The following is a 56,882-nucleotide window of genomic DNA, read 5'->3' as shown; positions in this document are numbered from 1 at the left end:
AATGCCCTGTATAAATTCGTGTGGAACGTCGTCTGCGACTGGTACGTCGAACTGTCGAAGCCGATCCTCAATGGCGAAGATGCCGAGGCCAAGGCCGAAATCCGCGCCATGACGGCGTGGGTGCTGGATCAGTGCCTGATCCTGCTGCATCCGGTCATGCCCTTCATCACCGAAGAACTGTGGGCGGCTACGGATGGCCGCGCCAAGGCCCTGATCGTCGAACAATGGCCGGTCTATGCCGCGGCGGCCATTGATGCCGCGGCGGATACCGAGATCAACTGGCTGATCAACCTGATTTCCGAAGTGCGCAGCGTGCGTTCAGAAATGAACGTGCCGGGCTCGGCCAAGGTGCCGCTCACCCTCACCGGGGCGGGGCCGCAGACTCAAGGCTGGCTGACCATGCACCGCGACCTTATCCTATTCCTGGGGCGTCTGGGTGAGGTCGGCGTGGCCGAAACGGCCCCGGTGGGCTCAGTGCCCTTCGTGATCGCCGAGGCGACCGGTAACCTCAGCGTCGCCGAATTTATCGACCTCAAGGCTGAGGCGGCGCGTCTGGCCAAGGACATCGCGGCCTTTGACAAGACGATCGAGGGCACCAAGCGCAAGCTCGACAACCCGGAGTTTGTCAAAAAGGCCCCGGAAGAGGTGATCACCGAGAATCAGGAACGCCTGAAAGACGCCGAGGACGGCAAGGCCCGCCTGTCGGCGGCGCTGGAACGGCTGAAAGCGGCCCTCTAACCAAAAGCCTCGGCGCACACCGGGGCTTTTTTCATTCGGGGGCTTTTTTCATTCCGCGGCGGGCAGGGGCGGCAGGCGTCTGCCCCGCTGCGGCAAGAGGCGCGCCACGGCAGCAACCACCTGCGCCCGCTGTCGAAAGGCCAGCGTGCCGGCCAGCGCGACGGTGGTAAGGGTGATCAGGTGCAGGGTCAGGGGCACGGGCAGGATGGCGCGCTGCTCGACCTCGTTCAGCACCAGAATACTCCCCGACGGGCCGATCAGCCCCCACATGCTGATGCTGGCCCAGCGGCCGCCCTGCCGCGCGACCAGATGCGCCAGCAGCGCGCCAAAAGGCACCACCAGGAGCAGATCGTAATCCATCAGACGCGGATTGAGCAACTGCGCCAGCCCCAGACCCAGCACCAGCCGTTCCCTTGGGCGGAGCTGCCCTAACTCCGCTATAGCCAGTCCCGACAGGGCCAGCGTCCCCATCACCACAGGCAGAAGCGACAGGGCCGCAGGCGCAGTGCTGTCCATGCCCCAACTGTGCAGCCAGCCGAAATAGCTGATGCCCGTTTGGTCGCTGAGCACCACCTGCGATAGGGTGTCTTTCCATAGCGGTGTAAGGGGCGAAGGGCTATGCAACACCCACAGGCTGAGGCTCAGGCCCGCCACGACGCCCGCCGCCGTCCAGCCGAGGCGCCAGCGCAGGGGTCGGTCCATAAAGGCCAGAACGATCAGATAGGTGAGAAGGACGGGTTTGATCAGGCTGACGACGGTGACGGTCAGCACAAACGGCCACACCCGTTGTGGCAGGCTGAGCGCTCCCAACAGCACCAAGCCATGCAGCAGGATGGCGATATTGCCGCAGGCGATGCAGCCGCCGGTAAACAGGGCCAGCAGGGGCAGTTTCAGCCGGATATCGACCTCCGGCAGCGCGAATTTGACGGCATAGGCGCTCAGCCCGCAAAGCGCCAGCAGCCACAAACCACCAAACAGCAGCCGGTAGCCATCGGCCCCCAGATGCCCGATCACAAAGGCCACGCCTTCGACAACGGGCGGCGCATAGACAAAGGTTGCGCTTTTCAACCCCGCACAGGCCGGGGTGAGGTCGTAAGGATTGCCGCCTTTCAGCAGGGTCAGGCCCGCGCAGGTGACGGCATCGAAGTCTTCAAAGCCCGGCGTACCCCGCACAAAACGCCCGGCCAGCCCCCCCATAACCGGAAGCGAACATAGAATACCCCACCACAGCGGGGGCAGATGCGTCAGGCGGGGATTGGGGGCCATAACTTTTCTCTCTGTATCGAAAGAAAAGACAGGTCGCCGCTCATGTGGATGAAACTAAGGAGCCTCTGTGTCCAGCGGTTCGCAGTCGTGGCAAAACCGGGGCAAAGATGTCGTTTCCGGCCTTTTTTGGTGTCAGGGTCTATAGGCGTCCCTGTAAAATATCACCTAGGAAAGGCTTGGGATTTTTCAGGGTCTGCTGGATAACATCCTTGTTTTTCCGGATCACGATCAGGCTGACCCACAAGACAAGGGCGACAAAGGCCGGGGACATGATGTCGGCAGGTTTGAAGTCCTTGATCGGCAAAACCGCCATGAAAAAGCCCGCGACGCCAATCCACAAAAACGTCCACGACACCTGAGAAAAGGTGCGCTCGCCGTAATCGCGCGCCACCATGACGACGGCGGCCAGCATGGTCGGCAGGAACAGCATGTCGTAGGACATCATGCGCGGATTGATCAGTTGCGCCATCCCAAGCCCGATCAGGATGCGCGTATCGAGGCTCAGCTTACCGAGATCGCACAACAGAAGCCCGGCCAGCGCCATGATCGGGAAATAGACGGCAAAGGCGATCAGGGTGGCGGGATGATCAATGGTCAGGCCGACCCATTCGGCCCAGGCGAGCAGGGTATAGCCCGGCTGTTCGATCAGGGTGATGTCGTAAATGGTCTTTTGCCACACCTCATACAGCGGGCCAGCGGTGCGGCTGATCCACACATAGAGGCCGATGCCGATGGCGGCCCCGGCGGCGGACCAAAAAAGCCGCGAGCGCAAAGGCCTTGCGTCGCACATCAGTACGATCAGATAAGTGAGGAAGACCGGCTTGATGATCGACGACAGCAGCACGACCAACAGGAAGGGCAGGCGGGTACGGCGGATCATCAGCGCTGTGCCGATGGCGGCGGCGTGGCAGATGACGGCGATATTGCCGCACGATACCGCTGAGCCGGAGACGATCGTATAGCCCAGCAGGCGGATATGCATCGGCAGGTTGGGGAAGCTGCGCTTCAGCCCATACCACGCAATGACCAGCAGGGCAGCTATCAGAAACGGCGCATAGAGCCAGCGCGCCCCGGTCAGCCCCGTCACTTCGATAATCGGGCGCAGGAATTCACCAATCTGCGGCGCATAGACGTAGGGCGCCGCCTTGAGGCCTTCGCAGGCCGGCTCATAGGCATAGGGCGACAGACCGCGCCGCATATAGTCCGCCCCGCAGATCAGAGCGTCAAAGTCGTTCATCCACCACTTGCCCTTGACCAGACGCCCCAGCAGGTGGCTGACCACGGAAAAGCTGATCAGGAAGAGGAACCAGAAGCGGGTGGATTTTTTCTGCGTATGCGCCTGCAACCACGTCAGGGCGTCGGGGCGGGGCTTGCGGAAAAATTCAGTCAGGGACACGGGCAGACTTTCGAGGCAGGGGGCGAAGCAGGAGAGCGGTGAGGATGGCGTCGCGGCGCTGGGCGAAGGTCAGGACCCCCGCAGCCAGCACGTAAAGACTTAGCAACAACGTACTGATGCGCGTGGTGAAATCGCCCAGTTCGGCCGCGCCACCGATCAGACAAAAGACGCAGATGACGGTCAGAATCGTGCGGCCGCGGTCCTTCAGGACGCTCAGCGGTTTAGAGGTTGCGATGAGGGACGGGCTGTAAAGCGCGATATAGGCCAGACCGACGCCGATCAGGAAAACGTCCTGCGACATCAGGCGCGGAATGGTCAGGACCCCGAGGCTGAGGCCCAGCCAGATGCGGGCGCGCGTGTCGAATTTCAGCCCTTCGGCGATGGCGAGGCCACTCAACGCCATCAGACCCGCAAAGACCAGCCAGCCCAGATTGGCCCCCACACTGTCGCCGCGCAGCCCCATCAGGCCCAGCCAGCCATAAAAGCTTTCGCCCGGCGTGGTGGTATAGACAAAGCCCGACAAGGTGGCGCGCCAGCTTTGCGACAGGGCAGAGCCTTCGGTGGCAAACAGGACGGTTGGCAAAAGCCCGGCTATGGCGGCGACGGCGGACCAGCCGAGGCGCTTCCATAGGGGCAGGTCGATAAACAGCAGCACCAGCAGATAGGTGAGGAAGACCGGCTTGATGACGCCGCACAGGGCGACTACGGCGGCGAACAGCAACGGATAGCGCTTGGCGACCATCGCTGAGGCCAGCACCGCCGCGTGGCACAGAACAGCGATATTGCCCCACACCACGGCGCTGCCGGTCAGGAAGGCGGCAAAGGGAATCTTGTCGAGCAGGGTGGGGTGAAGTTTCTCCTCCCCTGCGACAGCGGGGGAGGTGGATTCGATGCCGGAGGCGGCGAAGACGGAGGGGGTATCAGTGTCTGTAAGCCCCCTCCGGCGCTGCGCGCCACCTCCCCCGCTTTGCAGGGGAGGTGAAAAGTAGGCGCCGCCGAGCAATACCACCAGGCTGAGGACGTAGAGCGCGCCGTAGAGCCAGATCAGGCCGTCCTGACCGATCAGGCGAATCACGCCGGCAAAGGCTTCGGCGACGACAGGCAGATAGACATAGACCGCCGTCGTGCCCTCCATCGCCGCGCATTTGAGGTTGAGATCATACAGCGCGCCGCCGTCGATGATCTTCTGCGCGCCACAGGCCACGGCGCGGTAATCACCGAACCAAGCGTGGGATTTGGCGATCTTGCCCAACACGCCGGAGAGCAGGGGCAGGAAAAAGACGAAGACAATCAATCCGATACGCAGCGCCGGGGGAAACCGTTTCATTCACACCTCAAAAAGCCCGCCGACCTCCGCTCAAGGCCGCGTCGGCGTCGCGCCATTTTGATGCCGCTATGCCAAATCAAAAGTTTGTTATATACCGCGACCCACACGGCCACAGGCCTGCACCATAAGTTTCAGGAGTTGTTTTTGCCAGACGCAAATTTTGCCGCTGACAAAGCCCCGGACGCCGCCGCGCCCGATCTCAGCCTTATCATCTGCACGCTGAACGAAGGCGCGGCCATCCGCAGCGTGATCTCCGAGATAGCCGAGCACCTGAGCGGCCTCAACTATGAAATCCTCGTCGTCGATGACGATTCGAAGGACAATACCGCTGCCGAAGTGAGCGATCTGGGTAAGAGCGATCCCCGCGTGCGCCTCTATGTGCGCAAGGGTGAACGCGGCCTGTCGTCCGCGGCTATCCGCGGCTGGGATATGGCGCGCGGCCGCGTGCTGGGGATTATGGACGGTGACGGTCAGCACGACCCGGTGGCCATTCGCGCTTTGGCTGACATGATCCTCAAAGGCGACAAGGACCTGGTCTGCGCCTCGCGCTATATCGGCAAGACGGATACGGGCCTGAGCTTTATCCGTGATCTGGGCTCAAAGGCGGCGACGCTGGCCACCGGTCTGGTGCTGAAAGCGCCCCTGACCGACCCGATGAGCGGCTGCTTTATGATGACGCGCGACTGGTACGAAACCGCGCGACCCAACCTGACCGGGGTGGGCTTCAAGATTCTGGTCGATCTGGTGGCTTCCACCAAGGTGCGCCCGCGCTTCGGTGAGGTGAAGGCGTCGCTGCGTCAGCGTCAGGGCGGCGAATCCAAGCTCGATATCCGCGTCGTGCTCGATCTGGGGGCGCTGCTGGTCGAAAAGGCCACCAACGGTCTTATCTCCGCGCGCTTCGTGCTGTTCGGGCTGGTCGGCGTGTCGGGCGCGTTTGTTTATGCCATTATTCTGGCGCTTAGCCATTCGCTGCTGCGTGTTGATGGCGGCCTGCCGCTCTATCGCTATCAGGTGCGCTACGACGACATTATCAACTACGGTCTGGCCATCTGGCTGTCGATGACGTGGAACTTCTACATCAACAATGTCCTGACCTTCCGCGACAAGCGTCTGAGGGGCTGGCCGATGCTTACCGGTCTGCTGGGCTTCTATTTCGCCTGCTCCATAGGGGCGTTGCTCAGCCTGGGGGTGGCGATCCTGCTGAAGGACTATTTCGGTATCCACTGGTTCGCGGCCGGCATTTCGGCGGCACTACTAAGCGGTGTGTGGAACTATTGGGGGGCCAAGGCCTTCGCCTGGAACCAGAAAAAAGGGACCAACTAAAAAAGCGCCCTGCACCAAGGGGGGAAGGTGCAGGGCGTCAGTGGACCCGGATATCCTCTGAAATCAGAGAATGGGGAGGGGTTCTCGAAACGGTTAGTAACGGTCGCGACGGTCGTCATAGCGATCGCGGCGATCATAACGGTCGTAGCGGTCGCGACGCTCATAGCGGTCATCGTAACGGTCGCGGCTGCCGTAGTACTGGCACTGAGTATTGTCCGAGCCGACCTTGGCCCCGATCAGGCCGCCGACGACGGCACCCAGAATAGTGCCTTCGGTGCGCGAATTACGGGCCGAGACGCCATTACCGACGGCGGCACCAGCGACGGCACCTAGAACCGCGCCATTGGTCTTGTTATTCGTCTTGCGCTCGGCACAGGCTTCCGAATAACCGCGGCGCTCATAACGGTCGTAGCGGTCATAGGCCGAAGCGGTGCCGGCCAGACCGGCGCTCAGAACCATGGCCGAGGCCACGGCCGACAGGAAGATCTTTTTCGTGGTGTTGAACTTGGTCATGGTGAGCATCCTTTCGGGTTTATCTCAATTCCGCGGCGGGTCAGCCCGTCGTTGATGAGGACCTTTATAGGCCCCCCAACCTGAACGGTTTTTGAGAACCCTGTTCATGTTCGTTCATCTTGGCATTTTCTTTTGCGGGCCGTTCAGGCTGCTGTTTTCCGAAAATGGTCTACAGATCAATAGGTAACTGACCTGCCTGTGCCAGGAGCGGGGAGGGCGGCCTGACGCGGCACATAACTTTTTCCAAAATTTTTGTTCAGCTTTGGGCTCCATCTACTCTATTAGCCGCCCATGACTGATGTGACCCTTACCATCGAAAAAGTCGGCTTTCAGGGCGACGGCGTGACGGCGGACGGCGTGTTCGTGCCCCTGACCCTGCCCGGCGAGACCGTACGAGCCTCCCCGCCCAAGGAGGGCCATGCACGCCTTATAGGGGTGGTGACTCCGTCCGCTCAGCGCGTTGCCCCCGTCTGTCCGCATTTCAGCCAGTGCGGCGGGTGCAGCCTGCAGCACTGGGAGATGTCGGTCTATAGCGACTGGAAGCGCGCCAACGTCGAGACCGTGCTCCGCCGCGCGGGGCTGGAAACCGAAATCGCGCCCATTCTGACTACACCGCCCGCGACACGCCGTCGCGTCGGCCTGCACGCCAAACAGTATCGTCAGGGCAACACGGTGCGCACCGAGCTGGGTTACAAACGGCGGCGTTCGTGGGATCAGGTGAAGATCGAAGTCTGTCCCATCGCCGATCCGGCCCTGATTGCCGCTATACCTACCCTGACCGAAATCGCCGCGCACCTGTTTGAGCATCCGAAATCCGCTCCCATACTGTCGGTGACCGTCTCCGATACCGGGCTGGATGTGGATGTGCGCGGCATTGAGCGCAGCAAGAGCGGCGGTCTGAGCGCGCAGGCGCGCATGGAGATCGCTCTGATCGCGCAGTCGTCGGACATCCGTCTGGCGCGTATCTCGATGGCCGATGACATCCTTTATCAGTCGCATCTGCCCAGCGTGCGCTTTGGCCGCGCCACGGTGGACCTGCCGGCCGGCTCGTTTTTGCAGGCGTCTCCCCACTCTGAGGCCGATATGGTGGCGCTGGTCAAGGACGCGGTGGCGGGGACCAAACGCGTAGCGGACCTGTTCTGTGGGGCGGGCACCTTTACCTTTCCGCTGGCCGAAACGGCATCCGTCTATGCGGCTGACGGTGCGGGTGGGGCGGTGCGGGCGCTTAAGGCCGCCATTGGCCGCGCGCCGGGCCTGAAACCAATCACGGTCGAAGCGCGCGACCTGTTCCGCGCGCCGGTGGTGGCCGAAGAAATGGCCGGCTGGGACGCCGTGGTCTTCGATCCGCCGCGCGCCGGGGCCGAGGCGCAGGCGCAGCAGATCGCCCGCTCACAGGTGGCGCGCGTCGTCGGCGTGAGCTGTAATATTCAGACCTTTGCCCGCGACGCCAAAATTTTGACTGAGGCGGGCTTTCAACTGGATCGGGTGACGCCTATAGATCAGTTCTTGTGGTCCGGCCATGTCGAGCTGGTCGGCGTCTTTTCGCGGTAATTGCCTTGATCTCTGTCGTCATTCCCACCCTCAATGCCGAAGCCACACTGGTGCGCACACTGGGCGCGCTGGTTCCGGCGGTGGTCGAAGGCCTGATCAAAGAAGTGATCATCGTCGATGGCGGCTCCGAAGACGCGACGCTGGAAATCGCTGAATCCACGGGCTGTACGGTGCTGCACGCCGACGCGGGGCGCGGCCTGCAACTGTGGCAGGGGTGTAAGGCGGCCAAAGGTGACTGGCTTATGATCCTGCATTCGGATTCGCTTCTGGGCGACGGCTGGATGGACCATGTGCGCGACCACATGAAGCATTTTCCGCTGCGCGCCGGCTATTTCCGGCTGGCCTTCGACGACCCATCTTGGTTCGCCAGCTTCTGGGCCGAGGTGGTGGCCTTCAATTCACGCTGGCTGGCCATTCCGTCGGGCGATCACGGCCTGTTCCTGTCGCGCGCCCTTTATGACGCCGTGGGCGGCTACAAGGATCAGGTGGCGTTTGAAGACCTGAGCATCGACCTGGCTCTGGGCCGGGCGCGCCTGCGACCCATTCCGGTGTCGCTGACCACCAATGGCGAGCGCTTCCGCAAGGGGAGCTGGTATCTGTCGCTGTTCGGTAAGGCAGGCGGCTTTGTGCTGTACCTTCTGGGCTTCCCGCCCAAGCCGCCGGTGAAGAAGACGTAGATAAACCACAGATTACACAGATTTCACAGATTGCGGCGTTTCAATGGGCAGATCACATAGAGCCACATGCGCATCGGCGCGGGGCGCAAATCTGTGAAATCTGTGATTACTGAGCATATCGCCAAAGCGGACCCGATTTTTCGGATCAAACCGGCTTCGGCGTTAAATACAAAGCTACTTATCCGCCAGAATATCGACGATCTTGGAATCCGATGCGGCGAGGGCGAGGGTCTTTGACGGCTTGCCCATGATCTGACGATAGATCCAGTAAGAGGCGACCACCTCTTCGACATATTGCCGTGTCTGGGCGACCGGGATCGACTCCATCACCAGCAGCGAGTCGGCGTCATCGCCCAGCGAACGCATGGCGTCCTGCACCCACTTTTCGCCGGCATTATAAGAGGCCACCACGCGGAACAGGTCGGAGTCATTGATGCCCGATGCCGCCAGTTTCAGCATGTAGGACTGCCCCACCTGAAGATTAACCGCCGGGTCGAGCAGCTTGTCCGGGTTGCTCATAAGGCTGGAGTCGCGCGTCACCACATAGGCGGTGGCCGGCATCAGTTGCAAAAGGCCATAGGCCCCGGCATAGCTCTTGGCCTTAGCGTTGAACTTGCTCTCTTTTTTGGCGATGGCGAACAGCAACGCCTTATCGATGCGCCAGCCTTCGGTCGGCTCGAAATCGGGGATGGTGTAATTGGCCGGGTCGAACAGACGGTCCGAGGTGCGGATCTGCGAGACGGATAAATCGTGCGCGTCGGCCAGAGCCAGCCAGTTGCTGCGTGTCTGCTGATCCGGCGAGCGCTGAATAGCGGTTTGCAGTTCGGTGCGGGCATCGGCCTTGCGGCCTACGGCCATCAGCATCGAGACACGGCGGGCCTGAGCGTCGTTTTTGGCCCAGTTAAAGTCGGCATTAATCTTGGCCGTGTAGGCCCCGCGCGTTTCTTCAGCAAAGACCGGGGCCTGTCCCTTTTGCGCACGCACGACGGCGGGTTCGGCCCCCAGACGTTGTTCGGCCAAAAGTCCATAGAAGGTAAAGGGGAAGGAGGCGGCGTATTTGAAATAGAGCTCGGCATCGCCCTTATGCCCTATCTTGGCGGCCATACGACCGGCCCAGTAGGCCCCGCCCGATTGGCTCCAGGCGCTCTGGCTGGGGTCATTGACGATGAAATCGAAGTGTTTCAGAGCCTCGTCATAACGTCTGAGGCGATAGGCGGCGAGGCCCGCCACCCAGCGATCACCGATCTGCACGCCCAGTTTCAGCGCCTGATCCAGCTTTCCGTCATTATAGGCTGAACGCGCCGATTTGGGCGTCAGGGCCGAATCGGGTCCGGCGGTGCCCGCCTTGACCTCGCTGCGCGGCGGTCCATCGAGCAGGCCGGTGGAAGACAGTTTTTGCGCGCCCGCCAGTCTGGGGAACGGTGGGTCTTCGACGCCATCTGGCTTTTTGCGTTTGGCCAGATTCCACACACGCATGGCCTGTGGGTGATCGGGATAGCGCTCCAGCCAACTCATCAACTCTTCGTAGGTCGAGCTATAGTCCGGATGGAACAGCTTGTTGAACTCAAGATAGCCCATGAGGCTCTTGTCGCTGATCTTTTCGATCGACGCATCAGCGGTAGCGAAATCGCCCTTGTCGAGCGCGTCAAACGCCGCCTGATAAAGCTGCGCATCCCAAGGCGACAGGCCGGGATCAAGTGCCGCGGGCACCTTAGGAGCGGCTCGGGTCAGGCTGCTATAGGCGACGGGCTTACGCGGCGTGTCAGCGGCCGCCAGCAGGACCGCGCCCTTGTAGGCGGTTTGAGGGGTGCTGAGGATGGCATCAACGGTGTTGTCGCCGGTCGAAACGGCGCTTTGGGCACGGGCGGGCGCACAGAAGCAGACGGTGGCAAGCGCGGCGGCGGACATCAGGACATGCCGGTAGCGGGCGCGGCTCGCAGGTCTGGTCAAGGCAACACTCCGTCGTTGTTTATCCAAATCGGGAGGCTTCGACCCTGAGCGTTTTCAGCTCATGACAGGTGAAGCGGTGCATCCTGGCCAGCGCGGGAAAGTGCGGACGCCTGTGGACAGTAATCAAAACCTGATGGGGAGGCAAGCTATTAAGGGTTGCGCTCTTAGGCCAGACCGTCCGTGGCCAGAAGGAAATCGCTCCAGAACGCCTTTTTGGCAAGGGGTTGGCGCAGCAGAAGCGCCGGGGGGAAGGTGACAAAAACCCGCAGGGAGCTGCCGCCCGAAAGGGTCAGATGGTGCGCCTTGCCGCGCAGTTTTTGCACGCTGTCGTTGGAATCAAGTACGCTGCGCACCGCCGTCGCGCCGCACAGGATGAGGACCTTGGGCGCGCTCAGTTCGATCAGGCGGCGCAGAAAGGGAGAGGTGAGGCGGATGTCTTCGTCTGTGGCCGGACGCCCGCCCGCCGGACGCCAGAACAGGCCGGGCAGGCGTAAGGTGCGCGCGTTCAGCCCCAGCGCCGACAGAGCTGCATCGGTCAGATGACCGGGCTTACCCTGAAAAGCCGCCTGCGCCTCGTCTTCATCGGCGTCGGGCACATCGCCGACGATCAGCACGTCAGCCGGTAAGGCCCCGCGTCCGCGGATCAGGCCCTTCCCCCCCTCATAGCGCAGGGGCACATCCGGAAAAGCATCAACCGCGGCATAGAGCGCTTCAACGGTCGCGGCGCTGGCGGCGATGGCCGCGGCGGCGGTTACAGCGCGCTCGACATCAAAATGGCGCAGCGACTCAGGCCTCAAGGCATTGACCCGCGCGGCGCTTGGCAGCGGCGTCACCGTGGCCGAGACGTTTTGCGCCGTTGCCGTCACAGAACGCGATTTATTTTCCGCCAAAAGACGATTAATAGGCTGAGCATTGTAGATGTCGTCCAGCTCATGGTCTTTGAGAAAGCTGAGATAGCTTTCCAACTCGCGCATGGCTTGGGCCGTGATGGCGTGAGGCTCCGGCATAAACAGACATCTTTGAGAAAAATGATCGTCAGGGTCTTTACAGTCTTTACGGAAACTGTGCCACAAGATCAAACCGGCACCGGGAAATATTAGAGAAGAGTACGAACATGGCGGATGTACCCGAACGAGAATCGATGGAATATGACGTCGTCATCGTGGGCGGCGGCCCGGCGGGGCTGGCGGCAGCCATTCGCCTCAAACAGACAGCGCAGGCCAGCGGCGGCGACGTATCCGTGGCCCTGCTGGAAAAGGGCTCAGAGATCGGCGCTCACATTCTGTCCGGCGCGGTGTTAGACCCGTCGGGCCTGAGGCAGCTCTTTCCCGACTGGAAGGCGCAGGGGGCACCGCTGGAAACGGCGGTGACCGAGGATCGCTTCATCTATCTGGGGCCGCAGGGCGCGCTCGATATCTCCTTCCTGCCCATGCCGTCCTATATGAAGAATCACGGCTGCTATATCGGCTCGCTAGGCAATCTGAGCCGCTGGATGGCCGAACAGGCCGAGGCGCTGGGCGTCGAAATCTATCCGGGCATGGCCTGTTCCGAAGTCCTGTATGACGACGCGGGGGCCGTGGCCGGTGTGGTGGCGGGTGTGTTCGGCCTCGACCGCGAAGGCCTGCCCAAGGGCGATTATCAGCCCGGTCTGGAACTGCGCGCCCGTTATACCTTCTTTGCCGAAGGCGTGCGTGGGTCCCTGTCGCAGCAGATCATCAAGCGCTTTGAGCTGGACAAGGACAGCGACGTCCAGAAGTATGGCATTGGCATCAAGGAGTTGTGGAAGGTTCCGAAGGCAAAGCATAAGCCCGGTCTGGTTCAGCATACGCTGGGCTGGCCGCTAGATGACAAGACCGGCGGCGGTTCCTTCATGTACCACTTCGGCGACGGATATGTGTCGATCGGCTTTGTCGTCCACCTCAACTATCAAAACCCCTATCTGTCGCCGTTCGATGAGTTCCAGCGTTTCAAGCAGCATCCGGTGGTGCGCGAGCATCTAGAAGGCGGGCAGCGCATCTCCTACGGCGCGCGAGCCATTACCGAAGGCGGTTATCAGTCGGTGCCTCGCTTAAGCTTCCCCGGCGGGGTCCTGATCGGCTGTTCGGCGGGCTTTGTGAACGTGCCGCGCATCAAGGGCAGTCATAATGCCATCAAGAGCGCCATTCTTGCCGCCGATGCGGCGTGGGCAGCCCTGTCGTCCGGCGACGCGCCGCAGACGCTTGAAGGGTATGACAAAGCCTATCATAAGTCGGATATCGCCAAAGAACTCAAGCTTGTCCGTAACGTCAAACCCCTGCTCAGCCGTTATGGCACGACGCTGGGCATGGTGCTGGGTGGCCTCGATATGACGGTGGGCAATCTCACCGGCGGCTGGTCGCCCTGGGGCACGCTGAAGCACGGCAAGACCGATGCACAGTCCCTCAGACCTGCTGCGGAATTCAAGCCGATCACCTATCCGAAGCCGGACGGCAGGCTCAGCTTTGACAAGCTGTCTTCAGTGTTTATCTCCAACACCAACCATGAAGAGGACCAGCCGGTCCATCTGCGCCTCAAGGACCCGGAGGTGCCCATCGCCATCAACCTGCCCAAATATGCCGAGCCGGCGCAGCGCTACTGCCCGGCCGGGGTCTATGAGGTGGTGGACGATAACGGCAAGCCGCGCTTCCAGATCAACGCCCAAAACTGCGTCCACTGCAAGACCTGCGATATCAAGGACCCGACGCAGAACATAGTGTGGACAACGCCTGAAGGCGGCGGTGGTCCCAACTATCCGAATATGTGATGTAACTCCTCCCTGTGCCAAAGGCATGGGGAGAAGCGTAGGGCTTTTCCCTAGAATTTGACGTTTTTGAAAGGGATGTCCTTAGATAAGGACTTGATCCTGCCGGATTTACTGCGTTCACTGTGCCGGTAATCGAGAGACGCCCCTGATGAAGCCCGTTCTTACCTCTGCCGCCTTTGCCGCCCTCGTGTGCCTGACCACGCCGGTCATGGCCGCCGATAAGGCCTATACCAGCGCTTATGGCGACTTTCTGGTCGGGCGTCTGGCGGCGGCGCAGGGCGATACGGAAACGGCCGCGCGGGCGCTGATGGCGGCGGCGGACGCTGACCCTGCCAATGCGGCCTTGCGCGAACGGGCCTTTCTGGCGGCGGTGCTCAGCGGTGATATGAGCTTTGCCCGCAGCCATATTCCCACCAATGGCGGGCGCTTGTCGCGCACGGTGGCGGCTCAGGTGCAGGCCATCGCGCTGATCCGCGAAGGCAAGGGAAAGGCCGCTGCGGCCATCATCGAAGCCTCGCAAAAGGCTGGGGCCGGCGACCGCGCCACGTTGCTGCTCAAGCCATTATCCTACGCCGCTGCGCGCCAGTGGGATAACGCCATCGACCCGACGCTGGAAAGCCAGTTGAGTGCCGGTACAACGCCGAATCGCGACCGTCTGGTGCTGTTTCTGCAGGCCGCCAATCAGGCGCGTCTGCTGGAGATGAAAGGCCGTCATGCCGAGGCCGAGGCCATTTTTAAGGTCATCTGTCAGCCGGGTCCGGCTAGCGTGCTGTTCGGCCCCTATTACGGGGCCTTTCTGGAGGGCCGCGGCCGCAAGGACGAGGCGCGCAAGCTCTATACCGACATTCTGGGTGTGTCTGAGGACCGTCTGGTGCGGCAGCGCCTCGAAGGCCTCGACGCCAAAGACTATCGCAAGCCGAAATCGCCCGATGTGCGGCTGATTCTGGCCGACAGCCTGTTCCTGTCCGGCACGCTTTATGCCTCTGAGCAACAGTCGGAAATGGCGCTGGCGACGCTGAGGCTGGCGCAATATGCCGCCCCCGAAACGGCGGCCGCCACGCCCACGCTTGACCGCACGCGGCTTCTGGCCGGGCAGGTGCTGATGCGCATGAAGGACATGCAGGCGGCGCAGACCGAATGGGCCTCGATCGAGCCCGACTCGCCCTTTTACCGCGAGGCGCAGGTGCGCGCGGCCTGGAGCCTCAAGGAAGCCGGCGATCTCGACGGGGCTGAGGCGCTGTTTACCGAACTGAGCACCGCCGACCCTAAGGACATCGGCCTGACGGTCGAGCGAGCGCGCCTTCTGTGGCAAAAGGACGATACGGCCGGGGCGCTCAAGCTGATAGAGGCCTATCAGGCCGCCTATGGCGACGCGGATTTCGGCTGGGAAACGTGGTTCACTGTGGCCGTGCTGTATCAGGCCTCTGGCGACTGGGACAAGGCCAAGGCGGCGGCGCAAAAGGGCCTGACCCTGCAACCGGACAGTTCGGAACTGCTGAATCTTTTGGGTTACGGTCTGATCGAGCGCAAGGAGAATGTGACCGAAGGCATGACCATGATCCGCAAGGCGCTCGAAAAGACGCCGCGCTCAGGGGCGATCATGGACTCGCTCGGCTGGGGCTATTACCAGCAAGGCCAATACGTCGAGGCGCTGGAATGGATCGAAAAGGCCATCGCCGCCGAACCCGCCGATCCGGAAATCACCGACCATCTGGGCGACGTCTATCACAAGCTGGGGCGCACCATCGAAGCGCGCTATCAGTGGGCGCGCGTCCTGACGCTGGAGGCCGACGACAAGCAAAAGGCCGCCGTGCAGGCCAAGCTGGATACGGTCACCGTTCCGGAAGCCAAGGCCGTAGCCGAGGCCGAAACGGCACCGACGGCCAAGCCTAAAATCCCGGTCAAGACACCGGCTAAAACGCGCAAATGAAGCTGTTGCGACTGGCCCCGGCCAAGGTCAATCTCTATCTGCACGTCGCTGCCCCGGATCACCGGGGCTATCACCCCCTGCGCAGTTTGGTGGTCTTTGCCGACTATGGCGATGAGGTGCGCCTGACGCCAGGTGAGGGGCGGATGTTCATTGATGGGCCGTTCGGGCAGAATTTGAGCCCGGGAGAGGACAATCTGGTTCTCAAGGCCGTGCGGCGGTTTGAAGCGGCAACCAGCGTGCGGGTGAATAGCCACGATTTCCACCTGACCAAAAACCTCCCCTTAGCCTCAGGCGTTGGCGGCGGCAGTGCCGATGCCGGGGCCGTGTTGCACCTGTTGCGTGCCACCTGCGCGCCGGAGGTGTCAGACAACGCCCTGTCGCGCATCGCGGCAGAGACAGGGGCCGATGGCGTGATGTGCCTGTGGGCCAGGGCGGCGATTGCCGAAGGTTATGGCGAGCGATTGACGCCGGTGGCGATTCCCCCTTTACCCGCCGTGCTGATCAATCCGGGCGTCGAGTGCCCGACACCGGCGGTATTCAAAGCCTATGATTCGGCAGCGGAATTTGCCCCTATTGACACACAGTGGCGGGGGGAGGACGTGATCGACGACCTCAACACCACCCGTAATGATCTGGAAGCGCCCGCCATCCGTCTGGTGCCGGTGATCGGTGAGGTCCTGGCGTCTTTACGCGCCCAGCCTGAGACACGCTTTGCCCGCATGTCGGGATCGGGGGCGACCTGTTTTGCCCTCTGCGACACGCTGAGCGAAGCCGAAACACTGGCGGCCCGACTGCGCGCCGACTGGCCAAAGGCGTGGGTACGGGCCTGTACACTGAAGTGATCCACAGATGGCCACAGGTGACATCTGGTCAATGATATATCATACCGTGGGGAGGATCGGGTTTTGAGAACCACAGATTACACAGATGGGCGCTTCGCGCCGGGGTTTGTGTGGCCTTCCCAGTCAGACGCTGAAAACGGATAACCTGTGAAATCTGTGTAATCTGTGGTTTCTACAGATCATCACCACACAAGCTAACCCTCTGCGGAGAGAGGTTACGCTATCTCCACCGCACGCTTGCTGCGCATGGCTTTTTCGACGCGGACTTCTGGGTCTTTGAGAAATTTCTGATAAGCTACGGAATCGGCAGGATAAAGCGCGATCTTGCCCGCGTGGTTATAATGCGCCCCGAAGCCATAGGTCTTGGTTAGAGGCGAGGCGCGCATGCACGGGTGCCCTTTGGACAGAAACGCCGCCCGTGCCTGCTGATCCGCTGTATCGAGGCCGTGTTTGAGGCAATGGACGGTAAAGTTCAGATCATCCAGCGTCAGTTCGTAGGGATGTTCAGACAACAGATCGAAATGCAGCCGCGCTAGGGTCGGCGGACCGTCGCGGCGCGGCGGTTCGACCCCCATGCGGTGTTTCGAGTCTTCGGCGATGGCGATAAAGGTGTTGCGGATCATGGCGTCGTCCCTGTGTCGCGGCCTTTGGGACAATGACTATACGCCTGTCTCAGGTCGCCTTGAAGAGGCCACGCTGCCGCAGGATCAGGCAAAGACTCAATGCGGGAACCCCCGCCACGGCCGTGCCGATAAAGAAGGTCTGATAGGCCCCGAACAGGCCGTGTGCCGCCGTCAGCCCATCGACGATCTGCCCCGAAAAGCCTTTCAGCAGTTTGCCGGTCAGGTCGGCTGCGGAATACATCAGGGCAAAGTGGGTGAGGGTGTGTTCCTTCACCGTCAGCCGCGTCAGAAAAGCGATAAAGGCCGTTTCGGCTATGCCATTGGCGATATTGTCGATGATCAGGGTGCCGCCGAACACGGTAACATCCCCCGGATGCGAGGCCATCAGGGCAAAGCAGATATTGGACAAAGGCCCGGTGACCGCCCCCAGCCAGAAGGCGCGCTCGACCCCCAGCCACAGAAGGCTCGCCCCGCCCAGCGCCACCCCGGCGAACGAGGCCGCCAGCCCGATGGTCGAACGCACATAGGCGATATCGGCATTGCTGAGGCCCGTGTCGCTGTACAACGGCCCGGCCACCGGCCCGATCAGATAGTCGGGCAGGCGATAGAGCGCCACGGTCGCCAGCACCCACCACGCCAGTCCCGCGTGTTCCTGAAAAAAGCTTTTCAGCGGCACGACGACATAGGTGTCGAAGCTGTAGGGCACCTGCGGCGTCAGGGCTTCGGCGCGCGACGGTCGCGCAATCAGCGTCGCGGCCACACCGACCAGCATCAGCGCCGCCAGCCCGGTCACGGTGGCGGGCCAGCCGAAGCGCTCCGCGGGTACCAGGATCAGCGAGCCGGACACAATGGCCGCTATCTTATAGCCCAGCGAATAGATGGTCGGATTGAGTGCCTCCTGCGCCTGCCCCTCGGTCTGCTCGATGCGCCAGGTATGGATAGCGATTTCCTGCGAGGCGGCGCAAAGTGCCAGCAGCAGGGTCACGGCGACAAAGGCCCAGATATTCCCCGTGGGGCCGATGGCGGCCATGCCGATCAGGCTGAGGATCACGCCGCCTTGCGCCAGCAGCATGAAGGATCGCCTTTGGCCCAGACGCGCGTGCAGGACGGGCAGGCGCACCTTATCCATCCACGGGGCCCACACGACCTTGAAGCCGTAAAACAGGCTGATCCAGCCCATATACCCGATGACGGTCAGGCTTGTGCCCTCTTCGCGCATCCAGAAGCCGAGTGTCGCGCCGGTCATCAAAAAGGGCAGGCCCGCCGAAAACCCCAGCACCAGCAGCAGCCAGGCATTGGGCGTTTTCAGGGCGCGGAGAATGTCACGAAGGGTGGGTTTGGTCATAGGAGCCCTAAAGTGCCTCCCCTGATCTCAGGACAGGCGCGGGAGCAAAACGCGATTCTCCGCCGTCTGAACAGGTTTTCTTTCCGTGCAAACCTTGCTTGGCCGGACGCACCTCTCTATGTTCGCGGCCATTCTGGAGTCCGGCATTTTCGAACATGACCAAAGAGCCCCTGTCCTTTCAGGACCTTATCCTGACCCTGCACCACTACTGGAGCCAGCAGGGCTGCGTGATCCTACAGCCCTATGACGTCGAAGTCGGCGCAGGCACCCTGCATCCGGCCACCGTCCTGCGCGCGCTGGGCAAGAAGCCGTGGAAGGCCGCCTATGTGCAGCCGTCGCGCCGTCCGGTCGATGGCCGCTATGGTGAAAACCCCAACCGCCTTCAGCACTATTATCAGTATCAGGTGATCCTAAAGCCGAACCCCGACAATCTTCAGGAGCTGTATCTCGGCTCGCTGAAAGCCATCGGGCTCGACACCGCCCTGCACGATATCCGCTTCGTCGAAGACGATTGGGAAAACCCCACAGTGGGCGCGTGGGGCCTCGGCTGGGAAGTGTGGTGCGACGGCATGGAAGTCACGCAATACACCTATTTTCAGGGCGTCGGCGGCATCGAGGTCGATGTGGTGTCGGGCGAGCTGACCTACGGGCTGGAGCGTCTGGCCATGTATCTTCAGAACGTCGATAACGTCTATGATCTGAAATTCAATAATGACGGCGTAAAGTACGGCGACGTGTTCAAGGAGCAGGAGCGCCAGTTTTCGGCCTTCAACTTCGAAGCCTCCGACGTGGCTACGCTGAAGCGCCAGTTCGAGGACATGGAGCGCAACGTGATGCGTATCCTCAATACCGAGAACAGTCTGGGCTATAAGCTGGTCCTGCCGGCCTATGACCACGTTTTGAAGGCCTCGCACCTGTTCAACCTGATGGATGCCCGCGGTGCCATCGCGGTGGCCGAACGGCAATCCTATATCGGCCGCATCCGCGACCTCTGTAAGGCCTGCGCGCTTGAATGGGCCGCACAAGAAGAAGCTAGATAACGCAAATGGCTCAGTTACTTATCGAACTTTTCTCAGAAGAAATCCCGGCGCGGATGCAACTTCAGGCCGCGCGCGATTTCGAGCGCCTGTTTGGCGATCGCGCTAAGGCGCAGGGCCTGATCTGGCACAGCCTTAAGGCCTATGTCGGTCCACGTCGTCTGGCCCTGCACGTCGAAGGCCTGCCGCTGGAGCAGGCCGCGGTCACCGAAGAGGTCAAGGGCCCCAAGGACGGCGCGCCTGAACAGGCTATGGCCGGTTTCCTGCGCAAGGTCGGCCTGACGCAGGATCAGCTTGTGCTGGAAAACGGCGTGTGGATGGCGCGCATCGAAAAGCCCGCCAAGCGCACGGCGGAGGTCCTGCCCGGCATCCTCGAAGACGTTATCCTGACCTTCCCGTGGCCCAAGTCGATGCGCTCAGGCACGTCGAGCTTCCGCTGGGTGCGCCCGCTGAAGCGCATCCTGTTCCTTTTTGATGGCAAGGTCATTCCGCTGAGCGTCGGCGGCGTCACATCGGGCGACCTCACGCAGGGCCATCGCGTCCTGTCGTCCTTAGAGGCCTTCGCGGTCAAGGACTTCGCCGATTATCAGCTTAAGTTGCGCGATAACTTTGTCATCCTCGATCACATCGAGCGTCAATCCTTGATTCTGGATAAGGCCAACGAAGCCTGCGCCGCCGCGGGGTGTGCCCTGATGGACGATCCTGGCCTCCTGGAAGAGGTGGCTGGTCTCAATGAATGGCCGACGCCGTTACTGGGGGATATGGACCCGAAATTCCTCAGCCTGCCGCCGGAGGTCATCAAGACTTCGATGCGCACGCACCAGAAATACTTTGCCGTGCGTGATCTTTCGACCGGCAAGATGGCGGCGAAGTTCATCATCGTCGCCAATCAGGTGGCCAACGACGGCGGGGCGGAAATCCGCCGCGGCAATGCCAAGGTGCTGTCGGCGCGTCTGTCGGACGGCGTCTTCTTCTGGTCCGAGGACAATCGTAAGGGCAATTTCGACGCCTGGTTACAAAAGCTGAACGGCGTGACCTACCACGCCAAGCTGGGCACCATGGCGCAGCGCGTGGCGCGCATCGAAGCGCTGGCCGAAGTCATTGCGCCGCTGGTCAAGGCCGATGTGTCGCTGGCGAAGTCGGCGGCACATCTGGCCAAGGCCGATCTGGCCTCCTACATGGTCGGCGAGTTCCCGGAACTTCAGGGGGTTATGGGCGGCTATTACGCCGAAGCGGCCAGGCTGCCCGGCGATGTGGCCGAAGCCATCCGCGAACACTATAAGCCGCAGGGCCCGTCGGATTCGGTGCCCGAAGGCGCCGTGCCAGCGGCCGTAGCGCTGGCCGACAAGATCGACACGCTGGTCGGCTTCTTTGCTATCGACGAAAAGCCGACGGGGTCTAAAGACCCCTATGCTTTGCGTCGTGCCGCTCTGGGTATTCTGCGTATCCTGCGTCAGCACAATGTGCGGGCCTCGTTGTCGGAACTGGTCGCCGCCTGGTATCAGTCGCTGCTGATCTATGCCGGCGAAGGCCGCGCCGTCTATGTCGATACGGACAACTGGCGCGGCTCGGCCGGGCCGCGCTGGGCCGCGGGTGAAACCGAGGTCTATGACAACTATCTGCGCGATTTCCGCGCCGGTCTGCTCGAAAGCACGGTCTTTGTCATCCCCACCGACCGCGACTACGATCTGGACCTGCAATTCGAGCATGTCGCCAATACACCCAAGGTCGATAATGCCCTGCTGACCTTCCGCGATTTCCGCGCGGTGTCGGCGGAGTTTGCTGACTTCTTCGCCGATCGTCTGAAGGTTATGCTGAAGGACGAGGGCGTGCGTTTTGACGTGGTCGAGGCCGGGTTTGCGTTGAAAGACGACGACATGGTGCGCACCGTGGGGCGCATCAAGGCGCTGGAAAGCGTGCTGGCAACGCCGGCGGGAACTGAGCTTCAGGCCGCCTATACTCGCTTCGCCAACATCCTCAATGCCGAGGCGAAGAAGGGCGCTTTGCCAACGGCTGAGCCGAAGCTGCTCAGCGGTGCACCGGAGGTGGAAACGGCTCTGACACAGCAGGTGATCGCCCTGACGCCGGTGCTGGAGCGGCTGATCGACGCCGAGCAGTTCGAAGAGGCGCTGGACAAGCTGGCGGGTCTGCACGGGGCGGTCGATGCCTTCCTCGACGGGGTGCTGGTCAATTCCGACGTGGCGGCTGAGCGCGAAAACCGCTTGAGCCTGCTGTCGGCACTGCGGCGTCTGTTCGACGGCGTGGGTGATCTGTCGAAGCTGGCGTAATTTGTCCCCTCCTTACGGCTTTGCCGTGGGGAGGGGGCCTTTAAACCCGACCGTCTTTTTGCCTTTCAGGCAAAAAACCCCTCCCCTGATTTTAGGGGAGGGGTTTTGCATTTCGAATTACATAAAAACTTATTCCGCAGCGGTCTCGCGCGCGTGTACCTTTGGCCTCAGTATCCGGCCGTGACAGCCGGATGAACAGATATGCCTATCTGATTGAGGAAAGAGGGATTTTCGATGTCCAAGTCATGGGTTTACGCATTTGCCGCCGGTAAGGCCGATGGCGATGCCTCGATGAAGAACCTGCTGGGCGGCAAGGGGGCCAATCTGGCCGAAATGTCGTCTCTGGGCCTGCCGGTGCCGGCAGGGTTCACCATCACCACCGAGGCCTGCGTCCATTACTATCAGAACGACAAGACCTTCCCCGCCGGGCTGGAAGCGCAGGTGCAGACCGCTCTGGCCAATCTGGAAGCCGTGACGGGCAAGGGCTTTGGCTCGGTCGAAAACCCGCTGCTGGTCTCCGTGCGTTCGGGGGCCCGCGCGTCGATGCCGGGCATGATGGATACGGTCCTCAATCTGGGTCTCAATGATCAGACGGTCGAAGGTCTGGCCGCCCTGACCGGCGACCGCCGCTTCGCGCTCGACTGCTACCGCCGTTTTATCACCATGTACTCGAACGTCGTGCTGGGCGTCAGCCACCACGGCTTTGAGGACATTCTGGACGACCATAAGGACCGTCTGGGCGTCACGGTGGACACCGACATCACGGCGAAGGACTGGGAGCGCGTCATCGCCGACTATAAGGCCAAGGTGCAGGCCGATCTGGGCCACGACTTCCCGCAGGACCCGCAGGATCAGCTGTGGGGTGCCGTGAAGGCCGTGTTCGGTTCGTGGATGAACGACCGCGCCAAATTCTACCGCAAAATGCACGACATCCCCGAAGACTGGGGCACCGCCGTCAATATCCAGTCGATGGTGTTCGGCAATATGGGCGATACCTCGGCCACGGGCGTCGCCTTTACGCGCAACCCTTCGACGGGTGACAACAATCTCTACGGCGAGTTCCTGCTGAACGCGCAGGGCGAAGACGTGGTGGCGGGCATCCGCACGCCGCAGACCCTGACCCAAAAAGCGCGTGAAGAGATGGGCGAGCGCAATCCTTCGATGGAAGAGGCCTTGCCGGAGGTCTTCGCGCAGTTCCGATCAACTGTTGAGACGCTCGAAAAGCATTACCGCGACGTGCAGGACGTGGAGTTTACGGTCGAACAGGGCAAGCTGTTCATGCTGCAAACCCGCAATGCCAAGCGCACCTCGCGCGCGGCGCTGAAAATCGCCGTCGATATGGCCAAGGAAGGCCTGATCACGCCGCAGGAAGCGCTGATGCGCCTCGATCCCGGCGCGCTGGATCAGCTTCTGCACCCCATGCTGGACCCCAAGGCCGAGCGCACTCTGATCGCGCGCGGGCTTCCGGCCTCGCCGGGCGCGGCCTGCGGCAAGATCGTCTTCACCGCCGATGACGCCGTGCGTCTGGCGGCGGCAGGCGACGACGTCATTCTGGTGCGTGATGAAACCTCGCCCGAAGACATCCACGGCATGCATGCCGCCAAGGCCATCATTACGGCGCGCGGCGGCATGACTTCGCACGCCGCTGTCGTGGCGCGCGGTATGGGCCGTCCCTGCGTGTCGGGGGCCGGGGAAATGGTCATTTCGACCGAGCGTGGCGAATTCAGCGCGCGCGGTCAGACCTTCCGTTTCGGGGATATCGTGACGCTTGATGGCTCCAGCGGCGAAGTGTTCAAAGGCTCCATCCGCATGATCGAGCCGGAATTCTCGGACGACTTCCATCAGATCATGACATGGGCTGACGAATTCCGCACGCTGAAGGTGCTGACCAATGCCGAAACCCCGGCGGATGCGCGCACGGCCATCGGCTTCGGCGCCGAAGGTATCGGGCTGTGCCGCACCGAGCACATGTTCTTCGATGAAGACCGCATCAGCGCCGTGCGTGAAATGATCCTCGCCGATGACGAAGCTGGCCGTCGCAAGGCCCTGGCCAAGATACTGCCTATGCAGAAGGCCGACTTTGTCGAGCTGTTCAAGATCATGAACGGCCTGCCCGTGACTATCCGTCTGCTCGATCCGCCGCTGCATGAGTTCCTGCCGCATACGCCGGAAGACATCAAGCTGGTGGCCGAAGCCGCGGAAGTGCCTGAGGAAAAACTCCTGAAGCGCACCAAGGAACTGTCGGAAACCAACCCCATGCTGGGCTGGCGCGGCTGCCGTCTGGGCATCACCTTCCCGGAAATCTATGAGATGCAGGTGACTGCGATTTTCGAAGCCGCCTGCGACGTGAAGGCCGAAGGCTTTGACCCGCAGCCGGACATCATGCACCCGCTGGTGGCCACTAGGGAAGAAATGGCCAAGCTGGTCGCCATGACCAAGGCTATTGCCGAAGGCGTGCTCAAGGCGCGTGGCGTTGAGGTGGCGTACAAGGTCGGCACCATGATTGAGCTGCCGCGCGCCGCGCTGCTGGCCGACAAGCTGGCCGAAACGGCCGAGTTCTTCTCGTTTGGCACCAACGACCTGACCCAGACCACCTATGGCATCAGCCGCGACGACTCCGGTCGCTTCCTCAACCCCTATATCGAAAAGGGGATTTTCGAGAAGGACCCCTTCGTCAGCCTCGATCCGGACGGCGTGGGGCAACTGATTGACATTGCTCGCACCAAGGGCCGCACGACGCGCCCGGACATCAAGCTCGGTATCTGCGGCGAACATGGCGGCGATCCGGCCTCGATCGCTTTCTGTCAAAAGGTTGGCCTCGACTACGTGTCGTGCTCGCCCTACCGCGTGCCGGTGGCGCGTCTGGCCGCCGCGCAAGCCGCGATTTCGGCTAAGTAAGTCAATTCCGACACCCGACTGGAAGAAGCCCGGCCCCCCGCCGGGCTTTTTTCGTGGCGGAAAGGGATCGCATTTCGCCTCACAGGCGTATGTCTTGGCGCTGTCACACGTGGCGTCTAACTTATCGCTCTCCGGCAAGCTGCGGCCTATTGTCAGGTGTCCGGATTTGGGCTTTAGTTGTTAACACTTTCAGATTTTCGATTTTCCGGGAACTTGGCATGTCGTCCAAAACAGTATGGGGACTGGGACTGCTGCTTCTGACCGCCGGGGCAGGGGTGGGGCTGTATAAACAGCTTCCGGCCATGCCGCAGGCGCTGGAAGCGCGGGTCGCCGACGCGCTCAAGGCCGAGGGGCTGGGCGATATCGCCCATGAGGTCGATGGCCTCAATGTGCGCCTTAGCTTTAAAACGCAGGATTTTCGTCCTGGCGTTACCGCCGAGGAACGCAAGGCGCGTCTGATGCAGGCCGCCGCCGCCGTGCGCAGCTTGCAACCGGAACTGCCGCCGGAAATCGAGGTCTATGTCCCGAAGGGCGAGGGGTATCTGTACGGGCCGGCACTGCAAGTGCTGACCGACACAAGCGAAACGCCGATGCGGGTGTCTATGGGGAAGACCGATCATGCTTTATCTGATCTTTGAGCTGCGCTGGCTGCTACTGGGCGCGGCGGCGCTAGGCCTGTGTACGGGCTTTCTCGCCCGCCGGGCAGGGTAGGGGAAACATATGTACTTGCTGATCGCACAATCGGCGGCCCTGCTTCTGGCGGTCTTCGTGTTCAGTGGCTTTGTCGGCTGGCACCTGTCGCCCAAGCCGAAGCGCGCCGCGCGCCGAGTCTCGATCTTTGATGAGGCCCCGGCCCCTATTCTCGATTCCACTTTTGACGCGCCACTGAACGCCCCGGCGGTTGAACGCCCGGTCGCCGATCCGATGGTCGCTGCGGCTCAGGCGCTCAATGCCTCGCGTCAGGCCGTTCAAACGCCCGCCGCACAAGCTGACGCACCGCGTCCGTCGGCGGAGATTATTCCGCTGCGCCCGGTGGCGGCAGTGCCCGTCGTGCAACCGGCCGCTCCGCAGCCTGCGCCGGTAGGTGTGTCCACCGAGTTGGAACCGGCCATTATGGCCGGGATCGAGCGGGCGGAAGCGCCGGTCGTGGCCGCACCCGCTGTGGCGGTCAAGGCTGAGCCGGTGACGGAACTGCTCGATCGCACCTCACGCCCCAAGGCCTCGCTGCTGTCGTCCATGACGCCGGAAAGCGTGCGCGCAGCGGTCGAACAGGCGGGCACGGGCCTTGAGCCGCATCGCCTTACTGCCCCGGAAGGCTATCCCGACGACCTGACACTAATTTCGGGCATCGGTGCCGATAATGAGCGCGAACTGAATATGCTGGGTATCTACCATTACTGGCAGGTGGCGAGCTGGACGCCGGAACACGTGGCCTGGCTGTCGGCGCGCGTCCATTCAGCCCCGCGTATCGTGCGCGAAAACTGGATGGCACAGGCGGCCCGTCTGGCGGGTCGCGCGGCGTAAGCTGGCGCTTTGGCAATATGGAAAAGCCGTTGGGGTAACTCGACGGCTTTTTTATTGGCCACGAAAAACACGAAGAGCACAAAAAATGACGTCCTGCCCGTAGGGCGTGTAGAACAGGCGCCACGCGCCGAAATATCCGCCTACAGCTTTTCGTGACTTTTCGTGTTTTTCGTGGCTAAAACCCTACCCTCTCGGCAAACTCAACCCCAGAGACGGGCTAAAGCGGAAACGGTCGCGGTCATAGGCGTAAAGCTCTGCCGGGCGGCCGCCCGTGTCGTCGCGCATAATGCCGGTCGGGCGCACAAAACCGGTGCGTTCCAGCGCGCGGCGAAAGTTCTGCTTGTGCAGGGGCAGGCCGCTGATGGCCTCCAGCGAGCGCTGTAATTCCAGCAGCGTAAAGCGTTCGGGCATCAGCTCAAAGATCACCGGGCGGTATTTCAGCTTTCCTCTTAAACGCGACAGGCCCGTGGCGAGGATGCGGCGGTGGTCCGACAGCATGGCGGTGCCGCTGCCGCTGGAGGCCTCGGCGCAGCGCGATTCATAGATCAGGCAGGCGCTGTAGAGCAGTTCATAGCGATCCAGCACGCGTTCTTCGTTCCACAGGTCGCTGTCTTCGGGGAACAGGGTTTCGACCCGTCCGCGCCGTTCGGCCGCCGACTCTGCGTCCGGGGCGGCGTCGCACCAGTCGCGCAGACGCCGACGCAAAGGTGCGACCGCTGCCGGTTCGCCGCGCCGCCAGTCTTCCCACGGAAAGAAGGCCGAATAGGGTTTCCATTGAGCGGACAACTGCGACTGAAAGGCGCTGTCGGCGGTCAGGGCCAGATAGCCCAGCGAAATAACGCGCTGATCGTTGCCGCCGGGGGCCAGCGAACTCAGACCCTGTCGCCCTTCGTCGCCAAATGAATAGAGCTGTTCGACATAGCCCGCCGAAAAGCCTGTCTGTTGGGTGACAAAGGCCCGCACGGCCAGATCGAAGGTGCGGTGCGCCTCCGGGCGAAACGGGCCGGAGGGCAGGGCCGTGCCGTCAGGCAGGGTCAGGCACAGGACCATCGCCTCATTGTCCTTGATCGCCATAACCACGGCGGATAGTTCGATCGTCAGGCTGACCGGCACAGGCAACTCCTCCTTACAGGTTTTGGCTCAGGGCGTAGAACCTGTCAACGAACTGCGCACGGACTTCGGGGCCCGACAGGGCGGTCAGGCTCAGGTCGTAGCCTTCGGGCGGGGTGCCGAAAAAGGTGCGCGCTTCGGCGTCGGAAAAGCCGACCAGTTGCGTGGCTTCGAAATAGGCGCAGGCGTGATCGGCCCGCTTGATCAGGGCCTTGATGTCCAGCGGCACCACAGCGGGCAAGCCAAAGCGGATATGGATGGCCTGTTCCAGATGATGTTCAAACCGCTTGTAATCGAGGCCCAGCGCCGCCTTGAAGGGCGAAATCATGTCGCCGATGACGTATTCGGGCGCGTCGTGCAGCAGGGCCACCAGCCGCCAGTGCGTTTCGAGCCCCGGCGTCAGATGGGCGCAGATGTCTTCGACGATCAATGAATGCTGGGCGACCGAAAAGCCATGTTCGCCCATGGTTTGTCCGTTCCAGCGGGCGACGCGCGACAGGCCCAGTGCAATGTCGTCGATCTCTATATCCATGGCCGACGGATCGAGCAGGTCGAGGCGACGCCCGGAGAGCATACGCTGCCAGGCGCGGGGGGCAGGATCGGCAGAAGGGCGGCTACGGGGCGGCATAGGGTTTCACAAAGTGTTGACGGGATACTTGTGTATTGGGGCCATATGCCGCGTGTCCAATCGACAGGGCCGGGCCTATACTTATAGCCATAAGGCGCGTTGCGTCGTGGTTAAATGCTGACCATGCACAAAAAAGGAGGCCCCTCTGATGACTGACTCCCCCCTCACTGCCGGTGGCGCCTGGGCGCGTGTATCGGTGCCTGTATCGGGTGCCACCTCGGAAGAGACGGCGATTGCCATTGCCGCGGATATTGCCCGCGCGTTTGGCGGGCAACTGAGCTTCCTTTTTGCGCCGCCCGATCCGGCGGAACTGGCCCCGTGGCTGGGCGAAGGCTTTATGGGCACGGTGCAGATGGCCGCCATGGACGGGCTGAAATCGGCTGCCGAAGAGGCGGAGGCCGTGGCGCGCGATGCCTATAACGACACCGCCTATGAACATAAGCTGTTCCTCCCGCTGAAATCGCCGGTGTGGCAGTGTCTGGCGACTGAAACGCGCCTGTCCGACATCGTGGTCTTCGGCGATGAAAGCGCGCGCGGGCGCGGCCTGTTGTCCGAGGCCTTTCAGCAGGTGCTTATGGAAGAACGCGCCGGGGTATTTATCGCCCGTCAGCCCTTTGCGGTCGGTGGCACAGCGCTGGTGGCGTGGGATGGTAAGGAGCCGTCCTCACGCGCCGCGCGTCGCGCCGTGCCTTTGCTGAAAAAAGCGTCAAAGGTGGTGGTGGCCGGGGCTCCGGTCGGGGAAAACCCGGCCGATCTGGGCAAGCTAGCGCGCTATTACATGCTACACGGCCTGAACGTTGAGGTCGATATCCTGCCTAAAAGCAACGACCTGATCGGGACGCTGGTCGAGGCCAATCAGCGGCATCAGGCACAATATATGGTCGCCGGGGCCTTTGGGCGTTCGCGTCTGCGCGAATTTGCCTTTGGCGGCACGACGCGCGCGCTTTTGCACAACACCAATCTCAACCTGTATATGGCGCATTAATTGTAGTGCCGAAGGTAATGAAAAGGCGGCGGAAATTCCGCCGCCTTGTTTATTTGATCTCTTCTGACACCCGTTGCATCAGCGATGCCCACTGCCCCTCTTCGGTGACGAAGACGCGGGCATTGGCGTACCACGGGCAATGGTCGCTCCCAAGCTGGGTCCACGAACCGGGCGTCATGACGAACCAGGTCGGCACGCCGGTGGCCGCGGCGATCTGCGTGCTGGCATTGGCGGGGCCGATGACCACGTCCAGCGCCGCGCACAGGGCGCTCAGTTCACTCAGATCGTTCAGCAGGTCGATGGGCGGGGTATAGAAGCGCGCGCCCTGAGCCTTTGCGGCGATCTGTTCGCTGACCGTCTCGCCATATTGCAGGTTAACAAGCACGAGGTCTTTGCGCCCCAGCAGCGGTGTGAGGGACTCAAAAGGCGGATAGAAGCGGTCGCGGCGGGAATGGCTGATCAGGCTTTTCCACAAAAGGCCAACCTTCGGGCCGCTGCCCTGTCGGGCCAGTTCGCCTTTCCAGAAAGCGACGCGCGCCGGGTCAGGCACGAATACGGGCGCTTTATCGGCAAAGGCCTCCATATCGCTGCGCAACAGAGGCAGGAAATCCCCGATCAGCGCCCAGCCGTCCACGCTGTCGCCCGACAGGCCCGGCACGCTGCGGGTAATGACGCCGTCACGGCTTTCGGTGTGATGCGGCAGAACGCGGGCCCTGGGGAAGGCACGGGCAAACAGCGGCACGAGGCGCTTTTCAACGGCTAAGGTCAAAACCCCGTCGCCCAGCTTTTCGATAATATCCGGCACCAGTGTCCCGAACATGACCTCGTCGCCCAGCCCCTGTTCGGCCAGTAACAACAGACGCTTGCCAGCAATCTCTTCGGGTTTTAGCGGACCGGCGGGAAGGTCGAAATGCACCTGTTTCGGTGTGCCGGTCATATGGCGCGCCGCATAGGCCTGCCATCCGGCCTTGAGATTGCCGAGCCCCAGATGGGCATAGGCCATGCTAAGCTCGACCGAGCGCAAATTGCCGGGCTCAGAGAAGCGATCCAGACACAGTTCCAGCTCCGGCAGGGCCTCGGCCAGCAGACCTTTTTCCATCCACAGGCAGGCCCGGTTGAAGCGCGCCGGCAGGCTGTTGTCCAGCGAGATGGCTTCGTTGAAGAAGATCAGAGCCGTGTCGGCATCGCCCTGCGCCAGCAGGATGGTGCCCAGCGTATCCCACAGGGCGCTTTGCTTTGGATAGTCGCTCAGATAGGCCTGAAGCAGGGTGATGGCCTGATCGAACTTCGACTGTTCGCGCAGCGCCGCGGCGTAATAGTTGACCGCCATCAGGTGACCAGGGTCACGCTTGACGATCAGGCCGTAGAAGCGTTCGGCCATGTCATAAAGACCGATGCGGAAGGCCAGTTGCGCCAGATCGGCCGCGATGTCGAGCGAGTCCGGCTGATGCTTCAGAGCTGTTTGATAGGCGTCAAGGGCCTGCGGAATGCGGTCCTGCCGGTCAAGCGCGGTGGCCAGCGCCTGCCAGGCACCGGTATGGTCGGGCACGTGGCGTAAAAGGGCGCGGGCCTGCGTTTCGGCCTCGGCCCAGTCGCGCATCAGAAGGGCGCGTTCAACGCCCTGAAACTGACGGCGTATATCGTCGCTTGACAGGGCCTGCACCGGGGCGGCGACCTCACGGATCAGGGCCTGACGCATTTCCTCAAGAGGCACTGCCCACTCGCCGGGGGTGGGCGTCAGGAACATTCGGGCGCTGCCGTACCACGGGTAATAGTCGGTGCCCATCATGGGCCAGCTATTGGATGGGGAAAGAACCCAGATGGGGGTGCCGACGCTGGCCGCGATATTGCTGGTGGCGTTTGAGGGCCCCATGATCAGGTCCATGGCCGCGCACAGGGCGGCCAGATCGTCCAGATCCTGCTTCAGGTCGATGCCTGGCGGATTCCAGACGCTCAGGCCTTCGCGTTCGGCCTGACGCAGTTCTTCGCTGACATCGCCGTACTGAAGATTGACGAACACGACGCCGGGCGTGCGCAGGATAGGGGCCCAGCTTTCGAAGGGGGAATAGTAGCGGTCACGGCGAGAATGCTGGACAAGGCTTTTCCACAGAAGGCCGATCTTGGGCTCAGGCCCCAGCTTGTCCAGCTCGGCCTTCCAGTGGGCGACGCGTGCAGGATCGGGGGTGAGGAAGCTTTTTTGCCGCGGAAAGGCCTCTGCGTTAGGCCGGTAACGCGGCAGCAGGTCGCCCAGCATAACAAAGCCGTCATTGGCGCGGGTGGTGTCCATTCCGGGGAAGTGGCGCACCGTGATGCCATTGATCTTGCCCGTGCCGTGGGCGATCACCGTCGCCTGCGGGAAGCTGCGCGCATAGAGGGGAACAAGGCGTCTTTCCACGGCCAGCGTCAGGTGCCCGTCTGGTCCCAGTTCGGCCAGAAGGTCCGGCAGCACGGTGCCGAACAGGATTTCATCGCCCAGCCCCTGTTCTGTGGTGACGAAGACCGACTTGCCCATCAGGGACTGAGACAGATCAAGCGCCGGGACGTCGGTAATATACTTCATGCCCTCAAGGCTATGCAGCGACTTGCGCGCGGCATAGTAGCGATAGCCGGGCATCAGGTCGCCCTTACAGAAGTAGCAGAAGGCCATGGCCAGCTCCGCCGCCTCGATCTGGGCGGGCGAGACCATGCGCTTAATACCGGTTTCCAGGCTCTGGATCGCCTCGTCAATCTCACCCAGAGCACCTAGGATCAGGCCGCGATTGTGCCAGGGCTTGGGGTCATCCGGGGCGAACTTGACGGCTTCATCGAAGAAGAGGAGGGCGGTCGGCAGGTCGCCCTTGGCATTGACCACTGTGCCCAGCGTGTTCCACAGCGTGCCGTTGGACGGGTCTTTCTCCAGAAACGGCGTCAGGAGGGCGATTGCCTCTTCGAAGCGGCTGACCTCGCGCAAGCACGAGGCGAGGTTGTTGGCGACCTCAAAATCGTCCGGATTTTTGTCGAGGACATAGCGGAACAGCTTTTCAGCCTGCGTGTGCATGTCCAGTTGATAGGCCAGACGGCCCAGATCATTGGCGATGCCCGTATTGTCTTCTTCGAGTTGCAGGGCGGCTTCGAAACAGGTGAAGGCGCCTTTGATGTCTCCGGCCTTTTCACGGCATACGGCCAGGATATGCCAGGCCGTGCCGCACTTTTCGTTGACGCGCAGCGCTTCCAGCGCCTTTTGCGTCGCCCCCTCATATTCGGATTTCTGGACGAGGAGCAGAGAATCCTTCAAAAGGGTCAGCAGACGCACCTCGCTGATGTAGCGCGTGGCCTCCATCAGGGCTTCGAGGGCGGCTGAAGACCCGGAATCCCCCAGTATCGTTGAGGCCAGATCGGCCAGAACATCCTTGCTGGGCGGCGTGGCGGCGGCGTTCATCGCGATAGAACTGACCGTATCAGGTGTTGCCAGAACCTTTGCCGGGCCTATATCAAAAGCCTGCGCCGCGGTGGCGGTCTCAACAGCCCGATGTTTGATTGGCCACGTTTTTTTAGGCATTGGACTCTCCGCACCCCTCTGTACCCCACGCTCTGTGCCGCTTTCTGTATGGGGCATTTGACCGAAGGTGAGGACAGATGGTCATGAACGTGCAATCTTATGCGATGATTCGATTAAGATCAGGATAGCGCTACATCCGTTAAATTTGCGGATGTGCGAAACCGGATATTAACCGTGCGAAGCCTAAGCTGCTGGCCAAAAGGACTCTCATGCCGCTCAAACTGTCGCTCAAGCCGGGTGAAAAATTTGTTCTCAACGGTGCCGTCGTGCAAAACGGTGACCGCCGGTGTTCGCTTGTGCTCCAGAATAAGGCCTCGGTGCTGCGTGAAAAAGACATCATGCAGGCGAGCGAGGTGACTTCTCCGTCGCGTCACATCTACTTCCCGGTGATGATGATGTACCTTGATGAAGCGGGGGCGGAGAAATATTACGACGAATTCCTGACGCGCATGACCGAATTCATGAGTGTCATCGCCAATCCGGCGATTCTGGCGGAATGTGTGGTGATTTCCAAAGCCATTATGGGGCGCGAATATTACAAGGCTCTTATGGGCTGCCGTAAGCTTATCGAGTACGAAGACGAAAGACTTGGACATGTCTCTACAGGCCTATCAGAAGACGGCTCAGCGGAGTGAAGATCCGCGCCAGACGGAGTATCGTCTGTTTGGTCAGGTTACCCGCGCGCTGATGGAGGCGGCTGAGCTTGATCGGAGCGAGGTTTCTCGTCGCATGGATGCGCTCGACTGGAACCGCCGTCTGTGGTCAGTCCTGGGGACGGATTGCGCTCTGCCTGGCAATGGCCTGCCTGAAACCTTGCGCGCGCAGATCGTCTCCCTGTCTATTTGGGTCAACCGCCATACCTCGGCCGTCATGCGCGGTCAGGAAGAAATTGCGCCCCTGATCGAGGTCAATCGCCTGATTATGCAGGGTCTGATGCCTCGCCAAGAGGCGACGCCGTCCGCCGATCCGGCGTTTGTTGGTACAGTGCGGGCGTCGCTCGGTTAAAAATTTACTCTAGTGCAGTTTTTGCCGGGCAGGGCCGGTCGGTGAGGGCGAGAGTCAATGATTCTCGCCTTTTTCAATTTAAAAATATCCATTGAAAACAACGACAAAAATATTTAACGCGACCTTACGGGCTGGCATTTTCATTGCTAGGTAACGGGCAGGCCAAAATGGCTTTGCGGCAAAATTGCCGGTCAAATCCCCGACCAGAATGGAAAGGACGTTATCGATGCCGAATATGTCGATCAATACCAATGCGGGTGCGATGATCGCCCTGCAAAACCTGAACAAAACCAACAACGAACTGCAAACCGCGCAAACCCGCATCAATACTGGGTTGAAGGTTGCGAGCGCTAAGGATAATGGGGCGGTTTACGCCATCGCCACCCGCCAGCGCTCGGATGTGTCTTCCCTTGGTGCGGTGACGGAGTCGCTTGATCGGGCTAAATCGGCTGTCGATGTAGCGCTCTCCGCCGGCGAAAGCGTTGCGGATATGTTGACCCAGATGAAGGAGAAGGCACTCGCGGCTTCGGATACGTCCCTGACCACGGTCAGTCGTCAGGCGTTGAACGAAGATTTCAAAGCGCTGCGCGATCAGATTTCGAAAACGGTGAACAATGCGACGTTCAACGGAGTCAATCTTATCAAGAATGGCGCTTCAGCGATTGCTCCCCTGGCCAATGCGGACGGCTCGTCAAAGCTGACCGTGGCGGCGCAGGATCTCAGCCTGACGGGTAGCACGATCACGCTTTCGGCGGGTTCGGCCTTTACCTCGGCGGCACAAGCAAAGACCATTGCTGATGCCGTGGATGTGTCGATCGCCAATGTCTCTGCGGCGCTCGGCCGTCTTGGGACGTCGTCGAAATCGCTGGATGCGCATGCGCAGTTTGTTTCGAAGTTGGTGGACTCGATGGAATCGGGGATCGGCAACCTTGTGGATGCCGATCTGGCCAAGGAAAGTGCGAAGCTTCAGGCCTTGCAAACCAAGCAGCAGCTGGGTGTGCAGGCCTTATCTATCGCCAATCAGGCTCCGGGTGTCGTTACCCGGCTGTTCCAGTAAGGTCTTTAAAGGCCGGAGTTGCGGGTCCAGGCGGGCCCGGCTCCGGCTTTCTTTTTGCCTGAAGCGTGCACGGCAAAAATTGCCGGTCTGGGCAAAAATTGCCGGCAACAGGCAAAATCTGCCGGGCGCAAGGTGTGGTTAAGGCATATATAATGCTTATATTTCAATTACATGCAGTGATTTTCCGTTAGCGGAGGTTTGGCCCGCCGCTTGCAGCCAAAGGGTCAGGCAAAATGCCGCCGGACGACAAAATGTCTCCGGTTCATCTAGAAGAAGGACTAGACCTATGGCGCTCAATAGCGTGAATACCAACAGCGGAGCTATGATCGCTCTGCAAAACCTGAACAAGACCAACGCCGACTTGCAAACGACCCAAACCCGTATCAACACGGGCCAGAAGGTCGCCAGCGCTAAGGATAACGGCGCCGTCTTCGCCATCGCTCAAGGGCAGCGCGCTCAGGTTTCCTCGCTCAACGCGGTTCAGGAATCGCTCTCCCGTAACCAATCTGTCGTCGATGTGGCCATCTCGGCCGGCGAATCCGTTTCCGACATGCTCTCGCAGCTGAAGGAAAAGGCCCTTGCAGCTTCGGACTCCAGCTTGAGCACGGCCAGCCGCACCGCTCTGAACGAAGACTTCAAGGCGATCCGCGACCAGATCGGTAAGACCGTCAATAACGCTACGTTCAACGGCATCAATATCATTAAGAGTGGTGGCTCGGCGCTCTCGGCTCTGGCTAACGACTCGGGTGGTACGCTGACCGTGGCGGCCCAAGACTTGTCTCTGACGGGTCTGAGCATCAACGCGACGACGATCGGCACCAAGGCTGCGGCTTCGGCGGCGGTTGCGACCCTTGCGACCAAGATCGACGACGTTTCGGCCAAGCTGGCGAAGCTCGGTACGTCTTCGAAGTCGCTGGCTAACCACGCCAACTTCATCAGCAAGCTGTCGGACTCGATCGAAAACGGGATCGGCAACCTTGTGGATGCTGACCTGGCGAAGGAAAGCGCGAAGCTGCAGGCCCTGCAAACCAAGCAACAGCTTGGCGTTCAGGCCCTGTCGATTGCGAACCAGTCGACTTCGACGGTTCTGAGCCTGTTCCGTTAAGGAATGACGGGGGCGGCGTTTTGACGTCCGCCCCTTTTTTCTCTGATCTGACGTCTGGCTCGGCGTCACGGTCATAAACAGAGGGCGCAACGGCGTAAGTCGCCGTGCGTAATACAGGAGATGATTACGAATGCAGTAACCCCGCCCGCCGTCACCGACCCCACTCAGGTTAAGCCCGTGGAGCCGGTAAAGCCTGTTCAGGAAGTCGCTCCTGCGACCTCGGGCAGTCAGACGGAAAACGGTCTGTCGAATCATGAGCGGGCGCAGTCCCAGCCGGCCTATATGCTTAAACTGACGATAGATAAGGACCCTGACAGCGGTGAGTTCATCTATCGCGCGATTGATCGCTATACCGGCGAGGTTGTCCGTCAGTTCCCGCAAAAAGAGCTGCTGGAAATGCAAAAATCGAGAAGTTACAAGGCGGGAAGCATCGTCAGGACCGATATCTGACGTCTTTTTTCGGATTGTGAGTTGTGATATTCACCGCGTACCTAACAGGGTCGCGGATAAAGGCGTTTGCATGAATTAACCTTTTGGTTACCATGTTCGTTAAGACTTCTGAGTCGTAGCGTATATGGAGAATCCTCATGCCGACGGTAAGCGTCAATACCAATAAGACAGCCATGACGGCGTTGCAAAATCTGAATGCAACGACCCGCAAACTGGAATCGACGCAGACCAAGATCTCCACAGGGCTTGAGGTATCCAGCGCTAAGGATAATGCGGCGCTGTATTCGATCGCGCAGGGGCAACGCGCGGACCTCAGCTCGCTCAGCGCTGTGAAAAATTCGCTCAACCGCGCTACATCGGTCGCTGATGTGACGCTGGCCGCCGGGGAATCGGTCTCCGATCTTCTGGTACAGATGCGCGACAAGGTCGTTTCGGCCATGGACCCGTCGCTTTCAACGGCCTCACGAAACGCTTTGAATGGTGATTTCCGCGAACTTCTGCGCCAGATCAGCCATGCTGTAGCCAACTCGTCTTTCGATGGTACGAACCTGCTGAACGGTTCAATCACCAACGGTATTAAGTTTATCGATAATGCCGATGGCAGCTCGGTCGTGACCCTGTCTTCCCGCAATTTCAGTCTGGGTGGCGCGATCATCACCATGTCGGCGGCGGCCGATGTTTTGACCTTGACCAAGGCGACATCCGCTCTGGCCCGTCTGGATGCCTCAATCAATAATGTTAATGCCAGCCTTGCCGCGCTGGGCTCCGAGGCCAAGCAGATCGAGGGGCGTCAAAATTTTGTCGCAAAACTCTCCGGCGCTATCGAAGTCGGTATTGGCAACCTGGTTGACGCTGATCTGGCTAAGGAAAGCGCGCGCTTGCAGGCACTTCAGGTACAGCAACAGTTGGGCACGCAGGCTCTTTCGATTGCCAACCAGTCGCCACAGGCCATCCTCCGGCTCTTCCAGTAGGCGCTTATTTTTGCGGCCTGAGCAAAACCCGTCGGCATCCGGCGGGTTTTTCGTTACTCTGTCGGCCTTTTTGTTACGGGTTAACGCTTCTTAAGCTTTGATCTGTGACAATGGCACTTATGACCGTGTCGTTCGATACCAGCTTATTGACGAGTTATTTCAACTCGAAGGTCCGTGCCTCTTCAGGTGCGGCCAATGCAGCTGCGCCGACGACAGCGACCAGCCCGACGGGGACCACCCGCGCGCCGACGGCACCGTGGGAAAAGGGCGGCACGCCGGAAGATACGCTGGTCAAGAATATCCTCTCCGGAAAGAGCTTTATTCGCGAATCGGCGGTCAACCTTGATCTTGCGGGCGCGTCGAACGACTACAAAAAGCTCTACACCCTCTATACGGGGCTAAACTCCCTGCGCGCCGTCGCGGCGAAGGCGCAGTCGATTCTGACGGGTGGGAGCCCCGACTCGATCAGCAACAAGACTGAACTCAACAGCCTGCGCCGCCGTTTTGACGCGGGGCTTGGCGAAGTGAGTACTTACGTTAAGGATGCTGATTACGAGCATCTGAATCTGATTCAGGGGAGTATTACCGACAAGCTGAAATCGACGGTGGGCATAGCGCGCACGGATACGGCCTATTTCGCCAAGGACATCCACTCGGGCACGGCGACCAGTGAGGTCGAGGCCTTCAAGGGCAATGTGGCCTTCGATATTTCGGTCAAGCGGACGGGGACGACGGACCCGATCAATGTCCATATCGACCTTGCGGAAATGGGCAGTGAAACCCGTTCGATGTCGAGCGTCGTCAGCTTTATCAACGATAAGCTGAAAGCCGCGGGACTTTCGACCAAGTTCGCCGTTCAGCGGACGGCGGGCGGGGACAAGACCGTCGAGGTTAATGGTAAGACCGTCAAAGTCGGCACCAATCCCGATACGTTTTCATTGAAAATTCAGGGGGACTCGACGGAGGCCCTAACCTTTAGTGCCGCCCCTACCGGAGATTCGGTTTTCGTCGTGCAAAAGACGGGCGATACCGACAAGACGACGAAATACAACAAGGAAACCAAAAAGTTCGAGACCGTCACGCCCAAGCAGACCACCAGCATGGTTAAGTTCAGCACGGGAGGCGATACGGTGTCCGCGCCCGGCGATACCTACTGGACGGCAGGCCGCAGCGTCCAGAACGACCTTGAGGGGTCGATCAAGACCGTGCATCAGACCGTGTCCGGGCCGGATGGCTCGGTCTATGTGCTGGCCGATGTCGATGGCACCACAGAGGGTCAGACGATCAAGGGCACGCAGGACGTCGCCCTGATCAAGTACGATTCGGCCGGTAATGTCGTCTATGCCCGCACCCTGGGCGCGGCCGACAGTGCCACTGGCTATGCGCTGAGCGTCGGCGATGATGGCAAGGTTGCCATTGCCGGGTCGGTGACCGGTACGCTGGCGACCGTTACCACCACCACCTCAAGCTATACGGTGGATGGCAAGACCTTCACCACAACCTCGACAAAGGAAGACAGCGGGACGTCCGGCACCAACAAGACCCTGGCCGACAGCTTCGTCACGGTTTTTGATTCTGCCGGTCAGGAAATGTGGACCAAGCGCTTTGGTTCCACCGATGAGGATGCGGCTTTGGCGGTGACATTCGGGTCGGATGGCTCGGTTCAAGTGGCCGGCAAGACGCGCAGTGTCATGCAGGGCGGCGTCGGGTCGGCGGGCGGCTGGGACGCCTATATCCGCAGTTTTGACTCGTCCGGAAAAGCGACCGCGACGGTGCAATACGGCACTTCCGGCACCGATCAGGCCAGTGCGGTTAAGGTAGATGGCACGACGCTCTACGCCGCCGGTGTCGAAGACGGAAATATCGTCCTGCGCGCCTATGACATCAGCGATCCGGCTAAACCCACCCTGACGGGCACGCGTAATCTGGGCGGCTTAGGCGGCGGTCAGATCGGCGCCATCGACGTCTATAATGGCAAGGTCTATGTCGGGGGTTCGACCGGCAATGATAGTATTCTGGGCGGCGGATCGGGCAGCACAGCCTTCCACGGACACTCCGACGCCTTTGCCGCGACCGTCTCTACGGATTTCGCCTCCACCGCTGGTGACAAGGTCGTCTATTACGGCGGGGCAGGGGAAGAAAAGAACGTCAAGGTGCAGTTCACCGACGGCAAGGTCTATTTCGCCGGGCAGACCGAAGGCGAAATAGATGGCACGACCAAGATCGGCGAAGCCGACGCCTATCTGGCGCGCATGGATGTGGCCAGCGGCGTGGTTGAATGGAGCCAGCGCTATTCGGGCAAGGACGGCGAGGTCGATCCGCAGGCCATGGCCGTCACAACCAATGGGGCCTCGGTGCTGGACAAGCTGGGCCTGCCCAGCGGCACGATCGAGTATAAGGATTCGACCCTTCTGACCTCAGGCACATCGGTGCGGGCCGGGGACTCCTTCTATCTGCGCGATGCCGGCGGCTCTCAGAAAAAGATCATGATCGAAGCCAATGACACGCTGGACACGCTGGCCAAGAAGATCCAGCGCGCGGCGGGGTACAAGCTCAAGGTGACGGTGGCCAAGGTGACCGGTAAGGCCGAGTCGCAACTGGTCATCGAGCCGCAGAACAAGACCAGCCAGATGGAAATTGTCAAAGGCCCGGCGGGTAAGGACGCGCTCGAAGGGCTGGGGTTGACCGAAGGCCTAGTCCGCACGGCAGAGGACACATCCGCTTCGTCTTCCTCGAAAAAGACAAAGACGGATACCGAAAAGCTGTTTGGCCTGAAGTTCAATGCCGACGTCAACCTGAACTCGGAAGAAAGCATCACGGCGGCGCTCAAGACGCTGGACGATGCGCTGAAAAACGTGCGGTCCGCCTATCGCTACCTGCGCTATGGCGAAGACACGACGTCGTCGGATGATAGCAAGAAGAAGACCAGTTCAGCCGGTTCGGCCGCTTACTGGAATGCCCAGGCTTCCAACTATTCTGCGGCGCTCTCCCGCTTGACAGGCGGCGCATAAACAGGCCTTTAGGGGGAGACAAACTCACCTCCGAGGGGATGGATTATGGCGCTGAATCGAAAGCAAACGATCTGGCTGGCGGGTGCAGGCGGGGCCCTGTTGCTGGCGGTGCTGATCGGATGGGCGATCTCCAGTTCGCAAAAAGAGTCGCCGCGCATGAATACCGAAGGTCCGGGCCTTGTCCTCGACATCGACGATGCGCCGACTCTTGACGCCAAGAAGACGCTGCGCTGCTTTGTGAATGGTGAATTTGTGGGGCAACTGACCATCGCCGACTGCGCCAAAAAGAATGGCGTGGCGGCCAATGCGCTGGATGTGGGCGTCGATGAAAGCGGCGAAATGACCGCCGCCCCGACCGCCTCACTGGCCCCGCCGCCGGTCATTTCCGCAGATAAGGTGGCGCCTGTGGTTGTCGATTCGGGCGAGCCTGTGGCCGCAACCGCCCCGACCACCGGCCCTTCGGGGGCCTGTCTGCGCTTTGCCGGCAATGAGTGGACGCGCCTGTCGGACGGTATCTCGCTTAACGCCTGCGCGACCTTGCTTTTTGACGGCCGCTGCGAACGTCCGGGTTCGGCCTCCTATGGCCGCTGGGGCAGCCAGACCCTGCGCCTCGTGCCCAAGCGCGTTGAAATTTCGGATGATAACAAGACCTTCCGCACCCTGCTCGAACAGGGTCAGGGCTGCTCGGTAAAGTAAGGAGCCACTCATGGCGATGAAACCTGTTCTGTGGCTTGTCGCCGGCGCGGCCTCTCTGATGCTCGCCGGGTGCGAAAAGACGGCCGTGGAAGCACCTGATGCCAAAAATGTCTGCTTCCATATCGGCTTTCCCAAGGATCAGCCGCCGAAGTTCAACGTCATTAAAAAGGACGTGCCGTCGCTGGAATATTGCGCGGCACATCTCGACGCCCTGCGCATCAAGTTCCTCAGCATAGGGTCGCCACGCAAGGAGATCGTCGGGGTCTATAACGGCACCTTCCTGTGGTCCACGCCGCGCGGCATCCGCATTTCCAAGAATTTCGAAGGCCCGGCCATGCCCTTTCTGACCAAGGCCCCGGATGGGCGTCTGGTGATCCCCAGTGCCTTTGAAGTGCCGCGCGACCGCAACTTCTCCGAGCCGCAGACCCTGCCTGACAATCTGCCTGAAAAGAAATAAGGGGCTCCCGCGCAGCGCGAAAAGATGTGAACAAAGCGTTAACATCGGCTTGGCAAGCGGCGTTTTGCCGCCTATGCTCAGGCCTTAGCAATTAATGTGTCCGCCGAATCGCGGGCAGAACGGAAGGCGCAGCGTATGGCGGGCTCGGTCAACAAGGTCATCATTATCGGCAATCTGGGTAAAGACCCAGAAATCCGCACGCTCAATTCGGGCGAGCGTGTCGCCAATCTGACAGTGGCCACCTCGGAACAGTGGCGCGACAAGATGACGGGTGAGCGCAAGGAAAAGACCGAGTGGCACCGCGTCGTTATCTTCAATGACAACCTGGCCAAGATCGCCGAGCAGTACCTGCGCAAGGGCTCGACCGTCTATCTCGAAGGTTCGCTGCAAACGCGCAAGTGGACCGATCAGCAGGGCGTCGAAAAGTACACCACCGAAATCGTGCTGCAACGCTTCAACGGCAATCTGACGCTTCTGGGCGGCCGTGGCGACAGCGGCGGCGGTTCGTCGTCTGCGGGCGGTTATGATCAGGGCGGCGGCTATGGCGGCGGTTTTGACGACGGCGGCTACGGGGCCCCGGCCTCTTCGGGCCCGAAGGCGCAGGGCTCCGGCCCCAAGCAGAACTTCGATCTCGACGACGAAATTCCGTTCTGAGCATTGCCAAATTCGAGATAGGTTCGAACCCAAAGCCTGCGGTCATACCGCAGGCTTTTTGGTGGCGCTTCAAGGCCGCTGAACAGGCAAAATAAATGTTAACAGGCGGGCTCTGAATTCCCCTAAAACGCCTTCCGGATTTGGGGATTAGTCGCAAAAGTGCTACGGTGCGCGTTAACCAGTGCGCCGACGTGTGATTCCCGTCCGGTGCTGATGACTATGCAATGAAACGGGCTTCATGACCGATACTCCTGCTTCCGGCCTGCCGACGCCGCACGGTATTTCGCACGTCACCATCGAGGATGAACTCAAGCGTTCCTATCTCGACTACGCCATGAGCGTGATCGTTTCGCGCGCCCTGCCGGACGCGCGTGACGGTCTAAAGCCCGTGCACCGGCGCATCGTCTACGCCATGTACGAAGAGGGCCGTACCCACGACAAGAAGTACGTCAAGTCGGCCAATATCGTCGGTGACGTGATGGGTCGTTACCACCCGCACGGCGATGGCGCGATTTATGACGCCCTTGTGCGGATGGCGCAGCCGTTTTCGATGCGCCTGCTGCTGGTCGACGGTCAGGGCAATTTCGGCTCGGTCGATGGCGATCCGCCGGCGGCCATGCGTTACACCGAAAGCCGCATGACGCGCGCGGCTGAGTCGTTGATTGCCGATATCGACAAAAACACGGTCGATTTCAACGACAACTACGACGGCGCCCGTCAGGAGCCGTCGGTGCTGCCGTCGCGCATTCCGAACCTGCTGGTCAATGGCGCGGGCGGTATCGCGGTCGGTATGGCGACCAATATCCCGCCGCACAATCTGGGTGAAATCATTGAGGCCTGTCTGGCCATGCTCGATGATCCGGAGGTCAGCACCGAGACCCTGCTCGGCATCGTGCCCGGCCCGGACTTCCCGACGGGCGGTGAAATCCTTGGCCGTTCCGGCGCGCGTCAGGCGCTGCTGACCGGTCGCGGTTCGGTCATCATGCGCGGTAAGGCCTCGGTCGAGACCATCCGCAAGGACCGCGAAGCCATCATTGTCACCGAACTGCCCTATCAGGTGAACAAGGCGACTCTGATCGAGCATATTGCGGAAATGGTGCGCGAAAAGCGGATCGAAGGCATTTCCGATATCCGTGACGAATCCGACCGTCAGGGGATGCGTATGGTCATCGAGCTGAAGCGCGATGCGTCCGGTGACGTCATCCTCAATCAGCTTTACCGTTATTCGGCGCTGCAAACGAGCTTTGGCGTCAATATGCTGGCGCTCAACCACGGTCGTCCGCAGCAGATGGGCCTGCGTAAGTTGTTGGAAATCTTCCTTGATTTCCGCGAAGAGGTGGTAGTCCGCCGCACACGCTTTGAACTGAACAAGGCGCGCGACCGGGGCCATGTGCTGGTCGGTCTGGCCATTGCAGTAGCCAATATTGACGAAATCATCCACATCATCCGCTCATCGGTCGATCCAACCGAGGCCCGCGAACGCCTGACGGCAAAGAACTGGCCCGCCGGGGACATGTCGCCGCTGATCGAGTTGATTGCCGACCCGCGGTCGATCGTCTTTGAAGGCGGTGAGGTGCGGCTGACTGAAGAACAGGCGCGCGCCATTCTGGCCCTCACCCTGTCGCGTCTGACCGGCCTGGGTCGCGATGAAATCTTCGGCGAAGCCCGCACCCTGGCGGCCTCTATTGCCGAATATCTCGCCATCCTGTCGTCGCGCGAACGCATCCTCGGCATCGTGCGTGAGGAACTGGAAGAGGTGAAAGCCCTCTATGCCGAACCGCGCCGCAGCCTGATCGTCGATGGCGAAGCCGACATCGAGGACGAAGACCTGATCCCGCGTGAGGACATGGTGGTGACCGTGACCCATTCGGGCTACGTCAAGCGCACCCCGCTCAGCGCCTATCGCACCCAGCACCGCGGCGGTAAGGGCCGTTCGGGCATGGCGATGAAGGACGAGGACGCCATCACCGGCATCTACGCCGCTTCGACGCACCAGCCGATGCTGTTCTTCTCGTCTACGGGTAAGGCCTATAAGCTGAAGGTGTGGCGTCTGCCGCTCGGCACGCCGCAATCCAAGGGCAAGGCCTTCGTCAACCTGCTGCCGCTGGACAAGCACGAGACGGTGACCAATATCCTAACTTTGCCGGAGGATGAAGCCGCCTGGGATCGTCTGGATATTGTGTTCGCCACGCGCTCCGGCGACGTGCGCCGCAACAAGCTGTCGGATTTCGTCAACGTCAACCGCGCCGGCAAGATCGCCATGAAGCTCGAAGAGGGTGACGCCATTGTCGGCGTGGCCCTGTGCACCGAGGATCAGGACGTGTTGCTGTCCACCGCATCGGGCCGCTCGATCCGCTTCGCCGTCGATGAGGTCCGCGTGTTCAAGGGCCGCGACTCCACCGGCGTGCGCGGCGTGCGTCTGGGTGAGGACGACACGGTCATTTCCATGGCCATTCTGCGCCGCGTTGAGGCCACGCCGGCCGAACGCGCCGCCTATCTGAAGCACGCGGCTTCGCTGCGTGCGGCGGTGACGGGCGAAGGCGAAGAGGCGACGGTGGTGGTCGAAGAGGAGGCTGAAGAAGGCGCGGAAGACGCCTCGCTGAGCGTCGAGCGCATCGCCGAACTGGGGGCAGCCGAAGAGTTCATCCTGACCATCGCTGATACGGGCTTTGGCAAGCGTACCTCGTCTTATGATTATCGTCGCACCGGTCGCGGTGGTCAGGGCATTGTCGCCATCGACCTGTCGAAGCGTGGTGGCAAGTTGGTCGCCTCCTTCCCGGTCGAAGACACCGATCAGCTTCTGCTGGTCACCGATGGCGGGCAACTGATCCGCACCCCGGTGTCGCAGATCCGCGTGGCGGGCCGCAATACGCAGGGTGTGACCATCTTCCGCACGTCGGGCGAAAAGGTCGTCTCGGTCGAACGTCTGGCCGAAACCGCCGAAGAGGACGGCCCGGACGAGGCTGAGCTTGCCAGCGGGGGCGATGCCGGATAAGGCTTGCCCCACTGAAAGATAAGGAGCCACATCAGATGGCCAAAAGGATAGGGCTCTACCCCGGAACCTTCGACCCGATCACCAACGGACACTCGGACATTATCGGCCGGGCGGTTAAGCTGGTCGATCATCTAGTGATCGGGGTGGCGCGCAATACCGGTAAGGCACCGGTCTTCACGCTGGATGAGCGGGTCGAGATGTTGCGCGAAAGCTGCGCTCCGTTCGCCGATCGCGTCGAGGTCTTGCCCTTCGACAGCCTTTTGATGCACTTTGCCGAGGAACTTGGGGCGTCTGTCATCATTCGCGGCTTGCGCGCGGTGGCCGATTTCGAATACGAGTTTCAGATGACGGCGATGAACCAGCAGATGAACCGTGAAATCGAGACGGTGTTTCTGATGGCTGATCCCCGACATCAGGCGATTGCGTCCCGATTGGTCAAAGAAATAGCCCAATTGGGCGGCAATATCGCGCCGTTCGTTTCAAAAAGCGTCGCTGAGCGGCTCTTGGCTAAGGTTGGAAAAGAGTAATGACGTTTAAGATGGGGGCTGCGCGCGCGGCAGGTCTGGCAATCGCCGCAACGCTTCTGGCGGGTACCGCTTTGGCGGCAACGCCGGGCTATCGTCCGGTGGATGCCGACAATACTCTGGTGATCGACACGAACAAAGGCCGTGTCATCGTTGAAATGTATCCCGAACTGGCCCCTCAGCACGTTGAGCGCATGAAGACGCTGACGCGGCAGGGTTTCTATAACGGGCTGAAATTCCACCGCGTCATCGAAGGCTTTATGGCTCAGACCGGCGACCCGAAGGGTACCGGCGAGGGTAATTCCGAATTGCCGAATGTCCCGGCCGAATTCATCATTCGCCGCGATGCAACGCTGGATATCGTTCCGCTGACGACCGAGCGCGGTGTGCTGACCGGGTACGTCAAGGCCCTGCCGGTACAGTCACAGGTCAATGACCTGATGGCGATTACCAAGGACAGCAAGGTCGAAACCTGGGGTCTTTACTGCGCGGGAACGCTGGGTATGGCGCGGGCAGGGGACGTCAACTCCGCCAACAGCCAGTTCTTCCTGATGCGCTCCTATACCGATGCGCTGGAGCGCAAATATACGGCCTTTGGCATGACGCTTGTGGGGCTGGATGTGGTGCGCAAGCTGAAGCTGGGTGAGCCGCCGGTTGATCCTGATGTGATGACCAAGGTGCAGATACTGGCCGACATGCCCGAAGCCGTGCGCCCAAAGGTTGAGGTGATGGACACTCGTTCGTCCGAATTTGCCGCCGTAGTCGAAGCCAAGCGCAAGGCCAGCCCCGCAGGCCTTACCGGCTGCGATGTGCCGGTTCCGGTCAAGGTGAACTAAGCCGCGCAAGTTATTGAAAATAAAAAGCCTCCCATGCTGAATTGACCCCTAAAAGTTGGACACCAGCTTTTGTGGGTCAGTTCATGCCGGGAGGCTTTTTTTAAGGCTTCTCGCTTTCCAGTCGGGTCGTCGGGGTGGCGCACCCCTTGAGCACTTCGTCCCCGAAATTGACTTCGGCGGTCAGCGGATAGACGCGGTCGCTCATGCCATCGGAACAGGTCTGAGCAATTAGGGTCAGGCTGATTTCGTTCGACAACAACTCAGCACGCTTGGGCCCGCTTTTGTCCTTGTTGATTTCGAACAGGTGACGCGGGAAGACCTGCGCCTCGTCGCCGGGCCGTTCAAAGGTAACATCACGTTCGGTCAGGCTGAGCGACCAGAAGGGCTCGGTGCCAATCACGCTCAGCGGCGCGTTGAGATCGACACCGGCCAGAGAATCGACCTGAGTCGATTCGGGTTCTGGTGGCTTTTCGATCTTTGGTCCGCAGGCGGCGAGGGCAAGAAGGGACGCAAGCGCGACCGGGCGCCAGGCAGACAGCCGCATCAGTCCTTGTCCTTCTTGTTCGTCTTGTCTTTTTTATCCTTCTTTTTGTCGTCACCGTCAGGAATGGCGGCGCCTACGACCTTCCCCGTGGTGCCTATGACCGCTCCCGTTACCCCCACGGCGGTGCCGACCGCCGCGCCGGTGACGGCTACGGCCGTACAGCCCTGTATCAGAGGAGGAAACCCGATCAGGGCCGTGAGGGTAAGGAGCGGTTTCAGTCGCATCTAGGCAGCATCCAGAAGAAGAATTTCGGCGTCTTCGAGCGCTTCGAGGGTCAGCTCATCTTCGTCGATGATGGCCGCCCCGTCGCGCGCGTTCAGCTCAAGTCCGTTAAGCTTAACACGTCCGGCGGCTAAGACCACGTAAACATGACGGCCTTTTTGCGGCGCGTAGGTTTCCGACTGACCACTGAGGAGCGTCGCCCCCAGAAGACGGGCCGGGGTGTTGATCTTCAGCGCCTCGGCATCGTCATCAAAACCCGACGCCAGTGCCACGAACTTGCCCGCCCGGTCGCTTTTCGGGAAGGGCTTGGCCCCCCAGCGCGGGGCGTGACCGCGTTTGTCGGGGATGACCCAGATCTGGAAAATCTTGGTCAGCACGTCCTCGACATTGTATTCGGCGTGGCGGATGCCGGTTCCGGCCGACATCACCTGAACATCGCCGGCTTCGGTGCGGCCGCGATTGCCCAGATTGTCTTCGTGGGTGATGGCCCCTTCGCGAACATAGGTAATGATTTCCATGTCGGCGTGCGGGTGCGGCGGGAAGCCCGACTTCGAGTCGATTTCGTCGTCATTCCACACGCGGATTGACCCCCACCCCATATTGTTGGGGTCGTAATAGTCGGCAAACGAAAAGTGGTGACGGGCGTTCAACCAGCCGTGCTTGGCGTTATAGAGCTTTTCAAAGGGGCGATGCTGGATCATGGCGTAGGCCTTTCGCAATAAAGGTAGCTGTTGAGCGTCAATATAGGCGCATACAGCGTTGCGCATAGGGGGTGAATTCAAAACGCTTCGTTGCTATAAATGCAACTTGGGACTTGAAATAGGGCTGTTGTCTGCCGCTCGCTTGCGGCAGTATGCTGCAAGCGGGAGGCGAGATTTGGACAAGGCGCTCATCTACGGACAGGCTCTGGCGCAGTTACGGATGCGGGCGCGTCTGTCGCAGGACAAGGCGGCGGAGGCCGCCGGTACGTCGCAGCCGACCTGGGCGCGCTATGAAAGCGGCGACAGTCGGGCCTTTCTCGACCGTCTGGCTGTGCGTTCGAAAGTCGTGCGGGCCCTGGGGTTTAGTCTGCGGGATCTGGAGGCCGAGGCCGAATTACTGGCGATCGATATGCCTTATGGAACGCCAGAGGGGTCGCAGGGTTTTTCGGCGGGGTTTTCTGCCTCTGGTGGCGTCGATCTGGCCCCCTTCCATCGGCCCGGTCTGCAACAGGTCCGCATCCAGACGGACGAACTGAGCCCCTATCTGCGTGCGGGCAGCCTCGCCATCTATGACACCGAGCGTTTGCCGCTGCCGGGGGAGGGGGTGATCGTCCGCCTGCGTGATGGGCGCAGTCTGCCACGCTTTTATGTGCGACAAGCGGCCGAACTGTGGGTCGAGTATTGGGTGGCAGAAGGCGATGCACACCGGCGGGTGATACAAAGCCTGAATATGGCCGATATTACAGGGATTTACCCCATTGTCCTGCGCGGCGAGACTGACTAAACTGCATCAAACGCATAAAATGAATTGACAATCTGCACGTGTGTTGACATTCTCACTCTTGTAAGGGGGGAAGCGTTATGCGCGAGACAGGTCATCCGGTTGATGTGGCGGTGGGACAGAATATCCGCCTGATCGGTAGGCGCGTGGTCTGACGCAGGAAAATCTGGCGGCGGGTCTGGGCGTCACCTTTCAGCAGCTACAGAAGTACGAAAAGGCCGCCAACCGCGTCAATTGCTCCATGCTGATCCGCATTTGTGAACAGTTGGGGCGCACCCGATGGACCTGTTGTCGCCGGTGAATGGCGTCGCCCATCCGCTGACGGATACGCCGTGGTATCGCGACGCGCAGATCGTACATCTGGTGCAGCCGCGATTGTTACCGGAACTGCGCCGCCTCAGCCGCGTGCAACTGCACACGCTTTTGATGGCGGCGCGAGCGTTTGCCTGACGTCGGCTTCGAAAAGTGGGGTTTAAGCCGCCAGCGCCTTGTTGAGGGCGTCGATCAGGCGCACATCGTCCGGGGCGACGTCTGGTGAGAAGCGCGCCACGACCTTGCCCTCGCGGCCGACGACGAACTTTTCGAAATTCCAGAGGATTTCGCCGCGCGGGGTCGGGGGGAAGCCATAACCGGCAAACTTTTCGCGCATCAGCTCAGCCCCGGCGGCGTCGGGCCAGGCTTCGGTGAGGGCCGCATAGAGCGGATGTTTGTCCGGCCCGGCGACACTGATCTTGGAGAAGAGGGGAAAGGACACGTCAAACGCGGTCTGGCAGAAACTGGCGATCTCCTGATCTGTACCGGGCTCCTGTCCCATGAAGTTGTTGGCGGGAAAACCGAGGATTTCCAGACCCTGCGCGTGTTTGTCGCGATAGAGAGCCTCCAGCGCCTCATACTGAGGGGTCAGGCCGCATTTCGAGGCGACATTGACAACCAGCAACACCTTACCGGCATAGTCACCCAGCGACGTTTCAGTCCCATCAATCCGCTTCAGCGGGATATCGTGCAGTGCGCCCATCAAATCCTCCGTATATTGAGAAGGATAGGCGATCCCTCCGGCCATGCAAACGAAAATCCGCCTTGATCACAGACCGTTGAGAAGACTCAGGCCGCCGAAGCCCGCGCCGTCGAGAGCGTCGGCGCAAACTGGCTCAGGTGGTATTTCAGATAGTCACACAGGGTCAGGGCATAGATGTTGAGATTGGCCATCGGCGTGCGCGTGCGCAGGAAGCGTTCGCACAGGCTCAGCATGTCGAGATAGAGGCGGTTCTGGAACTGGATATAGTCGATATCGAAATGCCCGGCCTCGCTCAGTTGCAGGGCGTCGATCTCGTCCTGTTGTTCGGGAGACGGCAGGTAGTCGGGCGTCAGCGACGACCCGGCCTTTTCCAGCGCCGTCAGCAGGGCCTCGTTCATCCACACGTGGCTTTCGCCCATATGGCGGGCATAGGCGCGAATATCGGCGCATCCTGAACGCAAGGCAGCCGTGCGGTGGGCCTGAATGGCGACGGCGTTGAGGCGCGAGACAAGGCCGACAAATATATCGACAATGTTCGGCACCGACGCCCCGGACAGGGTAGAGCGCGGGGCACGACGAAGCGGCAAGGCGTATCTTTGGCGGCGGGCAGACAGCAGTTGCGTGGTCATCAACCTCTCCCCTAAGAAAAAACGATACAGTGTCTGCTTTTTTGAAGAGGGCCGTCGGCGTCTGTTCATCGGTCGTCCGCCAGCCCTGACCATCATGATATATAGCGGAATGATTTTTACCGGAATCATTCCGCTCAAGCCGCCATTGAGGCGGCGGCCAAGGTGGCAAAGCCACCGCCCGGCGAGGGGCGAAACAAAAGCTGGAGCATTATGTTTCTACCAGAAATCATAATGATCCAGGGGTAGGGCATTCGGCCATTGAGCGTTTCCGAGAGAAGATGCGCCGACTTTCCGGCGCAATCGTGGCGTTAAACAGTTCGGATTGGGGCGCTTTTTGCGATCTGTTGATCCGTGATCCGGATATTCGTCTATTTTGCAGACTTACCGTTGAAGGCGATAAGAATGACATGGGCGGCGCGTTAATCGTGATAAGGTGATGGTAAATTCTCCCGTCACGCTGTGCGATGGAACCTTCTGAAGGGGGCATAAAAGTCGTTTCAGATGTTCCAGGACTGTGATTTAGTCAGTCCTCATTCTCAGATGGGAGGCTTTGATCATGCGTACATCCCTGTTGACTCTGGTTCTGGCGGCAGGTGTGTCGCTTATGCCGATGATGGCTTTGGCCGATGCCGAAAAGCCAGCCAATCTGATCGCCGATGGCATTCCGGCGGTCCCGGACAGCATTGTCGCCGCCACGCGGCCCTATATGGAGTTCCGCACGGCCAGCTTCCGCGGCTGGGACCCGACTGACCGTTCGATGCTGATTTCGACGCGCTTTGGCAATACGGCGCAACTGCACAGCGTCAGGATGCCGATGGGGGCGCGCACCCAGATCTCGTTTGAGGCTGAGCCGGTCAGCGGGACCTTGTCTCCGAAAGGCGACGTGCTGCTGGTGTCCAAAGACACGGGCGGCAATGAGTTTTTTCAGCTCTATACGCTCAAGGACGGTCGGCTGACCCTGCTGACCGACGGCAAGAGCCGCAATAATTTTCAGGGCTTTTCCAGAGACGGTGAGCTGATCGCCTATAGCTCGACCCGCCGCAACGGCACCGATACCGACCTTTATGTAATGAACCCGCGCGACCCGAAGACCGACCGTATGGTGGCACAGGTCAGTGGTGGCGGATGGGGGTTTGCGGACTTTGCGCCGGACAAAAAGACGGCGGTGGTCGCGAAATATATCTCGGTCACCAAGTCCAACCTCTATCTGCTGGACCTCCAGTCGGGGCAGATGACACCCATCGGTGACCACAAGACCGACATTGCCTGGGGCGGGGTGCAGTTTGCGCCGGACGGTACATTGTGGGTGACGTCAGATATCGGCTCTGACTTTCAGCGGCTGGGGACGCTGGATATAAAGACGGGCAAGTTCACGCCCAAATCACCCGATCCCAAATGGGATGTCGAAAGTTTCGACATCGCCGATGACGGCAGCTTCATCGCCTATTCGGTCAATGAAGCCGGTGTCTATCGTCTGAAACTACTGGACCCGAAGACGGGCACATCCACGCCGGTCACGTCCCTGCCGAAAGGCACGGTGGGTGGGTTTGACATCGCGCCGTGGGATGAGATTGGCGTCACGGTCGCTTCGGCCAAGGCGGCGTCGGATGCCTATTCGATTTATCCCAAAACCATGACGGTGAAGCGCTGGACGCAATCAGAGACGGGCGGGCTTGACCCCAATGTCAATGCCGAGCCGGAATTCATCGAGGTCACCTCGTTCGATAAGGAAAAGGTGTCGGGTTTCCTCTATCGGCCCGACCCCAAAAAATTCCCCGGCAAGCGGCCGCTGATCGTCAATATTCACGGCGGGCCGGAAGGGCAATCGACGACCGGTTTCCTTGGGCGCAACAACTACCTACTCAATGAGCTGGGTATCGCCATCTTCTATCCGAACGTGCGCGGCTCGACCGGCTTCGGCAAGCGCTTTGTCTCGCTCGATAACGGGCCGTTTAAGCGCGAGGATTCGGTGAAGGATATCGGGGCCTTCCTCGACGTTCTTGAGACAGATGCGGGCCTTGATGCCGCGAAGTTTGCGGTCACCGGCGGCTCCTATGGCGGCTATATGTGCTACGCCGTGGGTATCCGTTACGGCGCGCGTCTGAAAGGCGCCAACTGCGTGGTGGCCATTTCCAATTTCGTTACCTTCCTCGAAAATACCCAAAGCTATCGCCGTGATCTGCGCCGCGTCGAATATGGCGACGAGCGCGACCCGAAGCAGAAGACCAAGCTGCTGGAGATTTCGCCCATGACGCGGGTCAGTGAGCTGCGGGTGCCGCTGATGGTGGTCACCGGGGCCAATGATCCGCGCGTGCCCAAGTCGGAAGCCGATCAAATCGTCGAGGCCGTGCGCGCCCGTGGCGGGCTGGCCTGGCATCTGGTGGGCATGGACGAAGGGCACGGCTTCGCCAAGAAGGCCAATCAGGACTATCAGTTCTGGACTAGCCTGATGTTCTGGCAGAAGACTCTGCTGGGGGAGTAAATAAACCTCCTCCACCTGCGTTAGCGGGGAGTTGCAGAGCCTGTCGAGGCAGAGGGGGCATAGCCGTCGTTTTGGCCCCCTCCGTAAGCTCATTTCATTCGCTGCCACCTCCCCCGTACGCTTCGCTACAGGGGAGGAGATATTTACAGCAAGCCCTTAGTCTTAAGCGCTGCGATCGCTTTCACCAGCGCCGCCTCATCGCCCGCGCTGACCAGGGCCTGAATACGGTCGGCCCCCAGTTCGGCCAGTACGACGTGGCGGAATTTCATCAGATAGCCGCTGACCTTGGGGTCATAGCCAAAGCGCGGCGCCAGCCTTTCCAGAACGGTGTCGGCGGTTTTTTCGGCGGCACCGGAATGGATATAGCCGGCGTCGGATTCGTTATGGATGAAGCATTCGCGCCAGACGCCGGTTTGGCCCGTTACCCCTTTGCCCCAGTTGATCTCCAGACCGTTCGGGCCTTCGCGCAGATACCCGGCTCTGACCGGATCGACGCGGGCGATGATGGCGGCGGCTTCCACCCAGGTGGCGACCTTTGTCGCGCCGTCACCGACCGGTGCCGTGTGGGCGCAGGCCTGCGTGATCACCAGACGCGGCGACAATTGGCGCGCTATGCTCTCAGCCAGACCGAGCACATGGTGCGCGCCCGTGCCATTGGCCCCGCCGATGCGTAGTTCGGCTAAGGTGGTGCCGTCGGCCTGCCACTGAAAAACCAGCGCCTTAGCCCAGTCGTGCCACAGGGCGGCGGCCGAGACAAGGCTGGCGTCCACGGGCAGGCCCGCGCTTTCGCTGTAGAGCGCCGACAGGGCCGCGCCAGAGCGCTGATTGAAGCGTTCATGCTCCGGCAAACCGCCGGGCCAGCCGTGGTGCGAATGGAGAGGCCCGCCGGGGGCGGCCACAAACGGCTGAGCGAGGGTGGGGCAGGCGCTGCCGTCAGCGGTCACCGGCGGGAAGACCCCGGCGGTGGTTTGCGGGCCGGTGTCCGCAACAAAGCCGCGCGCCGCCAGCCGCGTCACGATGACCGCCTTGCCTTCGGCGGTCAGCCCGGCGCGATGGCGCAGGCAGGTGTTTGGTGTCAGGGCGTCAACGGTTGCGGCGCGGATTTGCGGGTCCGTTAGTCTCTGAGCTGTTTTCTGTAAGCTATTGTAATCCTTGCGTGCACGCTCAGCGACGTGCGGTTCGGCGGCCATGACTGACGTGGTGCTCAAAAGGACGAGGCTCAGGGCTAAACGCTTCATTTTATTTTCTCGATCAGGGCCATGGCGGCGTGCGGGTTCTTCACCTTATCCCCGCTGATGACATAGGCGAAGACGTCGCGCGTTTTAGCGCCGGTTTCGTGACGGTTTCTTTCGCCGACGCAGGCAATATCGTCGGGCACTGTGCCGTTTTCGATGGCCTTTAGCCGCCCCGACCATTCATCGAGCGCGGCTTGCGCATAGCCGACCGGCTCGTTTTCCTCGGTGCCCAGCAGGCGCAGATAGGCGAAGTCTGCCGTCTGATCGCCGATCTGCGGGAAGTCCTCGTCAAAGGCATTGACCACGGCCACCTTATAGTGGCGCGCCATGTCGATAAATTCCGGCGTCTGAAAGGTCTGGCTGCGCACCTCGACCGCGTGGCGCAGGCTTACCCCGTCGTATGAAGCGGGCAGAAGTTTCAGAAACGCCTCGAAATCTTCGGCATCGAACTTTTTGGTGGCCATGAACTGCCAGTTGATCGGCCCCAGCTTGTCCTTCAGCTCAGTGACGCCGGAGGTGATGAACTTCTCAATCGACTCCCCGGCTTCGGCCAGTACGCGACGATTGGTGGTGTAACGTGAGCCCTTGACGCAGAAGACGAAACCGTCTGGCGTCTCGTCGCGCCATTTGGCGAAGGTTTCCGGTTTTTGCGCACCGTAATAGGTCGAATTGATCTCGATGGAGGTCAGCTTGCGGCTGGCATAGTCCAGTTCCTTTTTTTGCGACAGGCCGTCGGGATAGAAGGTGCCGCGCCAGGGCTCAAAGTTCCAGCCGCCGATACCGATATAGATGCTCATGCCTGCCTCCGTTTAGGGTGGTGCCACTATCTACGGCCAATGGACAGGCGCTGTCAGTATGAAAAAGCGGTAGGGTTGCGCCGACATTGCCGTTAAAGTGCTGCCATGATGTCTTTGACTGCTTCTGAACGGCTGGCCGCCTATCAACAGTGGCTGGCTGAGCGCCCCGAACCCTGCGCCGCGATTATGGCGGGACTTGAAACCGCCCGTCCGATCCGCCTCGATGCCGCGGGGCTGAGGGCCGAAGGCTGGGCGGACGATATGCCGCGCGGCTGGACCGTGAAGGCGGGTGAACCGCTGCGCGTCGGGGGCTACGACGAGGATCGCGGGATATACGACAGCGACGTCTTTGCCGGAGACGGCGGTGAACGGCGCACCGTGCATCTGGGGATCGACCTGTTCGCTCCGGCGGGCTCAGAGGTGTTTGCGCCTCTGGCCGGGTCCGTGCATTCGTTTCAGGATAACAATAATATCAAGGACTACGGCCCGACGGTTATTCTACAACATGAACCACGGTCCGGACTGATCTTCTGGACGTTGTATGGGCATCTCAGCCGCGATAGTCTTGATGGCCCGTTCCCCGGCCAAGCCTTAGACGCGGGTGAGAGGCTGGTGCATCTGGGCGATGACAGCGTCAATGGCGGCTGGTCGCCGCATCTGCATTTTCAGGTGATCCTTGATCTGGGCGGACGGTCAGGGGACTTTCCCGGTGTCTTCAAACGCTCTGAGCGTGACCTATGGAAACAGGTCTGCCCTGATCCAAGGCCATTTTTGGGGCTGACGCACCTGTGATGACGCCGCTTTATGCCGACGATAGCGTGCTGGTTTTCGACAAGCCGGCGGGTCTGCTGTCTGTGCCGGGACGCCTGCCGGAAAACAAGGATTCGCTGGCCCTGCGTGTGCAGGCCCTGTGGCCGGACGCTCTGATCGTGCATCGGCTGGATATGGCCACCTCTGGCCTGATCCTGATGGCGCGTGGGGCTGAGGCACACCGCAGTCTGTCCATCGCCTTCGCGGAACGGCAGGTCGCCAAGCGCTATGTGGCGGTGGTCGCCGGTGAGGTGGCCGCCGAGCAGGGCGAGGTCGATCTGCCGCTGATCTGCGACTGGCCCAATCGCCCGCGCCAGAAGGTCGATCATGAGGTCGGTAAACCCTCCCTGACCCGCTATGCGGTGCTGGCGCGCGAGGCGGGGCGCACGCGGGTGGCGCTGGAACCGGTTACCGGGCGCTCGCATCAGCTCCGGTTGCATATGATGGCGCTGGGTCATCCGATTCTGGGCGATGAGTTCTATGCGCCGGACGAGGTCCGCGCGCTCAGCCCGCGCCTGCTGCTCCATGCCGAATATCTGGCATTTCCGCATCCGGCAGACGAGCGCAGGATCGAAGTCGCCGCCGCAGCTGCGTTTTGAAACTTACCGGTTTCTTATGGGCGGGCGCGCTTCCCCGATGGGATCGCTATGCGTGAGGCGTCATAGTCACGGGGTGAGAGTTCTCATTGAAGTCTTTTCTGGGTGACTTCCCTGAGCCACTGCCCCTTCCGGCCTACCGGAAGGGGCTTTTTTATGGGGCTATTTGACCACCGCACAGGCGACACGCGCCCCGGCCCCGCCGATGGGCTGGCTTGAGTAGTCGTCGGGCGACGCGTGGACGACGACCGCCGCGCCGTCGGCGTCGTTCAGGGCCGACTTACCAGGGGTGGGCGCATAGCTGACCAGCGACGAGAAGATTTCGGCCTTGGCCACGCCGTCCTTACCGGCATAGATATTGGTCAGGTCGCCATCGTCATTGGCGGCGGGGTTGAGTAGGCCGTGCACCAGCGCGCCGTGGCTGGCGTCATGGACGTGACCGCCGGAATTCTGGAACTTGGCGGTGTCGCCGCAGTCGCCCTTGGCGTGGAAGTGCACGCCGTGCCAGCCTTCGCTGAGGCCTGTCGCTTCGATACGCAGGATAACGCCCTTGGGGGCTGGGGTGACGGTGACGGTGCCGATGGTCTTGCCATCATTTCCGATCAGGTCTGACGTCGCCGGGGCGGCAAAGACCGGTGTAGCAGCGACGATCAGGGCCGCGGCGAATGCGAATGTGCGCATGGAAATTCCTTTTTCATCTTAATACCAACGGCCGAAGATGCTAACCGCATCCGGCCGTTAAAAGCTCAAGACTGTCTCATATGTGTTGGAGGCATGAGACAGTCTCGAAAGGAATACCAAGGGTCATTTTCAATGACCTTGGTATCACCCGCCCGTGCTCAGTCTCTCACGCTTGCGAACGGTTATCAATTGGTCTTTAGGGTTTTACGCAGGCCGGGGGATGACCCGTCGGCTTGACGCCTTCGCAGAGTCGGTGTCCGTTCGGGCCATTCTACCGTACAAGAGGATATATCGTTTGACAGCCACCCCCACCACGGACGGCATCAGCCTCGAACCCGGTTGGAAGGCGGCGCTGAC

The 56,882-nt window shown here is 60.8% G+C and carries 52 protein-coding genes (2 of these 52 only partly in view); 33 read left to right on the top strand and 19 right to left on the bottom strand.

Annotated elements, in window-relative coordinates; translation table 11 throughout:
- A protein-coding gene (locus tag ASTEX_RS15560) for a valine--tRNA ligase (RefSeq protein ID WP_013480592.1) crosses the window boundary here: on the top strand, positions 1-738 show its end. The gene continues 2,079 nt to the left of window position 1, outside the view; only the last 738 of its 2,817 coding nucleotides appear in the window; its start codon lies off the left edge, out of view; its stop codon occupies positions 736-738.
- Between the two features lie 48 nt (positions 739-786).
- Here the strand turns inward: ASTEX_RS15560 and ASTEX_RS15555 are convergent, their stop codons facing one another.
- From ASTEX_RS15555 to ASTEX_RS15545, 3 genes are all read right to left on the bottom strand, one after another.
- The gene (locus ASTEX_RS15555) at positions 787-2,004 is read right to left on the bottom strand and encodes a hypothetical protein (RefSeq protein ID WP_013480591.1); all 1,218 of its coding nucleotides are present in this window, start codon (positions 2,002-2,004) and stop codon (positions 787-789) included.
- A 139-nt stretch (positions 2,005-2,143) separates the two neighbouring features.
- Entirely contained in the window at positions 2,144-3,400 is a 1,257-nt protein-coding gene (locus tag ASTEX_RS15550) for a hypothetical protein (RefSeq protein ID WP_013480590.1), read from the bottom strand.
- On the bottom strand, positions 3,387-4,727 hold the full coding sequence (locus ASTEX_RS15545; RefSeq protein ID WP_013480589.1) for a hypothetical protein: 1,341 nt from the start codon (positions 4,725-4,727) through the stop codon (positions 3,387-3,389). The genes ASTEX_RS15550 and ASTEX_RS15545 overlap by 14 nt, the downstream gene beginning before the upstream one ends.
- Before the next feature lie 144 nt (positions 4,728-4,871).
- Between ASTEX_RS15545 and ASTEX_RS15540 the strand changes: the two genes are divergently transcribed.
- Positions 4,872-6,050 carry a glycosyltransferase gene (locus ASTEX_RS15540; RefSeq protein ID WP_245532554.1) on the top strand — a complete coding sequence of 393 codons (1,179 nt, stop codon included), beginning with the start codon at positions 4,872-4,874 and terminating at the stop codon, positions 6,048-6,050.
- Between the two features lie 93 nt (positions 6,051-6,143).
- Here the strand turns inward: ASTEX_RS15540 and ASTEX_RS15535 are convergent, their stop codons facing one another.
- A complete protein-coding gene (locus ASTEX_RS15535) occupies positions 6,144-6,563 on the bottom strand; it encodes a glycine zipper 2TM domain-containing protein (protein ID WP_013480587.1) in 420 nt (139 codons plus the stop codon).
- Between the two features lie 291 nt (positions 6,564-6,854).
- Between ASTEX_RS15535 and ASTEX_RS15530 the strand changes: the two genes are divergently transcribed.
- Both ASTEX_RS15530 and ASTEX_RS15525 read left to right on the top strand, forming a co-directional pair.
- On the top strand, positions 6,855-8,114 hold the full coding sequence (locus ASTEX_RS15530) for a class I SAM-dependent RNA methyltransferase (RefSeq protein WP_013480586.1): 1,260 nt from the start codon (positions 6,855-6,857) through the stop codon (positions 8,112-8,114).
- Positions 8,115-8,119: 5 nt separating this feature from the next.
- Complete coding sequence (locus tag ASTEX_RS15525) at positions 8,120-8,791, top strand: glycosyltransferase (RefSeq protein WP_013480585.1); 672 nt, start codon at positions 8,120-8,122, stop codon at positions 8,789-8,791.
- Positions 8,792-8,965: 174 nt separating this feature from the next.
- On the opposite strand, the gene ASTEX_RS15520 is transcribed toward ASTEX_RS15525, so the two are convergent.
- Together ASTEX_RS15520 and ASTEX_RS15515 are read right to left on the bottom strand one after the other, a co-directional pair.
- The gene (locus tag ASTEX_RS15520; protein WP_013480584.1) at positions 8,966-10,741 is read right to left on the bottom strand and encodes a transglycosylase SLT domain-containing protein; all 1,776 of its coding nucleotides are present in this window, start codon (positions 10,739-10,741) and stop codon (positions 8,966-8,968) included.
- Between the two features lie 164 nt (positions 10,742-10,905).
- Entirely contained in the window at positions 10,906-11,748 is an 843-nt protein-coding gene (locus tag ASTEX_RS15515; protein WP_013480583.1) for a uracil-DNA glycosylase, read from the bottom strand.
- Positions 11,749-11,855: 107 nt separating this feature from the next.
- Between ASTEX_RS15515 and ASTEX_RS15510 the strand changes: the two genes are divergently transcribed.
- The 3 genes from ASTEX_RS15510 (at position 11,856) to ASTEX_RS15500 (ending at position 16,295) form a co-directional block, all read left to right on the top strand.
- Positions 11,856-13,523 carry an electron transfer flavoprotein-ubiquinone oxidoreductase gene (locus tag ASTEX_RS15510; protein ID WP_013480582.1) on the top strand — a complete coding sequence of 556 codons (1,668 nt, stop codon included), beginning with the start codon at positions 11,856-11,858 and terminating at the stop codon, positions 13,521-13,523.
- Between the two features lie 148 nt (positions 13,524-13,671).
- Positions 13,672-15,453: a tetratricopeptide repeat protein gene (locus tag ASTEX_RS15505; RefSeq protein WP_013480581.1), complete on the top strand. Its 1,782-nt coding sequence runs from the start codon at positions 13,672-13,674 to the stop codon at positions 15,451-15,453.
- Positions 15,450-16,295 carry a 4-(cytidine 5'-diphospho)-2-C-methyl-D-erythritol kinase gene (locus ASTEX_RS15500; protein WP_013480580.1) on the top strand — a complete coding sequence of 282 codons (846 nt, stop codon included), beginning with the start codon at positions 15,450-15,452 and terminating at the stop codon, positions 16,293-16,295. The genes ASTEX_RS15505 and ASTEX_RS15500 overlap by 4 nt, the downstream gene beginning before the upstream one ends.
- A 215-nt stretch (positions 16,296-16,510) precedes the next feature.
- Here ASTEX_RS15500 and ASTEX_RS15495 read toward each other — a convergent pair whose 3' ends face one another.
- The gene (locus ASTEX_RS15495) at positions 16,511-16,918 is read right to left on the bottom strand and encodes a DUF6157 family protein (RefSeq protein WP_013480579.1); all 408 of its coding nucleotides are present in this window, start codon (positions 16,916-16,918) and stop codon (positions 16,511-16,513) included.
- A gap of 49 nt (positions 16,919-16,967) precedes the next feature.
- Positions 16,968-18,263: an AmpG family muropeptide MFS transporter gene (locus ASTEX_RS15490; RefSeq protein ID WP_013480578.1), complete on the bottom strand. Its 1,296-nt coding sequence runs from the start codon at positions 18,261-18,263 to the stop codon at positions 16,968-16,970.
- 155 nt (positions 18,264-18,418) lie between these two features.
- Between ASTEX_RS15490 and ASTEX_RS15485 the strand changes: the two genes are divergently transcribed.
- From ASTEX_RS15485 to ASTEX_RS15465, 5 genes are all read left to right on the top strand, one after another.
- Positions 18,419-19,303 carry a glycine--tRNA ligase subunit alpha gene (locus ASTEX_RS15485; RefSeq protein ID WP_013480577.1) on the top strand — a complete coding sequence of 295 codons (885 nt, stop codon included), beginning with the start codon at positions 18,419-18,421 and terminating at the stop codon, positions 19,301-19,303.
- 5 nt (positions 19,304-19,308) lie between these two features.
- Entirely contained in the window at positions 19,309-21,588 is a 2,280-nt protein-coding gene (glyS, locus tag ASTEX_RS15480; RefSeq protein ID WP_013480576.1) for a glycine--tRNA ligase subunit beta, read from the top strand.
- A gap of 234 nt (positions 21,589-21,822) precedes the next feature.
- Positions 21,823-24,486, top strand: coding sequence for a pyruvate, phosphate dikinase (ppdK, locus tag ASTEX_RS15475; RefSeq protein WP_013480575.1), 2,664 nt, complete (start codon positions 21,823-21,825; stop codon positions 24,484-24,486).
- 218 nt (positions 24,487-24,704) lie between these two features.
- Entirely contained in the window at positions 24,705-25,124 is a 420-nt protein-coding gene (locus ASTEX_RS15470; RefSeq protein WP_013480574.1) for a hypothetical protein, read from the top strand.
- Positions 25,125-25,206: 82 nt separating this feature from the next.
- Positions 25,207-26,010: a hypothetical protein gene (locus ASTEX_RS15465; RefSeq protein WP_013480572.1), complete on the top strand. Its 804-nt coding sequence runs from the start codon at positions 25,207-25,209 to the stop codon at positions 26,008-26,010.
- Between the two features lie 183 nt (positions 26,011-26,193).
- Here ASTEX_RS15465 and ASTEX_RS15460 read toward each other — a convergent pair whose 3' ends face one another.
- Both ASTEX_RS15460 and ASTEX_RS15455 read right to left on the bottom strand, forming a co-directional pair.
- Positions 26,194-27,123, bottom strand: a complete 930-nt coding sequence (locus ASTEX_RS15460; protein WP_013480571.1) for an NUDIX hydrolase — start codon at positions 27,121-27,123, stop codon at positions 26,194-26,196.
- A gap of 13 nt (positions 27,124-27,136) precedes the next feature.
- Positions 27,137-27,748, bottom strand: coding sequence for an HD domain-containing protein (locus ASTEX_RS15455; protein ID WP_013480570.1), 612 nt, complete (start codon positions 27,746-27,748; stop codon positions 27,137-27,139).
- A 148-nt stretch (positions 27,749-27,896) separates the two neighbouring features.
- Between ASTEX_RS15455 and ASTEX_RS15450 the strand changes: the two genes are divergently transcribed.
- On the top strand, positions 27,897-28,733 hold the full coding sequence (locus ASTEX_RS15450; protein WP_013480569.1) for a universal stress protein: 837 nt from the start codon (positions 27,897-27,899) through the stop codon (positions 28,731-28,733).
- A gap of 49 nt (positions 28,734-28,782) precedes the next feature.
- On the opposite strand, the gene ASTEX_RS19470 is transcribed toward ASTEX_RS15450, so the two are convergent.
- Positions 28,783-32,271, bottom strand: coding sequence for a tetratricopeptide repeat protein (locus ASTEX_RS19470; RefSeq protein ID WP_013480568.1), 3,489 nt, complete (start codon positions 32,269-32,271; stop codon positions 28,783-28,785).
- Between the two features lie 209 nt (positions 32,272-32,480).
- On the opposite strand from ASTEX_RS19470, the gene flbT reads away from it, so the two are divergent.
- From flbT to ASTEX_RS15380, 13 genes are all read left to right on the top strand, one after another.
- Positions 32,481-32,906 (top strand): flagellar biosynthesis repressor FlbT, encoded by a 426-nt coding sequence (gene flbT / locus ASTEX_RS15440; RefSeq protein WP_013480567.1) that lies wholly within the window; start codon positions 32,481-32,483, stop codon positions 32,904-32,906.
- Positions 32,866-33,276, top strand: coding sequence for a flagellar biosynthesis regulator FlaF (gene flaF, locus ASTEX_RS15435; protein ID WP_013480566.1), 411 nt, complete (start codon positions 32,866-32,868; stop codon positions 33,274-33,276). Before flbT ends, flaF begins: the two co-directional genes overlap by 41 nt.
- Before the next feature lie 226 nt (positions 33,277-33,502).
- Positions 33,503-34,333 carry a flagellin gene (locus tag ASTEX_RS15430; protein WP_013480565.1) on the top strand — a complete coding sequence of 277 codons (831 nt, stop codon included), beginning with the start codon at positions 33,503-33,505 and terminating at the stop codon, positions 34,331-34,333.
- A gap of 286 nt (positions 34,334-34,619) precedes the next feature.
- A complete protein-coding gene (locus ASTEX_RS15425) occupies positions 34,620-35,438 on the top strand; it encodes a flagellin (RefSeq protein ID WP_013480564.1) in 819 nt (272 codons plus the stop codon).
- A gap of 120 nt (positions 35,439-35,558) precedes the next feature.
- Positions 35,559-35,888, top strand: coding sequence for a flagellar protein FlaG (locus ASTEX_RS15420; protein ID WP_013480563.1), 330 nt, complete (start codon positions 35,559-35,561; stop codon positions 35,886-35,888).
- A 137-nt stretch (positions 35,889-36,025) separates the two neighbouring features.
- Positions 36,026-36,859 (top strand): flagellin, encoded by an 834-nt coding sequence (locus tag ASTEX_RS15415; protein ID WP_013480562.1) that lies wholly within the window; start codon positions 36,026-36,028, stop codon positions 36,857-36,859.
- 110 nt (positions 36,860-36,969) lie between these two features.
- Positions 36,970-39,870 carry an LVIVD repeat-containing protein gene (locus ASTEX_RS15410; RefSeq protein ID WP_013480561.1) on the top strand — a complete coding sequence of 967 codons (2,901 nt, stop codon included), beginning with the start codon at positions 36,970-36,972 and terminating at the stop codon, positions 39,868-39,870.
- A 45-nt stretch (positions 39,871-39,915) separates the two neighbouring features.
- Positions 39,916-40,566 (top strand): hypothetical protein, encoded by a 651-nt coding sequence (locus ASTEX_RS15405; RefSeq protein ID WP_013480560.1) that lies wholly within the window; start codon positions 39,916-39,918, stop codon positions 40,564-40,566.
- A gap of 10 nt (positions 40,567-40,576) precedes the next feature.
- Positions 40,577-41,023: a hypothetical protein gene (locus ASTEX_RS15400; RefSeq protein WP_013480559.1), complete on the top strand. Its 447-nt coding sequence runs from the start codon at positions 40,577-40,579 to the stop codon at positions 41,021-41,023.
- Positions 41,024-41,158: 135 nt separating this feature from the next.
- Complete coding sequence (gene ssb, locus ASTEX_RS15395) at positions 41,159-41,677, top strand: single-stranded DNA-binding protein (protein WP_013480558.1); 519 nt, start codon at positions 41,159-41,161, stop codon at positions 41,675-41,677.
- Positions 41,678-41,915: 238 nt separating this feature from the next.
- Entirely contained in the window at positions 41,916-44,672 is a 2,757-nt protein-coding gene (gene gyrA, locus ASTEX_RS15390; RefSeq protein ID WP_013480557.1) for a DNA gyrase subunit A, read from the top strand.
- A gap of 35 nt (positions 44,673-44,707) precedes the next feature.
- Positions 44,708-45,199 carry a pantetheine-phosphate adenylyltransferase gene (gene coaD / locus ASTEX_RS15385; RefSeq protein ID WP_013480556.1) on the top strand — a complete coding sequence of 164 codons (492 nt, stop codon included), beginning with the start codon at positions 44,708-44,710 and terminating at the stop codon, positions 45,197-45,199.
- A complete protein-coding gene (locus ASTEX_RS15380) occupies positions 45,199-46,032 on the top strand; it encodes a peptidylprolyl isomerase (protein WP_013480555.1) in 834 nt (277 codons plus the stop codon). Before coaD ends, ASTEX_RS15380 begins: the two co-directional genes overlap by 1 nt.
- Positions 46,033-46,132: 100 nt before the next feature.
- Here the strand turns inward: ASTEX_RS15380 and ASTEX_RS15375 are convergent, their stop codons facing one another.
- From ASTEX_RS15375 to ASTEX_RS15365, 3 genes are read right to left on the bottom strand one after another with little or no spacing between them, the layout of a single operon-like run.
- Positions 46,133-46,576 carry a COG3650 family protein gene (locus tag ASTEX_RS15375; protein ID WP_013480554.1) on the bottom strand — a complete coding sequence of 148 codons (444 nt, stop codon included), beginning with the start codon at positions 46,574-46,576 and terminating at the stop codon, positions 46,133-46,135.
- On the bottom strand, positions 46,576-46,800 hold the full coding sequence (locus tag ASTEX_RS15370; RefSeq protein ID WP_013480553.1) for an NF038104 family lipoprotein: 225 nt from the start codon (positions 46,798-46,800) through the stop codon (positions 46,576-46,578). The genes ASTEX_RS15375 and ASTEX_RS15370 overlap by 1 nt, the downstream gene beginning before the upstream one ends.
- The gene (locus ASTEX_RS15365; protein WP_013480552.1) at positions 46,801-47,499 is read right to left on the bottom strand and encodes a pirin family protein; all 699 of its coding nucleotides are present in this window, start codon (positions 47,497-47,499) and stop codon (positions 46,801-46,803) included.
- A 175-nt stretch (positions 47,500-47,674) separates the two neighbouring features.
- Here ASTEX_RS15365 and ASTEX_RS15360 point away from each other — a divergent pair, with 175 nt between their 5' ends.
- The 3 genes from ASTEX_RS15360 to ASTEX_RS20575 all read left to right on the top strand — a co-directional run bounded on the left by ASTEX_RS15360 (position 47,675) and on the right by ASTEX_RS20575 (position 48,730).
- Positions 47,675-48,283 carry a helix-turn-helix domain-containing protein gene (locus tag ASTEX_RS15360; protein ID WP_013480551.1) on the top strand — a complete coding sequence of 203 codons (609 nt, stop codon included), beginning with the start codon at positions 47,675-47,677 and terminating at the stop codon, positions 48,281-48,283.
- A gap of 148 nt (positions 48,284-48,431) precedes the next feature.
- Complete coding sequence (locus ASTEX_RS21145) at positions 48,432-48,581, top strand: helix-turn-helix domain-containing protein (protein WP_085930496.1); 150 nt, start codon at positions 48,432-48,434, stop codon at positions 48,579-48,581.
- Positions 48,560-48,730 (top strand): hypothetical protein, encoded by a 171-nt coding sequence (locus ASTEX_RS20575; protein ID WP_013480550.1) that lies wholly within the window; start codon positions 48,560-48,562, stop codon positions 48,728-48,730. Before ASTEX_RS21145 ends, ASTEX_RS20575 begins: the two co-directional genes overlap by 22 nt.
- A gap of 22 nt (positions 48,731-48,752) precedes the next feature.
- Here ASTEX_RS20575 and ASTEX_RS15355 read toward each other — a convergent pair whose 3' ends face one another.
- A complete protein-coding gene (locus ASTEX_RS15355; RefSeq protein ID WP_013480549.1) occupies positions 48,753-49,295 on the bottom strand; it encodes a glutathione peroxidase in 543 nt (180 codons plus the stop codon).
- 86 nt (positions 49,296-49,381) lie between these two features.
- Positions 49,382-49,924: a DUF4142 domain-containing protein gene (locus ASTEX_RS15350; RefSeq protein WP_013480548.1), complete on the bottom strand. Its 543-nt coding sequence runs from the start codon at positions 49,922-49,924 to the stop codon at positions 49,382-49,384.
- 556 nt (positions 49,925-50,480) lie between these two features.
- Here ASTEX_RS15350 and ASTEX_RS15345 point away from each other — a divergent pair.
- On the top strand, positions 50,481-52,406 hold the full coding sequence (locus ASTEX_RS15345; RefSeq protein ID WP_013480547.1) for a S9 family peptidase: 1,926 nt from the start codon (positions 50,481-50,483) through the stop codon (positions 52,404-52,406).
- Positions 52,407-52,549: 143 nt separating this feature from the next.
- On the opposite strand, the gene ASTEX_RS15340 is transcribed toward ASTEX_RS15345, so the two are convergent.
- Together ASTEX_RS15340 and ASTEX_RS15335 are read right to left on the bottom strand one after the other, a co-directional pair.
- Complete coding sequence (locus tag ASTEX_RS15340) at positions 52,550-53,644, bottom strand: hypothetical protein (RefSeq protein WP_013480546.1); 1,095 nt, start codon at positions 53,642-53,644, stop codon at positions 52,550-52,552.
- Positions 53,641-54,438: a DUF72 domain-containing protein gene (locus ASTEX_RS15335; protein WP_013480545.1), complete on the bottom strand. Its 798-nt coding sequence runs from the start codon at positions 54,436-54,438 to the stop codon at positions 53,641-53,643. Before ASTEX_RS15335 ends, ASTEX_RS15340 begins: the two co-directional genes overlap by 4 nt.
- A 105-nt stretch (positions 54,439-54,543) precedes the next feature.
- Here ASTEX_RS15335 and ASTEX_RS15330 point away from each other — a divergent pair, with 105 nt between their 5' ends.
- Positions 54,544-55,230, top strand: coding sequence for a peptidoglycan DD-metalloendopeptidase family protein (locus ASTEX_RS15330; RefSeq protein ID WP_013480544.1), 687 nt, complete (start codon positions 54,544-54,546; stop codon positions 55,228-55,230).
- Positions 55,230-55,847 (top strand): pseudouridine synthase, encoded by a 618-nt coding sequence (locus ASTEX_RS15325; RefSeq protein ID WP_013480543.1) that lies wholly within the window; start codon positions 55,230-55,232, stop codon positions 55,845-55,847. The genes ASTEX_RS15330 and ASTEX_RS15325 overlap by 1 nt, the downstream gene beginning before the upstream one ends.
- Positions 55,848-56,006: 159 nt before the next feature.
- Here the strand turns inward: ASTEX_RS15325 and ASTEX_RS15320 are convergent, their stop codons facing one another.
- The gene (locus tag ASTEX_RS15320; RefSeq protein ID WP_013480542.1) at positions 56,007-56,525 is read right to left on the bottom strand and encodes a superoxide dismutase family protein; all 519 of its coding nucleotides are present in this window, start codon (positions 56,523-56,525) and stop codon (positions 56,007-56,009) included.
- 295 nt (positions 56,526-56,820) lie between these two features.
- Here ASTEX_RS15320 and ung point away from each other — a divergent pair, with 295 nt between their 5' ends.
- On the top strand, positions 56,821-56,882 hold the beginning of the coding sequence (ung, locus tag ASTEX_RS15315; protein ID WP_041659402.1) for a uracil-DNA glycosylase. The gene runs 652 nt beyond the window's last position; 62 of the gene's 714 nt are visible here — the first part of the coding sequence; it begins with the start codon at positions 56,821-56,823; its stop codon lies beyond the right edge, outside the window.

This window comes from Asticcacaulis excentricus CB 48 (assembly GCF_000175215.2).
In the GTDB taxonomy this organism is placed as follows: domain Bacteria; phylum Pseudomonadota; class Alphaproteobacteria; order Caulobacterales; family Caulobacteraceae; genus Asticcacaulis; species Asticcacaulis excentricus.
Note: the sequence above shows the minus strand (reverse complement) of the source record. Positions and strands in the feature narration are given on the sequence as shown.

Bases quoted from the DNA above. Each gene is read 5' to 3' on its own strand.
- ASTEX_RS15555 (WP_013480591.1), bottom strand. From the start codon at position 2,004: ATGGCCCCCAATCCCCGCCTGACGCATCTGCCCCCGCTGTGGTGGGGT.
- ASTEX_RS15545 (WP_013480589.1), bottom strand. From the start codon at position 4,727: ATGAAACGGTTTCCCCCGGCGCTGCGTATCGGATTGATTGTCTTCGTC.
- ASTEX_RS15535 (WP_013480587.1), bottom strand. From the start codon at position 6,563: ATGACCAAGTTCAACACCACGAAAAAGATCTTCCTGTCGGCCGTGGCC.
- ASTEX_RS15530 (WP_013480586.1), top strand. From the start codon at position 6,855: ATGACTGATGTGACCCTTACCATCGAAAAAGTCGGCTTTCAGGGCGAC.
- ASTEX_RS15515 (WP_013480583.1), bottom strand. From the start codon at position 11,748: ATGCCGGAGCCTCACGCCATCACGGCCCAAGCCATGCGCGAGTTGGAA.
- ASTEX_RS15510 (WP_013480582.1), top strand. From the start codon at position 11,856: ATGGCGGATGTACCCGAACGAGAATCGATGGAATATGACGTCGTCATC.
- ASTEX_RS15505 (WP_013480581.1), top strand. From the start codon at position 13,672: ATGAAGCCCGTTCTTACCTCTGCCGCCTTTGCCGCCCTCGTGTGCCTG.
- ASTEX_RS15500 (WP_013480580.1), top strand. From the start codon at position 15,450: ATGAAGCTGTTGCGACTGGCCCCGGCCAAGGTCAATCTCTATCTGCAC.
- ASTEX_RS15495 (WP_013480579.1), bottom strand. From the start codon at position 16,918: ATGATCCGCAACACCTTTATCGCCATCGCCGAAGACTCGAAACACCGC.
- ASTEX_RS15490 (WP_013480578.1), bottom strand. From the start codon at position 18,263: ATGACCAAACCCACCCTTCGTGACATTCTCCGCGCCCTGAAAACGCCC.
- ASTEX_RS15485 (WP_013480577.1), top strand. From the start codon at position 18,419: ATGACCAAAGAGCCCCTGTCCTTTCAGGACCTTATCCTGACCCTGCAC.
- glyS (WP_013480576.1), top strand. From the start codon at position 19,309: ATGGCTCAGTTACTTATCGAACTTTTCTCAGAAGAAATCCCGGCGCGG.
- ppdK (WP_013480575.1), top strand. From the start codon at position 21,823: ATGTCCAAGTCATGGGTTTACGCATTTGCCGCCGGTAAGGCCGATGGC.
- ASTEX_RS15470 (WP_013480574.1), top strand. From the start codon at position 24,705: ATGTCGTCCAAAACAGTATGGGGACTGGGACTGCTGCTTCTGACCGCC.
- ASTEX_RS15465 (WP_013480572.1), top strand. From the start codon at position 25,207: ATGTACTTGCTGATCGCACAATCGGCGGCCCTGCTTCTGGCGGTCTTC.
- ASTEX_RS15455 (WP_013480570.1), bottom strand. From the start codon at position 27,748: ATGCCGCCCCGTAGCCGCCCTTCTGCCGATCCTGCCCCCCGCGCCTGG.
- ASTEX_RS15450 (WP_013480569.1), top strand. From the start codon at position 27,897: ATGACTGACTCCCCCCTCACTGCCGGTGGCGCCTGGGCGCGTGTATCG.
- ASTEX_RS19470 (WP_013480568.1), bottom strand. From the start codon at position 32,271: ATGCCTAAAAAAACGTGGCCAATCAAACATCGGGCTGTTGAGACCGCC.
- flbT (WP_013480567.1), top strand. From the start codon at position 32,481: ATGCCGCTCAAACTGTCGCTCAAGCCGGGTGAAAAATTTGTTCTCAAC.
- flaF (WP_013480566.1), top strand. From the start codon at position 32,866: ATGTCTCTACAGGCCTATCAGAAGACGGCTCAGCGGAGTGAAGATCCG.
- ASTEX_RS15430 (WP_013480565.1), top strand. From the start codon at position 33,503: ATGCCGAATATGTCGATCAATACCAATGCGGGTGCGATGATCGCCCTG.
- ASTEX_RS15425 (WP_013480564.1), top strand. From the start codon at position 34,620: ATGGCGCTCAATAGCGTGAATACCAACAGCGGAGCTATGATCGCTCTG.
- ASTEX_RS15420 (WP_013480563.1), top strand. From the start codon at position 35,559: ATGATTACGAATGCAGTAACCCCGCCCGCCGTCACCGACCCCACTCAG.
- ASTEX_RS15415 (WP_013480562.1), top strand. From the start codon at position 36,026: ATGCCGACGGTAAGCGTCAATACCAATAAGACAGCCATGACGGCGTTG.
- ASTEX_RS15410 (WP_013480561.1), top strand. From the start codon at position 36,970: ATGGCACTTATGACCGTGTCGTTCGATACCAGCTTATTGACGAGTTAT.
- ASTEX_RS15405 (WP_013480560.1), top strand. From the start codon at position 39,916: ATGGCGCTGAATCGAAAGCAAACGATCTGGCTGGCGGGTGCAGGCGGG.
- ASTEX_RS15400 (WP_013480559.1), top strand. From the start codon at position 40,577: ATGGCGATGAAACCTGTTCTGTGGCTTGTCGCCGGCGCGGCCTCTCTG.
- ssb (WP_013480558.1), top strand. From the start codon at position 41,159: ATGGCGGGCTCGGTCAACAAGGTCATCATTATCGGCAATCTGGGTAAA.
- gyrA (WP_013480557.1), top strand. From the start codon at position 41,916: ATGACCGATACTCCTGCTTCCGGCCTGCCGACGCCGCACGGTATTTCG.
- coaD (WP_013480556.1), top strand. From the start codon at position 44,708: ATGGCCAAAAGGATAGGGCTCTACCCCGGAACCTTCGACCCGATCACC.
- ASTEX_RS15380 (WP_013480555.1), top strand. From the start codon at position 45,199: ATGACGTTTAAGATGGGGGCTGCGCGCGCGGCAGGTCTGGCAATCGCC.
- ASTEX_RS15375 (WP_013480554.1), bottom strand. From the start codon at position 46,576: ATGCGGCTGTCTGCCTGGCGCCCGGTCGCGCTTGCGTCCCTTCTTGCC.
- ASTEX_RS15370 (WP_013480553.1), bottom strand. From the start codon at position 46,800: ATGCGACTGAAACCGCTCCTTACCCTCACGGCCCTGATCGGGTTTCCT.
- ASTEX_RS15365 (WP_013480552.1), bottom strand. From the start codon at position 47,499: ATGATCCAGCATCGCCCCTTTGAAAAGCTCTATAACGCCAAGCACGGC.
- ASTEX_RS20575 (WP_013480550.1), top strand. From the start codon at position 48,560: ATGGACCTGTTGTCGCCGGTGAATGGCGTCGCCCATCCGCTGACGGAT.
- ASTEX_RS15355 (WP_013480549.1), bottom strand. From the start codon at position 49,295: ATGGGCGCACTGCACGATATCCCGCTGAAGCGGATTGATGGGACTGAA.
- ASTEX_RS15350 (WP_013480548.1), bottom strand. From the start codon at position 49,924: ATGACCACGCAACTGCTGTCTGCCCGCCGCCAAAGATACGCCTTGCCG.
- ASTEX_RS15345 (WP_013480547.1), top strand. From the start codon at position 50,481: ATGCGTACATCCCTGTTGACTCTGGTTCTGGCGGCAGGTGTGTCGCTT.
- ASTEX_RS15340 (WP_013480546.1), bottom strand. From the start codon at position 53,644: ATGAAGCGTTTAGCCCTGAGCCTCGTCCTTTTGAGCACCACGTCAGTC.
- ASTEX_RS15335 (WP_013480545.1), bottom strand. From the start codon at position 54,438: ATGAGCATCTATATCGGTATCGGCGGCTGGAACTTTGAGCCCTGGCGC.
- ASTEX_RS15330 (WP_013480544.1), top strand. From the start codon at position 54,544: ATGATGTCTTTGACTGCTTCTGAACGGCTGGCCGCCTATCAACAGTGG.
- ASTEX_RS15325 (WP_013480543.1), top strand. From the start codon at position 55,230: ATGACGCCGCTTTATGCCGACGATAGCGTGCTGGTTTTCGACAAGCCG.
- ASTEX_RS15320 (WP_013480542.1), bottom strand. From the start codon at position 56,525: ATGCGCACATTCGCATTCGCCGCGGCCCTGATCGTCGCTGCTACACCG.